General features: G+C 29.8%; 55 protein-coding genes (1 of these 55 cut by a window edge). 20 read left to right on the plus strand and 35 right to left on the minus strand.

Translation table 11 applies throughout. From position 1 onward, the window contains the following. From F7018_RS14020 to F7018_RS14080, 13 genes are all read right to left on the minus strand, one after another. Positions 1–295, minus strand: the start of a protein-coding gene (locus tag F7018_RS14020) for a hypothetical protein (protein WP_150900724.1). 785 nt of this gene lie to the left of the window's left edge; only the first 295 of its 1,080 coding nucleotides appear in the window; it begins with the start codon at positions 293–295; its stop codon lies beyond the left edge, outside the window. Positions 296–305: 10 nt separating this feature from the next. Continuing rightward, positions 306–707, minus strand: coding sequence for a glycine-rich domain-containing protein (locus F7018_RS14025; RefSeq protein WP_150900725.1), 402 nt, complete (start codon positions 705–707; stop codon positions 306–308). Positions 708–710: 3 nt separating this feature from the next. Next, on the minus strand, positions 711–1,718 hold the full coding sequence (locus F7018_RS14030; RefSeq protein ID WP_150900726.1) for a potassium channel family protein: 1,008 nt from the start codon (positions 1,716–1,718) through the stop codon (positions 711–713). Continuing rightward, positions 1,715–2,011 (minus strand): S-adenosylmethionine decarboxylase family protein, encoded by a 297-nt coding sequence (locus F7018_RS14035; RefSeq protein WP_150900727.1) that lies wholly within the window; start codon positions 2,009–2,011, stop codon positions 1,715–1,717. Before F7018_RS14035 ends, F7018_RS14030 begins: the two co-directional genes overlap by 4 nt. 7 nt (positions 2,012–2,018) lie before the next feature. Then, positions 2,019–3,581: a polyamine aminopropyltransferase gene (locus F7018_RS14040; protein WP_150900728.1), complete on the minus strand. Its 1,563-nt coding sequence runs from the start codon at positions 3,579–3,581 to the stop codon at positions 2,019–2,021. Beyond that, positions 3,569–4,447 (minus strand): DUF350 domain-containing protein, encoded by an 879-nt coding sequence (locus F7018_RS14045; RefSeq protein WP_150900729.1) that lies wholly within the window; start codon positions 4,445–4,447, stop codon positions 3,569–3,571. The genes F7018_RS14040 and F7018_RS14045 overlap by 13 nt, the downstream gene beginning before the upstream one ends. Before the next feature lie 28 nt (positions 4,448–4,475). Then, positions 4,476–5,300 (minus strand): hypothetical protein, encoded by an 825-nt coding sequence (locus F7018_RS14050; protein ID WP_150900730.1) that lies wholly within the window; start codon positions 5,298–5,300, stop codon positions 4,476–4,478. A 3-nt stretch (positions 5,301–5,303) separates the two neighbouring features. Continuing rightward, entirely contained in the window at positions 5,304–5,858 is a 555-nt protein-coding gene (locus F7018_RS14055; RefSeq protein ID WP_150900731.1) for a DUF4178 domain-containing protein, read from the minus strand. A 15-nt stretch (positions 5,859–5,873) separates the two neighbouring features. Next, on the minus strand, positions 5,874–10,736 hold the full coding sequence (locus tag F7018_RS14060; RefSeq protein WP_150900732.1) for a DNA repair ATPase: 4,863 nt from the start codon (positions 10,734–10,736) through the stop codon (positions 5,874–5,876). Between the two features lie 138 nt (positions 10,737–10,874). Further along, positions 10,875–12,962, minus strand: a complete 2,088-nt coding sequence (locus tag F7018_RS14065) for a flotillin family protein (RefSeq protein ID WP_150900784.1) — start codon at positions 12,960–12,962, stop codon at positions 10,875–10,877. A 45-nt stretch (positions 12,963–13,007) separates the two neighbouring features. After that, on the minus strand, positions 13,008–13,709 hold the full coding sequence (locus tag F7018_RS14070) for an OB-fold-containig protein (RefSeq protein ID WP_150900733.1): 702 nt from the start codon (positions 13,707–13,709) through the stop codon (positions 13,008–13,010). 2 nt (positions 13,710–13,711) lie between these two features. Beyond that, a complete protein-coding gene (locus F7018_RS14075) occupies positions 13,712–14,431 on the minus strand; it encodes a PspA/IM30 family protein (protein WP_150900734.1) in 720 nt (239 codons plus the stop codon). Positions 14,432–14,443: 12 nt separating this feature from the next. Beyond that, positions 14,444–14,839 (minus strand): type III secretion system chaperone family protein, encoded by a 396-nt coding sequence (locus F7018_RS14080; protein WP_150900735.1) that lies wholly within the window; start codon positions 14,837–14,839, stop codon positions 14,444–14,446. Between the two features lie 253 nt (positions 14,840–15,092). On the opposite strand from F7018_RS14080, the gene F7018_RS14085 reads away from it, so the two are divergent. The 6 genes from F7018_RS14085 to F7018_RS14110 are packed head-to-tail and all read left to right on the plus strand — an operon-like array spanning position 15,093 to position 19,394. Beyond that, positions 15,093–15,848 (plus strand): helix-turn-helix domain-containing protein, encoded by a 756-nt coding sequence (locus tag F7018_RS14085; RefSeq protein WP_150900736.1) that lies wholly within the window; start codon positions 15,093–15,095, stop codon positions 15,846–15,848. Beyond that, positions 15,849–16,394, plus strand: a complete 546-nt coding sequence (locus F7018_RS14090) for a hypothetical protein (RefSeq protein ID WP_150900737.1) — start codon at positions 15,849–15,851, stop codon at positions 16,392–16,394. It begins immediately after the preceding gene. A gap of 44 nt (positions 16,395–16,438) precedes the next feature. Further along, positions 16,439–17,743 (plus strand): NAD(P)/FAD-dependent oxidoreductase, encoded by a 1,305-nt coding sequence (locus F7018_RS14095; protein ID WP_150900738.1) that lies wholly within the window; start codon positions 16,439–16,441, stop codon positions 17,741–17,743. Continuing rightward, on the plus strand, positions 17,736–18,047 hold the full coding sequence (locus F7018_RS14100) for a hypothetical protein (protein WP_150900739.1): 312 nt from the start codon (positions 17,736–17,738) through the stop codon (positions 18,045–18,047). Before F7018_RS14095 ends, F7018_RS14100 begins: the two co-directional genes overlap by 8 nt. Position 18,048: 1 nt before the next feature. Beyond that, positions 18,049–18,411 carry a hypothetical protein gene (locus F7018_RS14105; RefSeq protein ID WP_150900740.1) on the plus strand — a complete coding sequence of 121 codons (363 nt, stop codon included), beginning with the start codon at positions 18,049–18,051 and terminating at the stop codon, positions 18,409–18,411. Positions 18,412–18,470: 59 nt separating this feature from the next. After that, positions 18,471–19,394 (plus strand): AraC family transcriptional regulator, encoded by a 924-nt coding sequence (locus F7018_RS14110; protein ID WP_150900741.1) that lies wholly within the window; start codon positions 18,471–18,473, stop codon positions 19,392–19,394. A 38-nt stretch (positions 19,395–19,432) separates the two neighbouring features. Here the strand turns inward: F7018_RS14110 and F7018_RS14115 are convergent, their stop codons facing one another. After that, the gene (locus tag F7018_RS14115) at positions 19,433–19,942 is read right to left on the minus strand and encodes a flavodoxin family protein (protein ID WP_150900742.1); all 510 of its coding nucleotides are present in this window, start codon (positions 19,940–19,942) and stop codon (positions 19,433–19,435) included. A gap of 147 nt (positions 19,943–20,089) precedes the next feature. On the opposite strand from F7018_RS14115, the gene F7018_RS14120 reads away from it, so the two are divergent. The 6 genes from F7018_RS14120 to F7018_RS14145 all read left to right on the plus strand — a co-directional run bounded on the left by F7018_RS14120 (position 20,090) and on the right by F7018_RS14145 (position 26,419). Then, entirely contained in the window at positions 20,090–20,944 is an 855-nt protein-coding gene (locus tag F7018_RS14120; protein ID WP_150900743.1) for a PPK2 family polyphosphate kinase, read from the plus strand. A gap of 15 nt (positions 20,945–20,959) precedes the next feature. Continuing rightward, a complete protein-coding gene (locus F7018_RS14125) occupies positions 20,960–21,787 on the plus strand; it encodes a 3'-5' exonuclease (protein WP_150900744.1) in 828 nt (275 codons plus the stop codon). 70 nt (positions 21,788–21,857) lie between these two features. Next, on the plus strand, positions 21,858–22,343 hold the full coding sequence (locus tag F7018_RS14130) for an ABC transporter ATPase (protein ID WP_150900745.1): 486 nt from the start codon (positions 21,858–21,860) through the stop codon (positions 22,341–22,343). Between the two features lie 35 nt (positions 22,344–22,378). Continuing rightward, the gene (locus tag F7018_RS14135) at positions 22,379–25,294 is read left to right on the plus strand and encodes a glycoside hydrolase family 3 N-terminal domain-containing protein (protein ID WP_150900785.1); all 2,916 of its coding nucleotides are present in this window, start codon (positions 22,379–22,381) and stop codon (positions 25,292–25,294) included. Between the two features lie 2 nt (positions 25,295–25,296). Beyond that, positions 25,297–25,839 carry a Crp/Fnr family transcriptional regulator gene (locus F7018_RS14140; RefSeq protein ID WP_175578742.1) on the plus strand — a complete coding sequence of 181 codons (543 nt, stop codon included), beginning with the start codon at positions 25,297–25,299 and terminating at the stop codon, positions 25,837–25,839. Positions 25,840–25,885: 46 nt separating this feature from the next. Then, the gene (locus tag F7018_RS14145) at positions 25,886–26,419 is read left to right on the plus strand and encodes a GNAT family N-acetyltransferase (protein WP_246175191.1); all 534 of its coding nucleotides are present in this window, start codon (positions 25,886–25,888) and stop codon (positions 26,417–26,419) included. 9 nt (positions 26,420–26,428) lie between these two features. Here the strand turns inward: F7018_RS14145 and F7018_RS14150 are convergent, their stop codons facing one another. After that, positions 26,429–27,307, minus strand: coding sequence for a LysR family transcriptional regulator (locus F7018_RS14150; protein WP_150900746.1), 879 nt, complete (start codon positions 27,305–27,307; stop codon positions 26,429–26,431). Between the two features lie 139 nt (positions 27,308–27,446). Here F7018_RS14150 and F7018_RS14155 point away from each other — a divergent pair, with 139 nt between their 5' ends. After that, positions 27,447–28,499 carry an alpha/beta hydrolase gene (locus F7018_RS14155; RefSeq protein WP_150900747.1) on the plus strand — a complete coding sequence of 351 codons (1,053 nt, stop codon included), beginning with the start codon at positions 27,447–27,449 and terminating at the stop codon, positions 28,497–28,499. 69 nt (positions 28,500–28,568) lie between these two features. Here F7018_RS14155 and F7018_RS14160 read toward each other — a convergent pair whose 3' ends face one another. From F7018_RS14160 to F7018_RS14210, 11 genes are all read right to left on the minus strand, one after another. Further along, positions 28,569–30,788, minus strand: a complete 2,220-nt coding sequence (locus tag F7018_RS14160; RefSeq protein WP_150900748.1) for a nitric-oxide reductase large subunit — start codon at positions 30,786–30,788, stop codon at positions 28,569–28,571. Continuing rightward, positions 30,788–31,522 carry an iron-sulfur cluster repair di-iron protein gene (gene ric, locus F7018_RS14165; protein ID WP_150900749.1) on the minus strand — a complete coding sequence of 245 codons (735 nt, stop codon included), beginning with the start codon at positions 31,520–31,522 and terminating at the stop codon, positions 30,788–30,790. Before ric ends, F7018_RS14160 begins: the two co-directional genes overlap by 1 nt. Continuing rightward, entirely contained in the window at positions 31,506–31,952 is a 447-nt protein-coding gene (locus F7018_RS14170; protein WP_150900750.1) for a hypothetical protein, read from the minus strand. The genes ric and F7018_RS14170 overlap by 17 nt, the downstream gene beginning before the upstream one ends. Before the next feature lie 126 nt (positions 31,953–32,078). After that, a complete protein-coding gene (locus F7018_RS14175; protein WP_150900751.1) occupies positions 32,079–32,519 on the minus strand; it encodes an RrF2 family transcriptional regulator in 441 nt (146 codons plus the stop codon). Between the two features lie 84 nt (positions 32,520–32,603). Continuing rightward, positions 32,604–33,656 (minus strand): lysophospholipid acyltransferase family protein, encoded by a 1,053-nt coding sequence (locus tag F7018_RS14180; RefSeq protein ID WP_150900752.1) that lies wholly within the window; start codon positions 33,654–33,656, stop codon positions 32,604–32,606. A gap of 3 nt (positions 33,657–33,659) precedes the next feature. Then, positions 33,660–34,574, minus strand: coding sequence for a bile acid:sodium symporter family protein (locus F7018_RS14185; protein ID WP_150900753.1), 915 nt, complete (start codon positions 34,572–34,574; stop codon positions 33,660–33,662). Further along, a complete protein-coding gene (locus F7018_RS14190) occupies positions 34,558–35,199 on the minus strand; it encodes a DUF4159 domain-containing protein (protein WP_150900754.1) in 642 nt (213 codons plus the stop codon). Before F7018_RS14190 ends, F7018_RS14185 begins: the two co-directional genes overlap by 17 nt. Positions 35,200–35,715: 516 nt before the next feature. Further along, entirely contained in the window at positions 35,716–36,777 is a 1,062-nt protein-coding gene (locus F7018_RS14195) for a helix-turn-helix domain-containing protein (protein ID WP_150900755.1), read from the minus strand. 148 nt (positions 36,778–36,925) lie between these two features. Continuing rightward, positions 36,926–37,636 (minus strand): 16S rRNA (uracil(1498)-N(3))-methyltransferase, encoded by a 711-nt coding sequence (locus F7018_RS14200; RefSeq protein ID WP_150900756.1) that lies wholly within the window; start codon positions 37,634–37,636, stop codon positions 36,926–36,928. Next, entirely contained in the window at positions 37,636–38,754 is a 1,119-nt protein-coding gene (locus tag F7018_RS14205) for a GTP cyclohydrolase (protein ID WP_150900757.1), read from the minus strand. The genes F7018_RS14200 and F7018_RS14205 overlap by 1 nt, the downstream gene beginning before the upstream one ends. An 18-nt stretch (positions 38,755–38,772) precedes the next feature. After that, entirely contained in the window at positions 38,773–40,134 is a 1,362-nt protein-coding gene (locus F7018_RS14210; RefSeq protein ID WP_246175194.1) for a transporter, read from the minus strand. Between the two features lie 141 nt (positions 40,135–40,275). On the opposite strand from F7018_RS14210, the gene F7018_RS14215 reads away from it, so the two are divergent. Then, entirely contained in the window at positions 40,276–40,557 is a 282-nt protein-coding gene (locus tag F7018_RS14215) for a DUF4834 family protein (RefSeq protein WP_246175196.1), read from the plus strand. A 2-nt stretch (positions 40,558–40,559) separates the two neighbouring features. Further along, a complete protein-coding gene (locus F7018_RS14220) occupies positions 40,560–42,959 on the plus strand; it encodes a YfhO family protein (RefSeq protein WP_150900758.1) in 2,400 nt (799 codons plus the stop codon). Positions 42,960–42,970: 11 nt separating this feature from the next. Here F7018_RS14220 and F7018_RS14225 read toward each other — a convergent pair whose 3' ends face one another. Continuing rightward, a complete protein-coding gene (locus F7018_RS14225) occupies positions 42,971–44,668 on the minus strand; it encodes a helix-turn-helix domain-containing protein (protein ID WP_150900759.1) in 1,698 nt (565 codons plus the stop codon). Positions 44,669–44,989: 321 nt separating this feature from the next. Here F7018_RS14225 and F7018_RS14230 point away from each other — a divergent pair, with 321 nt between their 5' ends. Genes F7018_RS14230 through F7018_RS14250 form a run of 5 tightly spaced genes read left to right on the plus strand, consistent with a single transcriptional unit; the run spans position 44,990 to position 50,565 of the window. After that, on the plus strand, positions 44,990–45,511 hold the full coding sequence (locus tag F7018_RS14230) for a methyltransferase domain-containing protein (RefSeq protein WP_150900760.1): 522 nt from the start codon (positions 44,990–44,992) through the stop codon (positions 45,509–45,511). A gap of 2 nt (positions 45,512–45,513) precedes the next feature. Beyond that, entirely contained in the window at positions 45,514–46,689 is a 1,176-nt protein-coding gene (locus F7018_RS14235; protein ID WP_150900761.1) for a glycosyltransferase family 4 protein, read from the plus strand. Beyond that, positions 46,690–47,976 carry a glycosyltransferase family 4 protein gene (locus F7018_RS14240; RefSeq protein WP_150900762.1) on the plus strand — a complete coding sequence of 429 codons (1,287 nt, stop codon included), beginning with the start codon at positions 46,690–46,692 and terminating at the stop codon, positions 47,974–47,976. Further along, positions 47,973–49,058: a non-hydrolyzing UDP-N-acetylglucosamine 2-epimerase gene (gene wecB, locus F7018_RS14245; protein WP_150900763.1), complete on the plus strand. Its 1,086-nt coding sequence runs from the start codon at positions 47,973–47,975 to the stop codon at positions 49,056–49,058. The genes F7018_RS14240 and wecB overlap by 4 nt, the downstream gene beginning before the upstream one ends. A 1-nt stretch (position 49,059) precedes the next feature. Continuing rightward, the gene (locus F7018_RS14250) at positions 49,060–50,565 is read left to right on the plus strand and encodes a lipopolysaccharide biosynthesis protein (protein WP_150900764.1); all 1,506 of its coding nucleotides are present in this window, start codon (positions 49,060–49,062) and stop codon (positions 50,563–50,565) included. A gap of 129 nt (positions 50,566–50,694) precedes the next feature. Here the strand turns inward: F7018_RS14250 and F7018_RS14255 are convergent, their stop codons facing one another. The 8 genes from F7018_RS14255 to F7018_RS14290 all read right to left on the minus strand — a co-directional run bounded on the left by F7018_RS14255 (position 50,695) and on the right by F7018_RS14290 (position 57,332). After that, positions 50,695–51,264, minus strand: a complete 570-nt coding sequence (locus tag F7018_RS14255) for a Crp/Fnr family transcriptional regulator (protein ID WP_150900765.1) — start codon at positions 51,262–51,264, stop codon at positions 50,695–50,697. Between the two features lie 232 nt (positions 51,265–51,496). Further along, positions 51,497–52,072 (minus strand): Crp/Fnr family transcriptional regulator, encoded by a 576-nt coding sequence (locus F7018_RS14260; RefSeq protein WP_150900766.1) that lies wholly within the window; start codon positions 52,070–52,072, stop codon positions 51,497–51,499. Between the two features lie 21 nt (positions 52,073–52,093). Further along, positions 52,094–52,714 carry a WbqC family protein gene (locus F7018_RS14265; protein WP_150900767.1) on the minus strand — a complete coding sequence of 207 codons (621 nt, stop codon included), beginning with the start codon at positions 52,712–52,714 and terminating at the stop codon, positions 52,094–52,096. Further along, a complete protein-coding gene (gene lepB / locus F7018_RS14270) occupies positions 52,714–54,309 on the minus strand; it encodes a signal peptidase I (protein ID WP_150900768.1) in 1,596 nt (531 codons plus the stop codon). Before lepB ends, F7018_RS14265 begins: the two co-directional genes overlap by 1 nt. 79 nt (positions 54,310–54,388) lie before the next feature. Continuing rightward, a complete protein-coding gene (gene dapB / locus F7018_RS14275) occupies positions 54,389–55,090 on the minus strand; it encodes a 4-hydroxy-tetrahydrodipicolinate reductase (protein WP_150900769.1) in 702 nt (233 codons plus the stop codon). 1 nt (position 55,091) lies between these two features. Beyond that, positions 55,092–55,670, minus strand: coding sequence for a DUF5683 domain-containing protein (locus F7018_RS14280; protein ID WP_150900770.1), 579 nt, complete (start codon positions 55,668–55,670; stop codon positions 55,092–55,094). Further along, a complete protein-coding gene (locus tag F7018_RS14285) occupies positions 55,671–56,558 on the minus strand; it encodes a ParB/RepB/Spo0J family partition protein (RefSeq protein ID WP_150900771.1) in 888 nt (295 codons plus the stop codon). A gap of 9 nt (positions 56,559–56,567) precedes the next feature. Next, entirely contained in the window at positions 56,568–57,332 is a 765-nt protein-coding gene (locus F7018_RS14290) for a ParA family protein (RefSeq protein ID WP_150900772.1), read from the minus strand. Between the last annotated feature and the right edge of the window lie 339 nt (positions 57,333–57,671).

Consider the following 57,671-nt stretch of genomic DNA (forward strand, 5'->3'; position numbering starts at 1 on the left):
CAATTTCATATTTGTCTAGCGCATATTTTAAATCATTTTCTTTTCCGTCTTGATCATGATAAAAATTGATGTCATCATGAGCAATTTTAATAATATTAGTAATATTTAAACTTCTAAAAGTAGCGTTTAGCTGCTGTAAAATAGCAACAGCTGTAAAAGTTTCGCGTTCTTCTTTGTCAGAAATAGCGCCTAGAGTTAGGTGGTGAAAAAACTTTTTAAAAGCTTTAGTTGGTTTTACTTTTTTAATCTCTGTAAGTTGAGATGGGTCAATGGTAATAATACCTTCTAAATACATAAGTTGATTTTTAATTGTGGCAAGCTCCGCAATCGCTAGCTTCCCATTCTTTTATAGCATACGAACCCCAAATGGATTCTGGTGGTTTGTTGTAGTGTTTTATATAAAGTTCTATTGTTTTTTGAAATGTTTTTGGTTCGCTGTTTTCACTAGGAGTGTGGTGTATAAACCTTGAATAATGAGTTAAACAAAATTCATTATAGTATCGGGTAAATAAAATAAATTCATGCCAAGCTAAATCAACTAATACAGATGGACTTAGTTTTTCATTAGTAATATGAATTAGGTTTAGAAACTTTACCATTTCTATTAATAATTGATCACTATCAACTTGGTTTTTGAAACTTATTTCAGCTATTTTTTTCTTTAATAGAGGAATGTTTGATAAAATGTCGTTTAATTGGAGTTCCATAAACTAGTTTAAATAGAGTTTGTTTTCTCCGTTGGCAATATAAACCAAGACATCATTCTCTTTAAGTATTAGATTGTTTTCTGGATTTTTAATCAACTGTTCATCTCTACTTAGAGCAACTAAAGTAATTCCTGATTTTTCTTTTAAATCAATATAAGTGTCTAAAAAACGTGTATTTATATAGTTGTGATTTGCTGTTAATTTAGTTTCGCAAATATCTAAATTACTCTTGTCGTTTGAAGTAGATATTAAATCTTCGGTAAGTAATGCAACATTAGGTTCGAATATATAGCTTGCTATAAACTTAGAAACTATTTCTTTTTTAGGAATAATAAATTGTACTCCTAAATAGTTAAAAGACGATTTTAATTCTATATTTTCTATAGCAACAACACAATTCACTTTTTCAAATCGCTTTTTTAAACTAATGGTATAAACTAACGAGTCAGTATCGTTTTCAAAACTAATGTAAACTCTTCTTGAATTTGTAATGTTTATTTTTTCTAAAGCCTTATAATCGTTTAAATCAGCTAATAAAACAAAACAGTTTTTATCTGAGTAAATTTGTTTAATTGTTTTTAGATCTGATTCTTGATTAACAACTATAGCTAAATCTTCTCCAGCATTTATTATTTGTTCGGCAACTTGTTTTGAAAAAGTATTCCAGCCAATAATTATACAGTGGTTGTTCATATCTGTTCCAAAGTATCCCATTTCTCTTTTTTTTAAGTATTCTGATATTTTTAAGCTTAATTCTGTAACGATGTATCCTAACATACCAAGACTTCCCAATACGAAAAGTATTCCAATTAATCTTCCCCAAAAAGTAATAGGGTAGAAGTCACCATAACCAACAGTTGTTAGGGTTACTAAAGAATACCAATAAGCATCGGCAAGATTATGAATGTTAGTGTTTTCAAAGTTTGATTCAAAATAATACAAACCATATACTAGTAGGTTGTATATGGCTGCAATTATAAGGAGGAGTGTTAGTTTTTGTTTAGTACTCATGCGTTCATTAAAACTTTAAAAGTGTTTAATTTTTCCTGATTACAACTACTTAGCTCAATGTAAGTTTTTTTGCTTTCAGGAAATGTATGAATCGCTAAGTGGCTTTCTCCGAGTAACCAAAAACAAGTATAACCTTGTTGTTCAAAATAATGTTCGTTAAAAGCTAAAATGGTAAACTCACTTTGTTGTAGCAATTTTTCAAATTTGGTTTTTAAAATCTCAGGATTGGTTTCTATAATCCATTCCTGAAGATTGTATATTTCGGCTTGTATATGTTTGTAACTAGTGTTCATTTTTTTATTAGTATAAATCCCAATTTCCTTTTAAATAGTATTGATACAATACCGGATTTTGAATCTTATTCACTTCAATTTTTTTAGCATCGATATTAAAGAAATCTTTTTTTCCAAAAGAAGTTAATAATAACATTGCTTCGTTGTTAATCCATTTAGTGGTAATAGAATTAAACTGTAAGCTTTGTAATTGTTTTTTAAATGTTTCTTTTGAAATATTCTTGTTTTTAGTTCCTATAATCCAACCCCATTCTCCCATAGATATTATTTGATTGTGCATTGGAACTGTAGTGAATCCTGCCGATTGCATTGTTAAATCTATACACTGAAATGCCTTTGTAGCAAAATATGGGCTTCCAGATTGTGTTATAAGTAATCCGTTAGGTCTTAGCTTACGTCTGCATAAAGTGTAAAATTCATGAGAGTATAATCTACCTAATTCAACACTTCTTGGGTCTGGTAAATCAATAATAATAACATCGTAAAAAGATTTTGTGTCTTGTTCTAGGTGAACATAGGCATCTTTATTATAAATAGTTAGTTTTTCACTATTCATTGATCCCTCGTTGATGTCTATAAGAATTGGGTTGTTTTTACCTAGATTAGTCATGTTAGGGTCTAAATCTACCATGTCAATTTTATCAACAGAAGGATACTTTAATAGTTCTCTTACTGCGCAACCATCTCCACCACCAAGAATTAATATTTTTTGTGGATTTGGATGTGCTTGCATAATAGGGTGTACCAAAGGTTCATGGTACATTTCTTCATCAATAGAGCAAAACTGTAAGTTTCCATTTAGGTATAACCAATGCTCATCCTTCCATTCGGTTAAAACAATTTTTTGGTATTTACTTTGATTTGCGTAAACAACTTTGTCTTTGTATTTCTTTTGCTCTCCCCAAGTAATAATATCGTTTGTAAAACTCATTCCGGCAATAAGAATAGTCAAAACAATACCAATACTTCCTAGCATAGGTTTGAATTGCTTTTTTATCATTTTTCCTTTAAAGCGATAGAAAACAATACAGGCAACAAAAAAGTTGATGAACCCTAGGATAAAAGGGGTGTAAGTAAGTCCTAAAATAGGCAAACCTATAAAAGCAAAAAATACACCACCTAATAAGCTTCCATAATAATCTTTTTCAAGAATTGATGAGATGTTGGTTTTTAAATCTTCGTACTCTTTATTTATTCTTACTACCAAAGGAATTTCTAGACCAATAAGTAAGCCTACAAGCATACTTAAAAGATAAATTACTAAATCGTAATAAGATGAAATTGCAGCTAGTGTGTATACTAATACCGAAGAGAAAGCTACTATTAAAGATAATGCTAGCTCTAGTAGTAAAAAGTTTCTCACTAGGTTTTTGGTGAAATACTGGCTAAGTCTACTACCTAGCCCCATGCAAAATAGCATTAAAGAAACAATCATAGTCCATTGAAAAACTGAGTTTCCAATGAAGTAGGTGGCAAGTGTAGATAAAACGTACTCTGCAACAATTCCAGCAAAACCAGTAGCAAAAATTGCCGATTTAAGTACGAATGAATTACTTTTTAAATACTCCATGTAATTAATATTGCTGAGCCAACATAAGCAAATGCTTCTAGTAAACCAGCTCCAATATTTGGTTTTTCTTGGTTAATTATTTCGTCTGTTAGTGTTCTTCCTGGAAGTAAAATTTTGTCAGTTAAGAAACGCATTATTGGTAATAAGATAATTCCTAAAACAGTTTGTAAACTAACATCGATTAAAGTAGTAGTCCAATCAATAAAAGGGTCTAATAAGGCGTTCATAATTACAATTCCTATAGCTAAGATTGCACCTCCAAAGCTTATTCCAACAGCAACATTGTCTTTTTCAATATGATCATGTACATCAAAACGAATCCATAAAGTGAAGATTTTTGAAGCAATAATTAGCATAATATTTCCAATAACCCAGTAACTAATAAAGGTGAGTATTCCTTCTTGAAAACTTTCAGATTCTCCAATAAGAGCTCCATGTAATATTAAAGCGTTTGCAATGTAGATACAAGCTTCTATAACTCCTGTACCTTCGTTTTTATCTTCAACAATTTCCTTTTTAATATCAAATTTTGGTAAAATTAGCTTGTTGCTAATTAGAATTGAAATATGCAGTAAAACAATACCAATAAGGCTATAGGTACCAATGTGAAATAAATCTGTATAAAAATCAACGCTTTCTCCAATAATTGCACCTCCTAGAATTATAACTAATCCTACAAAATAACCTGTATAGGATAGAATAAAAGCAAAATTGTCTTTTTCAACAAGTTCATGTGCAATATTGATTTTCTTATTTATTAAGCTATAAATTAACTTTCCTAAATAAAAGATGATAAAAGCAGAAAGTACATAGCCTAAAGAGTGTCCTAGGCTAATAATGTCTATATATTCGGTTAGGTTTTCCATTTGTATTTTAATCTTTTTAAGTTAGTTGTTATTTACCAAAGCCTCCGCTTCTTGAACGAGAAGATGATCTGCTGTATCTAGAGCTGCTTCTGCTTCTTTTGCTATAACTTTTACTTGAAGTATAGCCTCTAGAACGCATGTTGGAAGCGCTTCTACTAACTTTTGAATTTACCTTGCTTTTAAATGTTTGTGGCTTTTTTGCCCAAGAAGTATTTTTGTTTCCAGTGGAATTTGTTCCGTACTTGCTAGAGCTACCATAGTATGATTTTCTATTACGATAGTTTCTATTATAGTCGTCCCAGTCTCTTCTAGGATAGCCGTAACCATATCCATATCTTGGTCCGAAGAATAAATCAGAAAATAATCTATAGCGTCCATAAAAAGCCCAAAATGAACTTCCATCGCTATGGGTTCTCCATTCTCCGTATTTAGGATTTCCTACATAATTATTTACTCCAGCTGGGGCAGAGTTTTTGTCTAATTTTCCATTTTTCTTACTTAGAATAGTCATTCCTAAATCGTTTTGATGTTCTTCAAAAGTTATAGGAGAAACTTCTTTCCAGTCAGTGTCAATAATTTTAATATCGGTAGGTTCTGCTAAGCTATCTTTTAATTGTTCAATAGATAGATTTGGTTGTTTTTCTTCAATTAAAATTCGATACTTATGAAAATATTTATCGGTATCTTCTTTGTAGTCCATATCGGCTAAAATGACACTGTAATCATTTTTGTCAATGTATTTAGTGATGATATTATCGATAGGTGATTTTACAAATTTTGGTTTTTTTTCAGTGCTGCAAGAACTTATTAAAAAACTAATAGTTAAAAGAAATAAATAGTTGATAAGTCGCATAGTTTATTCGTTGTATGATGGTAAAATATTACTAATTTCAAATGGTTTAAGTATTTTTCCAATACTTACTTCAAAGTCATTTTCGTCCCATTGTTCAATGGTTAAACATTTTTCTTCGTCTTCATCTAAGTAGTAAAAAGAAATAAGTTCTTCCCAGTTTTCATTTTCTACATTTCTATAGTATCCTGGAGATTCTTCGTCCAAGTAATAAGTAATATTTTGATGTGTAATTTTTTTTGGAGGTTTTCCATTAGTGTCAATATAATCAGTAACAGTTTCTCCTAATTTTCTGTATTTTAATTCTTCTGAAAGAGAAATGATAAGTTCATCATCTTCTTCTATATGAAGAAATCGTTTCTTTCCTTTAGATTCAATTACAAATTCTCTTGAGAAATGATTATTTCCCCAATCGTATTCAGACATTTTAGTAACTGTCCAAGTTTCTAAGTCGTAATCTAATAGGTAACCGTTTTCTAAGTCGGTTACTTTGATGTTAATTGGATCGTAATGTTTTTCTTCTTCGTTTTTATTGCTTTTGAATAAATCAAAAAATCCCATAGTAGTAGGTTGTGGTTAATTTTTATTTTCTAATCCTTTCTGTAAAACAGATTTTATTCCTTCCAAGTTCTCAGTAAATGCCATCATTTGACTTAGAATTTGTGTCATCTCATTTTTGTTTCCTAAACCATTTAGTTTGTTGTTTTTAAGGAAAATCTTCTTAATGTCGTCCCAACGTTCTTTTTCTTCATTTGTTAGAGCGCTAATTAGTTCTTTGTATTTTAAAAGATTGGCTTCAGCTGCTGATGTTAGGGTTTGTGATTCACTTTCGTAATGAGATAATAACAAACGTCCTAATTCATCTTGATTCATAATAGGAACAATTTTAGCAACTAATTTGTTCATATCACGATACGAACCTTGTAATTTAAAAGAAGGCTCGGTTCTGTAACTGTCTTCCATTGCTGCTGATTGAATATAGGTTTGATTCACTTTTAAAATAGTGTCTCTAATTGTAATCACTTTTTCAAGTACTGCAATGTAATCTTGTACTTCTTGTTTGGTGTGATTTCCTTTTAAATTAACCTCCCGTGTGTTATTTTCCACTTTGTCAATTAGCGTGTAAACATCATCAAAATACTTACTACTAAGTTGATGTAAAACAGGGTTAGAGGTTAAAGAATTTTCTATTAAACTTAATTTAAATAAATGTGCTGTATCGCCTATAATATCTCCTAAATTGTATATGTCAGCTCTGTTAGCAAGCATGTCTGGTATCTGAAATCTGTCACCGCTTTCGGTATATGGGTTTCCTGCCATAATAACACAGAATTTTTTTCCTCTTAAATCGTAGGTTTTAGATTTTCCGTTGTAAATACCTTCTATTTTTCTTGTTCCGTCAGAAAGAGAAATAAATTTTTGTAAAAACTCTGGATTACAGTGTTGGATGTCATCTAGATATAACATTACATTGTCTCCCATTTCAAAAGCCAAGTTTAATTTTTTTAACTCTTCTCTTGATGCTGAGTTGTTAGCAGACATTGGGTCTACTGAAGTTACTTCATGACCAATTGCAGGACCATTAATTTTCATAAATACCAATCCTAATCGGTTTGATATGTATTCCATCAAGGTGGTTTTACCATACCCAGGAGGAGAAATTAATAATAGCATTCCCATTCTATCGGTGCGCTTATTGTCTCCAATAGTCCCTAATTGTTTGGCAAGGTTATCACCAATTAAAGGGAAGTAAACTTGATCTATCAATTTATTTCTAACAAAAGAAGATAGTACTCTTGGTTTGAATTCTTCTAATTTTAATTCTTCTTTTAACTCTTCAGTTACTTGATGTTTTGCTTCTCTATATTGTATAAAGTTAGGTACTTCATTTTGATTAAATTGAGTAAGCTCTTCAATGAAATTATGGTAGTCAAATTCAATAGTGTTTTCGTTAATTGTAGTATGATTACCTTTTAATCCTTGTAATGTTTGTTTTGGATGAACATTGATAGGGTTTAAGGCTGATAGGTTTTCAAACAATAGTAAAACAACAACTTCATTTATATAGTTTGTTTCGGTAGGAGCTTTTTCGTTAATGAAAGAGCTTACCCATTGTTTTGCTAATTGAATCTTATCAGTGTACTCTTCGAGTTTTTCAACACCTGCTTTAAATTTATGAAGAGCATTTTGCCTGTCTAAAGTTTTAATAAATGTTTCTTTTAAAACTAAGGCTTCTGGACTTGTATGAAAAGTATTATTACTCTTTAATTCATTGAATAAATACTTAGCAATAGTTTTAGATTGTTCATTTGAAAAAAGCTGTGTTTTTTCCGAAAAACTATTTAAATAATCAGTTAAGTCATCAATAATAAAATCGTAAGCAGTGCTATTTGGAAACACAGCTAAAACTTCACCAGAAGCCTTAATTGAAGTATTGTAGTTTGTTTTTTGTTCTTCGGTTAACGAGTTCCAGAAATATTGAGCAAAGGCTCTTACGTTTGGAGTAAAAGTTAGTAATCCAAGTTCGTGATGTTTATGTACTAATGTGTGTAATATTTTTGCAGCATCAACATCATGAACACCTTTTATATAGCCTTCAGCATAAGAGTTGCTACTTTCTTTTCTAATTAGATTTAGTAGCTCTTCTTCAGTAAGGTTGATTAATTCTTCTTCTTTAAATTTATTGAATAATTTAAAAGCTAGGAATGAAGATCTATAAACAGTGTTGTTTTCTGAAACTAATTCTTGATCCCAATATTTTTTTGAATTAAGTAAGATTTGATTTGAAACTTCCTCGTAAAAATCGGTTCCAGTTAAGTGATAATATAACTCTTCGTTTTTATAAACAATAGTAAGGTCGAGTAATTGTTTGTTTACCCCAAATTTGTGCTTTCCTAATTTGATTACATTTTCACCGTCTTCGTACAGTTCTTGCTTGTCTTTTAGCTTTCTAAGAGCATCCTCTTTTGCAACTTTTAATTGTGTTTCAATAGCTTCTGCTTTACCGATATCGTCCAATTCTTTTAGTTGACTAATAATGTCTCTAACTTTATTAATCATTAAATCAGCGGCAAAATATCCGTTGATGTCTTCAGTTGAATTGAAAGTAAGTGCTTTTTTGCTTACACCTTTTAAAATTCTTTCTGAAGCTGTTTGTAACGCTACAGTTTTCTTGTTTCTTTTTTCAATTAAGCTATTCTTTCTGTTATCGAAAGCGGCATGAACTTCTTCTCTTTTTTCAATAATCAGAGTAATAAACTCTTCAAAATCGGCAAATTTCCCTTCTAACTCTTCAAGTTGAATAGCTGTTTTGGTTAAGAATTCATCACATTTTTCAGGTGTATTAGCAATGTCTATGTAATTGATAATACTTTGATCAATTAGCTTTAATTGTGCATTAAAATCGGCCTTAGCTTCTTTACTTCCTAAGCTTTTGATGCTATTTTTAATACCAGACTTTAATTGATTTAATGTAGCAAAAATTAATGAGATGTTATCAATAATCTTAGTAGATTGTGAAGTATCTTCGATTTCTAAATTTGAAACAATATCAATTAGCATTTCTAAATCGGAAGTAATCTGATTAACTTCTTTCTCTAGAGCTTTGGCGTCTATTACCTTTTTAATATTTGGTAAAGCTTCTTCTTTTTCTGAAACTCTCTTATGGTAAGGTTCTAATGCTTTATCGTTTAAAAGAAACTGAACACAACGTTTAGAAATAAGGTTGTTTTGTTCGGCAACTTGCTCTTCTAATTCTTTTAAGAGATTTGCATTTATATATCGAATATCATGTAAGCTGATTACTTCTCCTCGTAAGGTTCGTAATTGATTTAACAGAACAACAAAGTCGTCAATAGATTTAAAAGAAGTACTTTTTATTTTGCTGAATAACTCATCAGATTTCTGATTGATATTTTTAGTTTCCTTTTCAGCTTGTTTTTTTAGTTGAACTACCTTCTCAAACTCTTCAATAGCAGCATTTGCAGCTTCATTTATTTGAGCAATAGGAATGTTTAACTGTGAAGTTTCTTTTTCAGGTAACCAATAATATGTGTCGTTTATGTCTTTCGATATTTTTGCAATATCATTATATAAACCGGTATAATTATCTTCTTTATTTAATAGGTTAATTAATTCGTGGCACTCTGCCATGGCACGAACTATATCTTTGTTTCCTATTTTGTATAATAATGTGTTTTCATGTTGTGAAGGCATAAAGTCTCCTTTCAAATAAGGAGTTTGCCAAATCTGAACTACATGATGTTTGGTTTGTTCGTTTTCTGTTTTAAAATAACAAAGTTCTCCATTTTGTAATACTGTAAAACCATTACAAATTATAGGTGTTTTAACTTCTTGTTCTATGATATTGTATGACATTAAAATGTATAAACCACGGATGGTTGCATAAAATACATATAAGAAGTCTTCTCCGTTAGGAGATACTATTTTTTCTTGGAATTTTACTTCCTTAGCATCGTTTTCAAAAAGTTTATATTCTCCAGTTTGTAGGTAATATCCGTTGGGAAATATAATACCATGGTCATCTGGTAACTGAACAGCAGTGTCTTTAATGCTGTCTATTTTTTGAACTTCCTGAAGTTTGTGGTTGTAAACAAAATAACGAGATGGTTCTTGAAATGGTTTTACTTCTAGGGTAATAAGATTTCCTAAATTACCATACCTGAATTGACCATCGTCTAATGTTTGATCTGTATGTTCAACAGGTTCAGAAAGAATTCCTCTTCCTTCGTCTGTGTTGTCTTCAATTTTAATAGTTAAATCTCCTCCAATGGTTTCTACAAAAACCTTATCTAAAATAGATACATGAGAGTAGGTTCCATATCGGTGCATATCACGAGTTACTTCCTGCCATTTAAACTCGTGTTGTGTAGGGAATTTATATTCGTGTTCACTTCTATTATCAATATATTGAAGGCTATTTTCGTTGATAAGCCATTTAAAAGCTTTAATATCACTTTTGTTTTCGCTTAACTGAAAAACCATGTATAAATAGTTTCCAATTACAGCAAATTTTGAGAAAATAGTATTTCTATAATATTTATAAAGATTGGTAAAATCATCAATAAAAACAGGATCGTTTAGTAGATCTAAAGACTGAATGTGGAAGCGTTGTTCTTTAAATTCATAAATACTAAACACATCCGATAATTTGATGTCTGTTCTTAATCCGAAGTGAACATTGTATCCGAAAATAGAGATGTTACCTAAAGAAACTATATCTCTGGCAATACAATTGTTTTCGGTGTTAATTCTATCATTAGCAATTAATTTGGTTTCTATAGCTCCAAAAACATGTTTTCTGTCCTCATTAAGGGTATGCAATCTTTCTTGTAGATCTTGCTTTTGTTTTTGCAATCTACTTTGAATGATTTCATAGGTGCCGCCATCTAATTGCTGTGCATTGTTTTGGTTTTCCATGTACTTTTAAAAGTGTGGTTTTAAATAAATAGAAACAATAAAATATTAGGTGTATGTGAGACACCTTAATTTTCTTGTTATAAAATAACTAAGAAAACAAAGAGTTTATCGATATGATAAACTCTTTGTAAAAGTTGTTTATGATAACTTTTGGTTAGATAAACCTAATCCTTTTGCTAAATTGAATAGGTTACTAAAAAGGTTTTCATCATCTGAACTAGTTGCTTTTCCTTTTAAGTCCATTAAAAGGTTGGCTACTGTTAAGTTTTTAATGTCTTCAGAAGAAATTCCGTATTTGGTAGCAAAGTCTTTTACTTTGTCTAGTAGGTTACCTTTTACATCATCACTTCCTAAAATAGCATCTTTTACATCTTGAATGTTATCACTGTGTTGTACTAGTCTATCAAATCCTTTAGCCTTTGTGATTTGTCCAATGATTTGATCGAAGAACATGGTTTCACCACCAACAATATCAATATTAGCAGCTTTCAATGCGTCACCAATAACTTGTGCTTGTGCATCTGCAATATCTTTCTGAACATTAATATGAGCTAAGTCTACTTTTAATTCTTTTTCTAAGCGTAACTTGAATTCTTCGTGCTCTTTACCAACACCGTCAAGTTTCTTCATAGCTTCTGCTTTTTCTTCAATTCCAGCAGCTTCAGCTAAAGCGATCTCTTTATCACCAGTTGCTTTTGCTAATGCTTTTTCTTTGATTACTTCTGCTTCAGCAATACCTTCTTCTTTAAGAGCTTCAGCTTTTGCTAAGGTTCCAGCTGCTTCAGCTTTTGCTTTTTTCTCAATAATTGTAGCTTCTACTAATCCTTGGCGTTCGTTAGCATCTGCTTTAGCGTGCATTACTTGTGCTTCAGACATACCAATAGTAGCTTCTTCTTTTGCTTTAGCTTCCGCTAATGTTTTTCTAGCTTCTGCTTCTTTTTCACTAGCCTCTTTTTGTGCTTGTGCATGGATGTTAATTTCTTCTGCTTTTTGCTTCGCAGCTTCTTTTTCTGCTTCTGCTAATTTAATTCGCTTAATTAATTGTTCTTGAGCAGATTTTTCAGCTAACGTAATAGCAACTTGCTTTTCACGATCAGCACCTTTGAAAGCTTCGATGTCTTTCATGTTTTCCTTTTCTTCTACAACACCTTTTTCTAACATTACTCTATCGCGAATTACATCTTGAATGTTTTTCTTTTCAACCTCTACAACTTTCTCTTTTTCAATTTGAGCAAGTGTAACAATACGTTCACGTTCTGTAGCTTCTAAAGCTCTGTCTTTTTCTACTCTTTCTGTTTCAACAGCTTCTGTACGTATTTTGTTTTTCTCAGCAACAATTATTTGACGTTGCATATTTTCTTCCGCAACTTGTACTTTTTCTTCAGTAGCTATTCTTGCCGTTTCAGATTTTAAACGCTCTTCTTCAGCAACTTTTAGTGTTTCAGCTTCTTCACGGGCTTTAATATTAGCAATTTCTCTTTTTTGTTGCTCTTCTTTTTCTGCTAATTGTTTGTCTAACTCTAAAATAGCTTCTCTAGCTTCTACATCTTGTTTGCGGATAACTTTTTCTTCATCACGCTTAATTAAGTTAGACTTTATGTTTTGTGCAGCAGTTAATTCAGTAATTTTCTTAATACCTTCTGCATCTAAAATATTATCAGCTTTTAAGTAATTTACAGGAGTTTGCTCTAAATAGTCAATAGCACAATCCTCTAAAGTATAACCATTTAAGTCTCTACCTATTTCGCTAATAATTTCATCTCTAAATTCACTTCTAGATTCATATAATTGAACGAAATCAAATTTTTTCCCTACTGTTTTTAAAGCTTCTGAGAATTTTGCTTCAAATAATTCTTCAAGTGTTTCGATATGTGAAGCTCTTGCACATCCGATAGTTTGTGCTACTTCAATAATAGCTTCTTTAGATTTATTAACTCTAACGAAGAAAGCTACTTTAATATCAGCTCTCATGTTATCTTTACAAATTAGTCCATCTGTTTCTAAGCGATCTATTTCTATTTTTTTTACAGAAATATCCATAATCTCTACTTTGTGTAGGACAGGAATCACATACATTCCCTTGTCAAAGGCTACAGCTGTACCACCAAATCCAGTTTTTACTAAAGCTTGTCCTTGAGGTATTTTTCTGTAAAATAAAGCAATTATAATAACGAAAAGTAGAACAACTGAGGCTAGTCCGCCAACAACCATCCAAACAATGTCCATTACGTTAATTTGCGCAAAAATTAATAGTTTTGAAATCATAGTTATTTATTTATATAGTTGAATGTAATAGTATTTTTTATCTGATGATTGTTTTATAATTAGAATTTCTTCACCAGATTTTATTTCATTTCCATTTAAAGATTTTACATATATGTTTATAGGGTCATTTTCTACAAATAATTTGGCACTTCCTAATTTTTTATTTGAAATATTAGAAATTAAGACTCCTTTTCTTCCAATTAAATCTAATGCTTTAACACCTTTTCTCTCAAGTTTTTTAAAAAAGAATTTAAAAGGAGTTGTGAAAAATTTATTTAGAATTAAAGATGGAATCATTGCAAGTAAAAATATAATTACACCAAAAGAATTTTCATAGCTATTTGTTAGGTAGGTTGTAATCACTGTTATTGACCACCAAAAGAATACCCATGAAGTAAAAGTGAAAAGAAAGGGTAACTCTACAAAATTGAAGTAGAGTAAAATTACTTGCCACCATTTTAAAGGTTTTCTTTTTTCACCAACTACTGTATCTTTTTTTAATTCTATATTGGTAACATCTTCAAGATCGACACCTGTAGAGTCGATACCAATATCTGTATCAACATCTACATCGATGTCAAAATCTAAGTCAAAGTCCAAATCTAATCCTAATACCATAGTAAATATTCTATATGCCGCTAAAGCAATAAGTAATACTGTTAATGGTGCATTGACTGTTGAAAATACTAAGTCGGTTAGTGAGTCCAATATTATACTTCTTTATCTTTATTATCCATTCCTAATTGCTTTTTAAGCTTTTCTAAATCGCTCATAGCACTAGCTTCAGTTGTGTCTACAATAGCGTCTAGTTCTTCGTCTATACTTTTAGATTCATTAGCGATATCTCCATAAGCTTCTGCTAAAGCTTCTTCTTGTTGTACTTTTTCTTTCATACGCTCTAACATAGAAACTGTACTAGAACTGTCGATCTCAGCCATCTGCTTGTTTAAGTTTTTAGTAGCATTACTAACCTTAACTCTGGCTTTTAAAGTTTTTAGCTCATTTTCCCACTTACTGATGTTCGATTTTATTTCAGAAACATTTTTCTCTAATTGAGCAACTGATTTGTTAAATCTTTCAGCTTCTTCTGTAGTTCTGGTAATGTGGTTTGTAGCTTCTTCTTTTTTAATTAAAGCTTCTTTTGCTAAACGATCAGCTTCCGCCATATCTAAATCACCATTTTGAGCTTTTTTCAAAATAAGCATCGCTTTGTTTTGATAGTCTTCAGCTTTAGATGTGTATTGTTCTTTATCGTTATTGGCTCTAATAGCCATAGCTTTAACTTGAGCCAATGCTTCAAGACTTTTATCTAAGTCTTTTTTCATGTCTCTTATTCCTTGCTCTGTTAGTTTAATAGGGTCTTCCATTTTATCAATGGCAGAGTGAGCTTCGGCTTTTCCTATGTTAAATAATCTTCTAAAAATGTTCATAATAATATTTTTTTAATATTTTGAATATGTAATAATTTGTTCAGAATATTCGCTTAGTAATAAACTCAAAGAGTTTAAACTAGCTTCTAATTCGTTTAAATCTAAATTTTCTAATTGTAAAGTGTCTCTAAAAATTACACGCTCATAGCTGTCGTCTAAAACAAAGGCACCATGAACAATGTCTCTGTTCTTTTTTAGTAAACTCTTAAAAATTTCTTCGTTTGGTTGATTAACTTTAAAGATGAATTGTTCAATAATAACTATTGGGTAAGCAACTCCTATAATTAAGTTTTTGATCCCAAAACTTTCTTTTTCAATAACAAAAATCCCCTCAGTTTCGTCTTCCTTAATAATGTTTACATTAAGTTCCTGTAAAAAGTTTTTTGTTTTTAAATAGTGATTGTTCATTAGCAATGAAATTAGTAGTTTATAATTTTGTTTTCTTCTCTTTTTAGCGTTTGTAATATTACAAAAAAGATTTGAAAACAAGTCCGGTCATACATATAGTAAATAGTATCATAGTTGTTAAAGTTTGGTTAGTTGTTTTTTTGTTTATTTTGATTTTTAACTAAAAAAAATAGCAAATATCAAAAGTATTAGCTAATATTGTTAGTGTAAAGATAGGTAAAATAATTTAATTTGCAAATAAAATTAGCAAAACATGTCGTTTTTTGGAAAGAATATAAAAAAAATAAGAGGGGTTAAAGGATTAAGTCAGCAGGTTTTTGCTGAGATTTTTGATTTAAAACGCGCTACTTTAGGGGCTTACGAGGAAGGTAGGAGTGAGCCTAAAATAGATACGATAATAAAGATTGCTAATCATTTTAGTATTAAGGTAGATGATTTGCTAACTTCTGAATTAACTGTAAATAAGTTGTTGCAGTTTAAGGATGATATTACGTTGCAAGCTGATGATATGGATAAGGAAATGTTTGCTTCTGTTCCATGTATTACTGAAAAGAAGGTTGCTGATTACATTAAGTATTACAATAAAAAAGCATTTGTGGGTGATTTGCCTGTTTTGAACTTACCTATTAATACAGAGAAAGTGTTTAGAGGATATACTGTTAGGAATTTAGAAATGACAAACCATGATAAAGGTTTGTTTCCCAAAGATGTTGTTGTTGGAGAGTTTGTGCCTAAGGATGTGATAGAGAAGTTAAATAACGGTGTGTTGGCTTTGGTGTTGGTAAATGACGAGCTTATTTTAAGAAGATTATATGTAACGAATGATGAAATTGTTTTAAGAGCAGATCATAAAAATATTGAAGATAAAACCTATGCATTGTCTGATATAAAAGAGTTGTGGCGTATTCGTTACGCTTTTTTTAAAAGATTACCAGAGTTTAATGATGTGTTAGAAGAGAAATTATTGTTTTTGGAACAGGAGTTTACAAAACTTAAAAATAGGTTGTAATTGAAAGAATATTATAAGTATAATTTTTTCAAACATACCTATTGTGAGTTTGAGAAAAAGGAAATCGATTTTTTTAAAGGGAAGTCTGCACATTATCAAAGTAAATCTGGTAGTTTGTATTATTATACAGAAGATGGTGTGTATAGATATTCTAATCATTGGGGTAGAGTAGCTAATTGTAGATGGAAAATAAAAGGAATTGAGAACTATAGAAACCAAAACTATTACGTTGGTTATGCTAATTGGAAGGATTTTTATCCATTGAATGATGTTGATAAGGTTTTTTATTTGGAAGTTGACTTTGAAAATAAGCAAGTGAAAATCCAAAGAGTAGGAAATAAGGTAGGTGAAAATGTTTTTTTAATGACTTCAGAATTGGTTCATAAGCGCTTAAAGCAAATTCAAACTTTATTTAAAGAATATAAGTGGGCGAAATACTACGATGAAGATATTGATGTATTGCGAAAAGAAATAATATTAAACTTGATGAGTTCAAATAAATCCTTACAGTTACTAAAGCAAGATTTGAAAAGGGAATATCATTAAAATTCAGTAAATTTGTGTTTAGATTTTAACTTTAATAAATCTAAATGAATATACCACAAACCAGTTTTCCTCGAGTTGTAATTATAGGAGGGGGATTTGCAGGATTGGCTGCTGCTAAAGGATTAGAAGACCAAGAACTTCAGGTAGTTTTAATAGATAAACATAACTATCATACATTTCAACCATTATTATATCAAGTTGCTACAGGAGGGTTAGAGCCTGATAGTATTGCTTTTCCACTTCGGAAACGTTTTAACGATGTAGAGAATTTTTACTTTCGTTTGGCGGAAGTAACTAATGTTGATGCAAAACTGAATGTGATAGAAACTTCAATAGGAAGTTTAGAATACGATGAGTTAATTATTGCCACAGGTTCAACTACAAACTTTTTTGGAAATACGAATATTGAAAAATATGCAATGGAAATGAAGTCAGTTCCACAGGCATTAAATATTCGTAGTTTGGTGTTAGAAAACTTTGAAGAAGCTTTATTGGAAACAGACCTTGAAAAGAGAAGGGCTTTGATGAATTTTGTAATTGTAGGTGGTGGTCCAACTGGTGTCGAATTAGCAGGGGCTTTGGCGGAAATGAAGAAAGGAATTTTACCTAAAGATTACCCCGATTTAGATATTCGTCAAATGAAGATAAATCTTATTCAAGGTACGAATGAGTTGTTGAGTGGAATGAGTAGTAAGGCATCGCAAAAGTCAGAAGATTTTTTAATCAAGCTGGGAGTGGATGTCTGGAAAAATCTTAGAGTGATAGATTATGATGGTGAAACAGTAACGACTAATGGTAGTGATCATTTTAAAGCAGAAACGGTTATTTGGGCAGCTGGTGTAAAAGGAGATGTTATAGGTGGTTTAGAGCAAGATTGTTTGATAGAGAGAGCGAATCGTTTTAAGGTTGATGAATATAGTAAGGTGGTTGGATATGAAAATGTATATGCTATAGGTGATGTTGCTTGTATGCAAACAAAAGATTATGAACGTGGACATCCAATGATGGCACAACCAGCAATTCAACAAGGTGAGTTGTTGGGGAAAAATATCTTAGCTAAATTAAAAGGAAAAAAACTAAAACCTTTTAAATATAATGACAAAGGTTCTATGGCAACTATTGGAAGAAATAAAGCTGTAGTCGATTTACCTAAGTGGAAGTTTCAAGGAGTTTTTGCTTGGTTTGTGTGGATGTTTGTGCATCTGTTCTCTTTAATAGGTTTTAGAAATAAGGTAATTGTTTTTATGAACTGGGTGTATAGTTATATTCGTTTTGATAGAGAAACTCGCTTGATAATTCGTCCTTATAGAAAACAAAATAAATATTCATTTGTAAAAGAAGATGCCTAAAGTATCAAAAAACATCAAGTGTACTAAATGTGGAGTGTTTACTGAAAACTCTGATTTTTGTAAAAATTGTGGAGAATTAATTTCTTTTAAGAAAAAGCAAGAAATAAAACAAGAAGGAGAAAGGCAGAAGCGAATTGATGAAGCTCTCTATGAATTAGAGAACCCTAACTTGGCTGAGCGCTTAAAACAACATCCGTTTTTTCTTTATAAGATAGTAGGTTGGATATTGTATTCAGTGTTTTTGGTGGTAAGTGCTATAGGAGCTATGCTGGCTTGGTTTATTGCAATGGTAGCAGCTGGGTAGGGTGAAAAAAACACTTCATATATATATTGTGGTTTCACTGTGTTTAGGAACAATTGTTTATTTGGCTTCTAAATATGAAGTTGAGTTACCAAGAATTATTCGGTTTTACCTAAATGATTTTCTTATTATACCCATAGTATTGTCGTTTAGTTTGTATGTGCTTAGATGGAGTAGAGGAGATAAGAATTATAAAATTCCTATTTGGGTAATTTTTTACATGTGTGTTATGTATTCGGTTTTATTTGAATTTGTGTTGCCCAAAAGCCATCCTAGATACACGGCAGATGTGATTGATATAATTCTTTATTTTTTGGGAGGTTTAGTTTTTTATGGGCTTCAAAAGAAGTCAATATCTAGAGGTTAAAAGTGAGAACTGTTTGTTTGTAGAGTGAAAGTATGTGTTATATAGGAACTATAAAATAGATGAAAGGAACTGTGAATTTTTCAAATAAAACAATAACTAGGATAGGAAAGGCAATAGATTATGTAGAGTCTAATTTAGATAAGAAACTAGTATTAGAAAGAGTAGCAAAAGAAGCGCATTTTTCTCCTTTTCATTTTCATAGATTATTTAAAATTGTAACCAACGAGACATTAAATGATTTTATAGTTAGAAAAAGAATAGAAAAAGCGGCATTTTTTTTATTAAAACAAAAAGAAAAATCAATAACAGAAGTTTCTGAAAGAGTAGGTTTTACAAGTTTGTCTTCGTTTTCGAGAGCGTTTAAGAACTTTTACGGAATGAGTCCTGCGGAATTTAAAAAAGAAAGTGCTAATAAATATAGCAAGATATGTAAAACAGAAAGCAAGAATGGACAAATAGAAACTAGGTTTGAGCAATACATTTGTAACATAAATGAAAATTTAAATTGGTTAAAAATGAATGCAAAAACAGAAGTAAAAGTAGTTCCAGAAATGCAATTGGCTTACTTGAGTCATAAAGGAGGGATGGATTTAATAGGGAGTGTGTATAATCGTTTAATTCAATGGGCAGCTCCTAAAGGTTTAATGAGTCAACCAAATTTAAGGATGGTAACAATTTATCATGATAGTCCTAAGATAACATCACCAGACCAAGTGAGACAAAGTGCTTGTATGGTTTTAGATCGTAAGGTAACTACAGAAGGAGAGGTGAATTTGAAAACTTTACCAGCAACCAAATGTGTGGTTTCTAGAGTTGAGGTTGTGGGAGAACAATTTCAAAAAGCATGGGAAAGTAGCTTTGTATGGATGAGTGAACATGGTTATAGAAAAGGAGATCAAGATCCGTTTGAAATTTATTATAACAATGCAGAAGAGCATCCTCAAAAAAAATGGATTGTAGATTTATGTATACCAGTAGAATAAAAAATAAAGCCTTTCACTAACAATGAAAGGCTTTTTTATTAGAATGATTTTCTGAAATCATCAATCTTAGCTTTAGCATCAATGTTAATTTCTTTACCGTCTTCAGTAAACCATGCGTGAGTATCTCCAATATAGTTCATGCCTAAATAATTTGCACTTTCAATAAAGGGCATGGTGAATCCATCTTTTAAATCATTGGCTCCAGAATTACTAATCATAGCCATGCTTTTGCCACGTAACTTTCTTCCAAGTTCTTTTTTATAATGAAGAAGGTCAGATAGCCTGTCAAAAAAATGTTTTAAAGTCCCGCTCATAGAATACCAATAAACAGGGGTGGCAAAAATGATTGTGTCATATTTATCAATAATGGTTTCCATTAAAGGAATAAAATCATCATTTGCATTACTAAAGTCGTATTCAAAAGCTCCAATGTTTTTGGTTTTTAAGTCTATAATGTCAAAATCACTATTTTTATTTAAGTAGTTGATAACGGTATTTGTGTTACCATTGCTTTTTGAGCTTCCTTGTATAATTACAGTTTTATTCATTATTTGTTTGTTTTATGTGTGATAAAGCTCACAAATTTTATTAAAAACCAATTAAGAATCTTATTGTTAAAAATGATAATAACCAAGAAAAAATCAATGATTAAAGGGGATATTTTTTGTACTTTTATCGTATAAAAAGCATTATCTATGAATACAGACATGTTTAAGTTTTCAGAAGAGGTTGTGTTAAGCGATTTTGAAACGAAAACAGTAGAGGGGGAAGCGAAAAAAAAACTTAAAAAATTAAGAAAAGAAATAAGTAAATTACAAGATACTATGTATGCTGAAGGTAAGTATAGTATGTTAATTTGCTTACAAGGAATGGATACCGCTGGAAAAGATAGTTTGATTCGTGAAGTATTTAAAGATGTAAATGCCCGTGGAGTTGTGGTACATAGTTTTAAGGTGCCAACAGAGTTAGAGTTGAAGCATGACTTTTTATGGAGACATTATATCGCTCTTCCTGCAAAAGGAAAAATAGGAGTTTTTAATAGAACTCATTATGAAAATGTGTTGGTAACAAGAGTGCATCCTGAATATGTTTTTGGAGAAAATATCCCAACAGTTAAAAATTTAGATGATTTAAATGACGATTTTTATCATTCAAGAATGGATCGAATAAACCAATTTGAAAAGCATATTACAGAAAATGGAACAATTATCTTAAAGTTCTTTTTAAATGTGTCAAAAGAAGAACAAAAAAATAGGTTATTACGTCGCTTAAATATTCCTGAGAAGAATTGGAAGTTTTCTTCAGGAGATTTGAAAGAACGTAAGCTGTGGGATAAATATCAAGCATGCTATGAAGATTTGTTAAAAAGAACATCAACATATTATGCGCCATGGTATGTTGTCCCTGCTGATGATAAACCAACAGCAAGGTATATAGTTGCAAAAACAATTAGTGAAGAGTTAAAAAAGTATGGGTTTAAAGAGCCTACATTAGCTCAAGAAGATTTAGATAAGATAGACGAGTTTAAAGCTCAATTAAATAATGAATAATTCTCTTAAAATTAGATGAAGTTAAACTTAGCAAAACCAATCGTATTTTTCGATTTAGAAACAACTGGAGTTAATATTGCAAAAGATAGAGTTGTTGAAATATCAATATTAAAAGTGTTTCCAAACGGAAATAAAGAAAGTAAAACATGGTTGGTGAATCCTGAAATAGAAATACCAAAAGAATCATCAGATATTCATGGAATAACAAATGAAAAAGTAGTTACAGAGCCTATATTTAAAGAGTTAGCACCAAAAATTAATGAGATGATTGCTGGGTGTGATTTGGCAGGATTTAATTCAAATAGATTTGATATCCCTCTTTTAGCAGAAGAGTTAATGCGTGCTGGAATTGATTTTGATATGAAAAATCGTAAAGCAATAGATGTACAAGTAATTTTTCATAAAAAAGAGCAAAGAACATTAAGTGCAGGATATCAATTTTACTGTGGAAAAGAATTAGTAGGAGCGCATGGAGCAGAAGCTGATACGAATGCTACCTATGAGATTTTAATGGCTCAGATAGAAAAATATGATGATATAGATAATACAGTAGAGGCTTTAAGTGAATATTCAGCACATGGGAAACGAGCAGATTTTGCAGGTTTCGTTTTGATGAATGATAAAGATCAAGAAATTTTTTCTTTCGGTAAATATAAAGGACGAACAGTAGAAGAGGTTTTTAAAGAAAACCCAGGATACAATGCATGGATTCAAAATGCAGATTTTCCACTATACACTAAAAAAGTCTTGAGAGAAGTGAAAGAACGTATGTCTTCACCTAAAAAAAAGATGACAGATGAAGAGAAACTACAAGCACTGCAACAAAAATTTAATTTAAGGTAATCTTTAACACTCGTTTAAGATATAAAATCTTGATAGTTTTTTAATTTAGGAATTATAAAAGAAAGGAAAAATGTACACGGAATATAATAATTTACCAAACGATTCACGAGTTTGGATTTATCAAGCAGATAGAGAGTTTACAGTTGAAGAAGTAGAACATATTTGTGCAAAAGCAATACTTTTTATTGAAAATTGGACACGTCATGGAGATGATTTAAAAGGGTCGTTTACTATAAAATATAATCAGTTTTTAGTGTTAGCTGTAGATGAAGGTTTTAATAATGTATCAGGATGTTCTATAGATTCTTCAGTTCGTTTCGTACAAGAGTTGGAAAAAGAAATGAATGTGGATTTAATGAATAAAATGAATGTAACTTTTAAAGTTGGTGAAAACATTAATATAGTAAAGTTACCAGAGTTTCAACAATTTGCTAAAGAACAAAAAATAACTTCAAATACCATAGTTTTCAATAATATGGTAAATACCAAAGAGGATTTTGAAATGAATTGGGAAGTAACAGCTGATAAAAGTTGGCATAAGAGGTTTTTGGTATAAGAATTGATTTTATGTAGTAAGAGATTTTAAATATGATGAAGAAAGTACTAGTTTTTTTAGCGTTTGTTTTTGTTCAAGTAGTAGAAGCGCAACAAGTAGATCCGTTATTAGCAAAAGATAAGGAATCGCAAACAATTTGGGTAGATAGTATCATGAAATCAATGTCTATTGATGAGAAAATAGGGCAGTTGTTTATGGTACAGGCTTATTCTAATAAGGACAAAAAGCATGAAAAGTTTATTACAAATATGATTAACAAGTATCATGTAGGTAATTTAATATTTATGCAAGGAACACCTGAAAAACAAGTAGCTCTAACTAATAAATATCAAGAAATCTCAAAAGTTCCTTTAATGATAGGTTTTGATGGAGAATGGGGATTGGATATGCGACTTAAAAAAACATATCGTTTTCCTTGGAATATGGCTTTAGGGGCTATAAAAAATCAAGAACTTTTAGAAGAAACAGGTAAGAGAATAGGAGAGCACTGTAAGCGAGTGGGGATTCATATGAATTTTGCACCTGTGGTTGATATTAATACAAATCCTAATAACCCGATAATAGGAAACAGATCGTTTGGAGAGCGTAAAGAAAATGTAACAGAAAAAGCAATTGCATTTACCAAAGGAATGCAAAGTGTTGGGGTTTTAGCAAATGCCAAACACTTTCCGGGCCATGGAGATACGGCAACAGATTCTCATCATACTTTACCAACAATCAATTTTAATGAACAAAGAATAGACTCAATAGAGTTATATCCGTATCGTAAAATATTTAAAGAAGGAGTTGCTAGTGTAATGACTGCACATTTAAGTATTCCTGCTTTTGAACCAAATCCTAAGTTACCAACATCCTTGTCAAAAAATGTAGTAACAAATTTATTACAAGATAAACTAGGTTTTCAAGGTTTGGTAATTACCGATGGATTGAATATGAAAGGAGCGGCTAACTATTCAACTTCGGCTGAAATAGATTTAGCAGCAATTTTAGCAGGGAATGATATTTTATTAATACCACAGGATGTTCCTGGATCAGTAAAATTATTGAAAGAAGCTTTAGAAAAAGGTGATTTAACAGAAGAAAGATTAGATTTTTCAGTAAGAAAAATATTGAAAGCGAAGTATCTAGTAGGTTTGAATAAATTCGAGCCAATTTCTACAGATAACCTTAACAAAGATTTAAATTCGATATCAGATGAGGTATTGCATAGAAAATTGATAAAGAGTTCAATTACAGTAGCAAAGAATGAAGCTGAGATTTTACCAATAAAGAATTTAAAAGATAAAAAAATAGCCTATGTTTCTTTAGGAGATGCAAAAGGAAAGTATTTTTCTAATATGCTTAAAAACTACACTAAGGTAGATGTGGTTTCAGATAAGCATTTGAGTGTTTTAATGCAAAAACTAAGAAAATATAACTTGGTAATTGTAGGTTTTCATAAATCAAATAAGCATCCTTGGAAAAGCTATAAATTTTCTAATAAAGAACTAGTTTGGTTGCAAGAGATAGCGAGAACTAAAAAGGTGATTTTAGATGTGTTTACAAGCCCTTATAGCTTATTAAAACTAAAATCTTTTACAAACATAGAGGGAGTTGTAGTTTCGTATCAAAATAGCAAGTTGGCACAAGAACTTTCAGCACAGGCATTATTCGGAGCATTTGATTTGAGCGGTAAATTACCAGTATCAATTAATGAAGAGTTTAAAGAAGGGGAAGGAGTTTCTGTAAAAGGATTAAATGTTTTTGAATACACAATTCCAGAAGAAGCAGGAGTGTCTTCAGAAAAACTTTCTATCATAAACAAAAGGATTGATACTATTTTACAAAAGAGAATGGCTCCAGGAGGTCAAGTTTTAATAGCAAGAAATGGTAAAGTATTTTATAATAAAAGTTTTGGATATCATACGGGGTTAAAGAGAAGAAAAGTAAAGAAAACCGATATTTATGATCTTGCATCATTAACTAAGATTCTAGCTTCATTACCTATGATAATGAAGGCAGAAGAGGATAAAAAAATTAGTTTATACTCAAGTTTAGGAGATGTGTTGCCAAGGTATCATGAATCAAATAAAGATACTTTATTGTTGAAAGAAATTCTTTCTCATTATGGAAGATTACAATCGTGGATTCCTTTTTATATGAATACTAAAGATGAAGAAACTGGAAAAAATTCATCTAAATATTATAGAAAGAAAAGATCCAAAAAATATAATATCAAGGTTGCTAAAAATTTATATTTAAGTAAATCGTATAGGGATACAATTTATAAGCATATTGTTGAGGTAGATCAAAGAGAAAGAGTTGGTTACAAGTATAGCGATTTAGGTTATTATATTTTTAAAGAAATTATAGAGAAAAAATACAAAACACCTCTAAATAAATTGGTTGATGAAGAGTTTTATCAATCATTAGGAGCGAATAGAACAACATATTTGCCGCTTAATAAGTTTAGTAAGTCAGAAATAGTACCAACAGAAAAAGATACTTATTACAGAAATCAATTAGTACATGGTTATGTTCATGATATGGGAGCGGCAATGTTAGGAGGAGTTGGAGGACATGCTGGTTTGTTTGCAAATGCAAATGATGTAGCTAAAATTATGCAAATGTTCTTGCAAAATGGAGAGTATGGAGGTAAAAAATATTTAGAGCCAGAAACTTTAGAAAAGTTTAATAAAAGGTATTATGCAGATAAAAAAGTACGTAGAGGATTAGGTTTTGATAAGCCTCAAATAAGACCTGAAGAAAAGCCAACTTGTGGATGTGTTTCTGAAAAAAGTTTTGGTCATAGTGGTTTTACAGGAACTTATACTTGGGCCGATCCTGAATCGGGAATAGTTTATGTGTTTTTATCTAACAGAGTATATCCAACAATGAAAAACTCTGGCTTGGTTAGAAGTAATATGAGGACTAAAATACAGGCAGATATTCAGAATGCAATAATCCATTAAAAATGGAAGCATATAAAACGTTACGAGCTTATATAAAGAAAGAAGGAATTGCTACTCAGAGAAAAGTTTTAAATCGAGAAGAGTTCTTAAAAAGAGCTCATAGCGTTGATACCAATATTTATTTTATAGAAAAGGGAAGTGTTCGAGTTTTCTTTGTTGAAGATTTTGAAGAGCATACTTTTTATTTTGGATATAAAGAATCTATCATAACAGCGTTAGATTCTTTTTTTTCGGGTAAAAATTCTCAATTAGAAATAGAGGCTTTAAAGAAAACAGAAGTAAGTTATTTATCTAAGGAAGAGTTTTTGAAGTTTATATTTTCTCGTCAAGAGTATCAAGAATTGTGGTATAAGGTTTTGGAGGAGATTATAGTGCATCAAGCAGAGCGAGAAAAAGATTTGTTAATTTCATCTCCTGTAAAAAGATATCAAAGAGTTCTAAAAAGAAGACCAGAGCTGTTTCAAGAGATTCCTAATAAATACATAGCATCTTATTTAAGAATGAGCCCAGAAACATTGTCAAGGGTGAAGAAAACGTTGATTTAAATCAATGTATATGTTTGTAAGTTGCCGTTATTTTACAAAAAAATAAATGAGTATGATAATGGACGATTTTAAAGTACAATTATTAACAGAAAAAGAAAGTATTCTTTTTTTTGAATTAATTAATAAGAATAAAAATAGGTTAGAAGACTTTTTTGCTGGAACAGTAAAGTATACACAAACATTGCAAGATACAGAAGAGTATTGTAAAAAAGTAGATGTACGAGTAGAAGAGAAAACTTATTATCCGTATTTAATAATAGATAAGAAATTAGGTAAAGCGATTGGTTTTATAGATTTTAAAAATATAGATTGGGATGTTCCTAAAGCCGAACTAGGAGCTTTTATAGATGTGTCCTATGAAGGAAAGGGGATTATAACTCAGAGTTTTAATTATATATTAGAGAATACAGTAAAAAAGCATCAGTTTAAAAAGTTGTTTTGTAGAATTTCAAAAGAAAATACAAGGAGTATAAATCTAGCCTTACGATGCGGGTTTGAACAAGAAGGAGTACTTAGATGCGATTATAGAACAACCAAGGGAGAATTGGTTGATTTAAACTATTATGGAAGATTGTTTTAAAACGCAATCTTAGGTTTTGAAATAGTGGCCAAACTCACTAAACTTTGTTGTTTTTAATGGATTTTTAGAAAAATGTTCAATGATTTTAGCAATCGCTGGATTTCTTAAGCTTTTTCTTGGGTAAGCCAAACCAACTTCTCTAAAATAACGAGGCCCTTTATATTTTTTTACTTCAAAACCATACCACCCATCAACAAACGATTCAGGTAAAAAAGTAACGCCTAATCCAGCCATTAGCATGGTTAATGTTTCGGTTTTGGTTGAGCAATTAGCAACAGTCACAATTTTGTTTGTTTCGTGGTTTAAAATAGATAAACATTGCTTGTGAGCTTCACATGGAGGACAGTGAATAAATGTTTCTTTTTCTAAATCCTTTAAGCTAATAAGGTCTTTGTTTATTAAAGGATTGTCGTTAGGTATACACAGAACATAGTCTTCTTTCCAAAGAGGTAGAAACAAGTCTTCTTCTTGCTTCCATTCCCTGACTAATAAATTAAGTTCATTTTTTCTGTCAATTTCATTTACTATCCATTCTACAGAATCACAAATATTAGATGAAGTTCTAAAAAACTGTTGTTTGTGTTCTTGAGGCAAACTCTCTGCGATACCAATTTGTACTTTGTTTTCAAATTTTCTAACCTTAAAACTATGACTCAAATTATCTATTTCACTAACCAAACGTTTAGCGATAGGATATAAATAATGAGCCTCGGTTTTTAATTCAACCCCTTTTTTATGACGCTCAAACAAAGTTTTTCCAAGTTCTTCTTCAAGTTGTTTAATTCCGTTAGAAATATTGGGTTGAGAAACAAAACATTGAGAAGCAGCTCGAGTTAGATTTTTTTGTTCGTAAACAGCGATGAAAAATTTAAGTAATCTAGTATCCATAATAAATAATTATGATAAATATAAAAAAATAGTATTTTGATGACCTTCTCTTTAGTTATAGATTTGCTTCAGATTATAGTCATATTTTATTTCAACTTGCAAGTTAATTATTTACTAATTATTATAAAAAATAATTATGATGAATAGAGTTTTTAAGAAAAGAATAATAACCGTATTAATTTTAAGTATGATGTTTAATGTAAAAGCGCAAACAAAAAAAGAGGATGCCACATATAGAGTAAATTATGTAGAAGGAATAAATAAAGTTAGTTTTTTAAGTGAAGGAACTAGAATAGCAGCAAACTTATTTATACCTAAAGATTTTGATATTAATGGAAAATTTTCTGCCATAGTTTGTATAACGCCAGCAAGTGGAATAAAAGAACAAACAGCTGGGATTTATGCTGAGAAATTAGCAAAAGAAGGCTTTGTAACTTTGGCTTTTGACCATAGAACTTATGGTGAGAGTGGAGGATACCCAAGAGCTATGGAAAATGCACCTATGAAAGTAGAGGATATCAAAAATGCTATTTCATTTGTAAGAACAATACCAGGAGTGGATAAAGAAAAAGTAGGAGAGTTGGGAATTTGTTCAGGAGCAGGATATAGTATTCAAACAGCAATTTTTGATCAGCGAGTAAAATCAGTAGCAACGGTGAGTGGTTTTGTTGATTTTATTGATTACGGATTAGGAGGAGCTACGCAGTACAGCGATGTTTTAAAAGGAGATAAAATAGCTCAGTTTCAGCAACAAATAAAAATGGGGAACGAAGCAAGACAGAAGTTTTTTGAAACAGGAGAAGTTGTTTTGGTTGATGGAATTCCTGTGAAAAATTCTGGAATGGGAGAGTTTTGGGATAGAGCAGCTGATTATTATAGAAATCCAAAACGAGGTGGACAATTTGCTACTTACTCACCTTTAAGAGCAGCAATGTCTTTAGATACCCGCTATTTTTTCAACCCAAGTGAACAAATGGAGTTAATGGCTGATAGACCATTCTTAGCAATAGTAGGAGAAAAAGCTTTGTCAGCTTATTTTAGTGAAGTTGCTGTAAATAGAGCTAAAGGACAAAAAGAATTATTTACAATAAAAGAAGCAACACATTTTGATTTATATGATCAAGAGGAGTATGTTAATCAAGCTGTGGTAAAGTTAAAGAGCTATTTTACTGAAACTTTAAGTAATATTTAAAGAGTAAATTAGTTTTTAAAAAGGAGCTGTTGTTGAAAACAGCTCCTTTTTGCAACAAAAGAATTAAAATTATGAGCGGTTTTTAATTAAATTGACAGTCTCTTTTATTACAAACCAGCAGAAATAACCAATACCAACAGAGAACACAACATCGCCAATAACGCGCAACCATTTAATAGTTTGCACTGTTGGAGTGTATAAAAGTTCAGCATCTCTGGCGTAAGAATATCCTTTTGTTATAGAGGTATGTGCTTGGATGATACCTAAGGGAAGTAAACTCAACACCACCATAAGAACTAATCCGATATTAAGTAACCAAAATGCATTTTTAATAAGTTTTTCGTTCCATAAACGTTTTGAGTATAAACGTAAACAAGTAATAATAAAGCCCATTCCAAGCATACCATACACTCCAAATAAAGCAGTATGAGCATGGACAGAAGTTGTATTTAATCCTTGGATATAATACAAAGCAATTGGAGGATTAATTAAAAATCCAAAAACACCGGCTCCAACCATATTCCAAAAAGCAACAGCTATAAAGAAGAAAATTGGCCATTTGTATCGTTGAATCCATTCGTTTTCTTTTAGAAGATTCCAGTTTTCTCTAATTTCAAAGCCCATTAAAGTAAGAGGAACTACTTCTAACGCACTAAAAGTAGCACCTAAAGCAATAGCTTGTACTGGAGTTCCTGAATAGTATAAATGATGTAGTGTACCAATAATACCTCCAGCCAAAAAGATAGTTGCAGAAGCGATAGAAGTTTTTCCAGCTGTTTTTACTGATATTATTTTCATTCTTGAAAATAGGTAAGCAATCGTAACAGTAGCAAAGACTTCAAAGAAACCTTCAACCCATAAATGTACTAACCACCATCTCCAGTAATTGATAACAGGTAAGCTACTATTTTCTCCATACATTAAACCAGAAAAGAAAAACATTCCTATGGCAATAACCGCTACAAGTAAAATGGTTAATAAATGCTTATCATCATTCTTTTTTTTGATGCCATAAACAATATGTCTTCCTACCATGAACATCCATAAAATTAAGCCAACAGCAAGGAATAACTGCCAGAATCGCCCCATATCCATATATTCATATCCTTGGTGTCCAAAGAAAAAATTGGTAGATAATTCTAAAAATTGATGTACTCCAAGCCATTCACCAAGCATAGAACCTAAAACAATAATTAAAGCAGCAATAAATAAAAAGTTAATACCAAAAACTTGATACTTCATTTCTTTACCACTAATCATAGGAGCTAAAAATAAACCAGTAGCTAACCAAGTAATGGCAATCCAAAAAACAGCCAGTTGTGTGTGCCAAGTTCTAGAAATAGAGTAAGGCAAAAATTTTGATAGTTCGAATCCAAAAAAAGACTGTCCTTCTACAGTATAATGAACGGTAATTATTCCTAAAACTACTTGCAAAGCTATTAGAAGTGAAACTACAAAAAAGTATTTTAAAACTGCTTTTTGCGATTGAAATAAAGGCATGTTAACAAGTGGGTCTTTACTAGGGCTTGTTACAGCTTCACCTTTTTCGTGATTTCTTACATAATAATAAGCAAGAATTCCGATGAATAATAAAAGAAGAATGATAGAAAAACCAGACCAAATTTGAGAGTCAGCGGTAATAGTATTATCAATCAAAGGTTCGTGTGGCCAGTTCGATGTGTATGTGTAGTCTTTATTTGGTCTATTAGTACTTGCTGCCCAAGAAGTCCAAAATAAAAAAGCATTGAGTTGTTCAAGTTTTTCAACGTTTGTTAATGCTCCTTCTTGTATTGCATATTGTTCATAACCTTCAGAAAAAATAGAGCTGTAGTAAGTAATATTATTTTTAATAGCAAGTAATCGATCTTGTGAAATACTAATACTTTCAGTTTCTTTATTATAAGTATTTGTTTTTATTTCTTTAACCAATCTAGCTTTTAAAGCACCTTGTTTTTCTACATCTAATTTTTCGAAATCATTATTGTAATCTTTTTTAGCCCAATAGTTTAATAGAAACTCGGCTTCTCTGTGAATCCAATCAGCAGTCCAATCGGGAGCAACGTAACTTCCATGTCCCCAAATAGAGCCTACTTCCATTCCTCCAATAGATTCCCAGACATTTTGACCTATTTGTATGTCTGTTTTAGTATAGATTATTGAATTTGTATTTTTTACAACTACTTTTTGAGGAATAGGAGGTTGTTTTTGGTAGATCTCAGTACCTACCCATATAAGAGCAGCAAATGAAGATGCCACTATTAGTATAAAAATTGTCCAAATTTTTTTCATTAGTTCTTGTTATTTAATTTATTTTCAAGAGTTATGGCTCTTTTAAAAAGAATATTGTTTTCTAAGTGAATATGTTTATGTAAGTCTTCTTCAAAGTCTTTTAGTAAGGAAAAAGCGATTTTATATGTATTGCATGCGTCGCTGGGAATTTTGTAGTTATTTGTTAATTCTGAAATTTTTCTAAATCGCTCACCTTCATTATCATGGTCACTATGCATAGCCTCAATAGGGTTTGATACGGAGCTAAAGGGAGGAGTGTTTAGATGTTCGTTGTTTTTATAAGAATTTGCTATTTTTTTTATGTAAGGAAAAAGAATTAATTCTTCTTTTTTCATGTGAATAGTTAAGTCATCGAGGGCTTCTTTAAAAAGTAAGGCTACTTCATGAAGTTCAGGATGATTTTTACCATGAACAGAACTAATCTTATTTAGATAGGCTAGTATTTCAGGACCTTTTCTCTCTATGTAAGTATGGTGATTTTGATATATATAATCACTCAAGAAGTCTAGTTCCCAGTTTTGAAAATTTTCATGATTAGCATTTATATTTTTCTCATTGTCATTTTTAATTTTAGAAATTAATATTGATAAATCAATTTGTTTTTTTTCAGATACTTCTTGTAAACTTCTGTTACCGTTGCAGCAAAAATCAATACCATAAAGCTTGAAAGTTTCTGCTGTTTTGTAGTTTTCAGATACTATATCTGAAACTAGCGTATTAGGATTTATATTCATTGTTATATGTTATTTGTATACCTATTAAAATGAGTGTTATTATTTTTAGTAGTTCTAATAAGACATAGACTAAGTGGTCGTAATTTTTATCTACTGAAATGCCTTGTATAATTTGTATAGCTCTTGAATCTAAAACTGGTAAGAGGTAAATGCTTTGTATTAGTAAGATGAAATAGGGAGGTAGTAGTTTTCTTAGCAAGTTGAAGTTCTTGCTAATTAATATTGAAATAAGAATTATAAAAGCTAAACTTATTTCTACTGTGTTTAAGGCTTTAAAAACTAAACGTCCAATAGATAGTCCAATTTCAGCAGTTACTCCCTCAGCTTTAAATTTTAACCATGCTTCCATAAAACTTATAGAAGCTATAAAGCCAATCCAAATAAAGATGCAAGCAATTTGTATAGTTGTTATTTTTTTTAGGTTAGTCATTTTATAGCGGATATTTTTGTCCTTTTTTATTTTGAAGAGTTAAACTTTTCTATTCTTAATTATGTGTTTTTATAAAGGATATTTTTATCCTTTATGTTTTTAAAAAAAGGAACAGCCTTTTTTAGTTTATCTTTTTAATTGTAGAATTTTATTTTCACCAGTTTCTGATTTGATTAAATCATATATAGTTGTTGTTTCTAGCATTGTTTTTAAATCTCTTCTAATATCAATAAATTTATGATGAATAGGGCATGGGTTTTTTGCATTACATTCTCTTAAGCCTAAACCGCATCCAGTATAAATTTCATTACCATCAATAACTTTTACAATTTCGCTAAGTTTAATAGTTTGAGATTTACTTTCAGATATTAAAAAACCACCATAAGGGCCTTTAATAGAGTTTACAATGTTGTTTTTTGTTAGTTTTTGCAAAATCTTAGCTGTGAAAGCTTCTGGCGAATTTGTAGCCTTAGCAATCTCCTTAACGCCAGTTTTATTACCGTTAAAGCTTTGCTTGGCAATATATAATATTGCTCTCATGGCATATTCGCAAGATTTTGAAAACATATAAAATATTTTTACAAAGGTAGTGTAATTTTTATAACGGACACAAATATCTTTTATAAAATATTTTGAAACACAAAGGAAACTTTAATTTGTTGTTTCAGTTTTACATATGTGGGTTTTAGTGTATAGCAAAACCAATGATAAAGAAAGAACAAAATAAGATAGAGCTATTTTCCAGTTGAAAAATAAATAAAGAATCCAACTTTGTAATGCATAAAAAGTAGGAAACAAAATTGTGTTAATACTAAAACGAAAAGTGTCGATAAATTCAATTTCAGTAACTTTTTTGTCTATCTTTTTCCATAGATAATATGGAATTATACTATTTAAAATCACTAAATAATATAAATGATTAAAAGTGTTTTTAGAAGATTGTTTTAGAGGTGGTAAATTCCCGTTTTTTATTATTTTATTAATCTCTTTTACTTGAGTAAAATCAACTTGAGCATTATTTAGCTTTTCTAGAGTAGATTCATAGTTTTCATCATCTTTAATATGAACTACTAAGTTTTCTAATTGTGAGCTCACTTTTTCTTTTAAAACTTTAGCTGAGGCATTTAGATTGTCTTCTTTGTAAAAATCGTTAGATACAATAGGTTCACCAAAGTTTACAGCTACTTTTGAAGGGTATTGAGAAGAATTCTGATAAGTAATACCTACAGGGATAATATAAATTTTTGTATCTGGGTAATTATTTAGAGTACCAAATATTATTCTGGTAAAGCCTTTGCTAAGTGGTCTGACAGTTCTTTTTCTATTATGACTTCCTTCAGGAAAAATAAGTAATGCTTTATTGTTCTTTAAAAGCTGTTGGCATTGATTAAAGATTGCTTCATTTTTAGAAAGCTGTTTTATACCATCTCTAATGCGATAAATAGGCATCATACCTAATAAATTAAAAAAGTTAGAAACAGATTTACTTGTAAAAACACCAGCTTGTACTAAAAAATGTGTTTTTCTCTTAATATGAGTTGCTATAATTAAAGGGTCAATTAAACCGTTTGGGTGATTAGAAGCTAATAAAATAGCACCATCTTTAGGGATGTTTTTATTTCCAGTAACTTTTATTTTATTTGAATAAAAAAACAAACCAGTTTTGATTAGTACTTTAAAAAAATAGTAAACTAAGTATCTCATTAATTATAGTTTTTTTCTACCCCAATAAGTTGCTAAAGCCATTCCCGAAAAAATATCCCATACACCCCAAAAAGCAGCTAATAGTGCCATACCACCAAGACCATCGAAGAAGCTAAATACTAAGAGAAGTCCCAATCCACTATTTTGAATACCAGTTTCCATAGAAATTGTTTTCGTGTCTTTATGATTAAGTTTGAATGATTTTGCCGTTACATAACCAATAATAAATGCAAATACATTATGAAAAATTACTAAAAATAATACTAAATGAATATAGTTTTTAAATATATCAGCATTATCATAAAGAGCAATTACGATTAAAAGTAAAAAGAAAACTACAGAAAAAGGGCGAAGTATTTTATTGATTTTTGTAGCCATTTCTGAATGAAAATGATTGACTAACATTCCTAAAATTATTGGGATTCCTAATATTAATAATACAAGTTTAAATAATTCAAAAGGATTTAAAGAAACACTTTTTAAAATAGCATTAGTAGGCTCATATAAGCTTCCCCATATTTGTAAGTTTAAAGGGGTCATAATTAAACATAGTAAAGTAGCAAAGGCAGTTAAACTAACAGATAAAGCAGTGTTTCCTTTTGCCATTTTACTAAAAAAGTTTGAGACATTTCCTCCAGGACAAGCAGCAACAAGCATCATACCAAGTGCAAAACTAGGATATGGTTTGATTAGGTAAATAGCTACAAAAGTTAGAAATGGAAGTAAAATAAACTGAGATAATAATCCAACTAAAACAATTTTAGGATTCTTTAATAATCTTTTAAAATCAGCAATTTTAATATCTAAAGCAATACCAAACATGATAATAGCTAATGCGATGTTTAACATCCATAAAGCATCAGTGTCAAAATTTATTTTAATACTGTCTATTTGAAAATCATTAGTTTTTAAAGGCATATTCTATAATGTTTGAACCCATTTTTAAGGCTTTTTCGCGCATTTCTTTAGGATTATTATGAACAGATGCATCTTCCCATCCATCACTTAAGTCACTTTCATAATCGTAAAATATAATTAAACGTCCTTTGTAAAAAAGACCAAAGCCTTGAGGTGGTTTTTTATCGTGTTCATGGATTTTAGGCAATCCATTAGGAAAAGAAAATGTTTGGTGATAAATAGGATGTTTATTAGGTATTTCTTGAAGTTTTAAAGAAGGAAATACTTTTTTAAGCTCTCTTCTAATGTATTTATTTAACCCATAATTATCTGAAATATGTAAAAAACCTCCAGAAATTAAATAGTTTTTAAGGTTTTCAGCATCTTCATTGGAGAAAAAAACATTACCATGTCCAGTTAAAAATATAATTGGATAATTATTTACTGTTTCATCATTTAAGCTTACCGTTTGTATGTTTTTATCAATTAGGGTTTTGGTGTGAAGGTTAGAATATTCAATAAGATTAGGTAATGCAGTTGGATTTGCATACCAGTCACCACCTCCTTGATATTTTAAAACAGCTATTTGTTGAGAAAAAACGATAAAGGGGTTTATTAAAAATAGAATAGCTAAAGCCTTTTTCATTGTGTATATTATGTAATGAAGAGCAATATAATAAAACAACAATAAAAAACACCAATATGACTATTGGTGTTTTCTTTTTCCCCTTATAGAAGTTATTTTATAAATTAAAAATCCCCTTATTATTTTCAATAATTACATAACTTCATGTACCAAATATATAATAGGGTAAAAATAGATGAGTTCTAAATCGTCCAAATTGGACGATTTAGAACCCTTTTTTTATAAAAAGTGAAATGTTTTATTCTGGTGATATATTATACCTAGGAATAACAAAAAATAAAAACACCAATAGTCATATTGGTGCTTTTAGGACAAACCTTTTCTTTTTCATTATCGAGTTAGTTACTCAATAAATATTTTAAAGAAAATTAAATTCAAAATAGAAAACCCCTTCACAATTTTCAATTTGGATTTCAAATTTCTCGTTTACAAATATAAAGGCTATTAAGAATTTAAGGGTTCGAAAACATCCAAATTGGATGTTTTCGAACCCTTTTTTTATAAAAAGTAACAAATTTAATTGACTGCTACTGTGATGTTTTTGAATTCAACAGGTGTATACCCAGTGTGTTTTTTGAAAACAGTATAAAAAGTAGATTTTGAGTTAAATCCAGATTCTAACCCAATAGAAGTAATGGTATAATTAGAATAGTCTGAGTCGAGTAAAAGACTTTTAGCTTGTTCTATTCTCATTTCATTTAGGTAATCAGTAAATGATTTACCAGCAATATTATTAATGATCAGAGAAAGTGTGCTTGACCCTAATTCTGTGTCTAATGATAAATTTTGTAAAGTATATTTAGGTAATAAATACTTTTTACTCTTTTTTATAAAATCATCTATTTTCAAAAATTGTTCTTTATGTTTTTCAGAAGAGGTGTCTTCTGTCGTATTTAAATTAATCGCATTAACATCAATATTACCATTCAATTCAATAGATAAAGACTCTCTAATATGTTTACGTTCTTTTAGTATTCGAATTTGTCTTAGACCTTGATACCCTAGCCAGTATATAAGGATAGTTGTGTAAATTCTTAATGGGTAATATGAAAATAAAAAACCTGAAAAATTCATTTTAACTTTTATAATCAAAGCTAAAATCCACAATGAGTATCCAACAGTAGTCAATTTAAAGAAAGTGTGTATCCATTTTAAATTATCAAATGATAATATTTTAGGGAAAAGTTTTTCTTTTTTATATAAGATATAGAAAGAGTATATGAAAATGCTTAGTGATACTACTAAACTAAAAATTTCTTCAAAAGAAGTATATCGTTCGTATAAATAATCTAAATCATTTTGAGTAAATGTGCTATTACTGTAATTAAATACAAAACTTACTTGAGCTACAACGATTATTAAAAATAAAGGAATTATAACTTTTAGTAGTTTATAAGACTTATCTGCTAAATTCAAATAATTGACTAAAAACATATAAAGAAAGGGCATGGCTAAAAAGTGCCAGGGTATTTGAATATAGTCTAAAGCAAACCTATGTTGAAATAAATTCTTTTCTAAAGCCCAAGACTGGAAGTTGTTTAAAGAAATAGCTAGTATTAATAAATTTAAATATAGCATACTTTTTTCTCTTCCATTTTTAGAGCAAAAAAGAATTATACTAAAGGCAAAACCATGTAATGCACTAATAAGTAAGAAAAAATTGAAAAAGTCAGCAGTATTCAATAGTTGTATATTTATTTAGAACTTTAAATATACAAAAAATGACTTATTGATGAATAAAGGCAATATTTTGTACTACGCTTAAACCAGCGGTTTCTGTTCTTAATCTATTTTCTCCTAAAGAAATAGGGGTGAAGTTTTTATGTAAACAACTATCAATTTCTTTTGTAGAAAAATCACCTTCAGGTCCAATTAGAATAGTATACTTTGAATTTGGTTTAACAATGTTTTTTAAAAATACTTTTTCTGTATTTTCTTCACAATGCGCAATAAAGGTTTGTTCAGAAAAATCGCTCTTAATAAACTCAGAAAGTTTTATAGGTGAATTAAGTTTTGGGAGTGTAAATTGAAGCGATTGCTTCATAGCAGATTGAATTATTTTAGATAACCGTTCTGTTTTAACTACTTTTCGTTCAGAATTATCACAAATTATAGGAGTAATTTCATCAATACCTATTTCTGTAGCCTTTTCTAAAAACCATTCTAAACGATCGTTATTTTTTGTTGGTGCAATAGCTACATGTAAATAGTACTTTCTGTGATTAATTTTTTCTTCTTTTTTTATAATGGTAGCCAAACACTTTTTATCGTTTGGAATTACTATTTCAGCAAAGAATAAATAACCATTACCGTTGGTAATATGTAAAATATCTCCTTCTTTTTTTCTTAAAACGCGAACAATATGCCTACTTTCTTCTTTTTCGAAAGTAATTTCTTTAGTCTCGGGAGTAATATTAGGGTTAAAAAATAGCTGCATTATAAATTTAACTTGTAAGTTCTTCTTCTTTTGTGTACTGAAGGATTAAAAACTTTCCATATCTTTTGTATGGCTGTATTATCTTCTAGTTCAGGAGTTCTTATACAATTTTCAATATTCTTTTTTGTGAAAATTTCAGAATAGTGCTTGAAAATTATAGCAGTTACTCCTTTATTTTGATAGTCAGGATGTACTCCAATCAAATAAAAAATTACATCTTTAGAATTGCGTCTAGCATTCAATAAATGAAAAATGCCAAAAGGAAATAGTTTTCCATTGGCTTTTTGTAAAGCCTTAGAAAAAGAAGGCATCACAATAGCAAAAGCGACTAATTTGTTGTTCTCATCTAGAACAAACTTTATGTATTCAGGATTGATAAAACTAATGTACTTTTCTTTAAAATGCTTTATTTGTGCATTAGAGATTGGAACATAAGTGGAAAGTTTAGAGTAAGTTTTGCTAAACAAATCGAACATTTCATCAACATAAGGCATGATATCTTTTGTTGAAGTAAAATTCAAGGCTTTTAAATTGTATCTTTTTTGAATAATGTTACTAGCCTTCTCGTATTTTGAAGCAGCCTCACTACTAAAGCGGAATTTATTTTCTAAATATTCTTTTTCTTTTTTGAAACCTAATTGTTCTAAGTGTTTTGAATAATATGGATGATTATACCAAGTAATCATAGTCCCTATGTGATCAAATCCTTCTACAAGAACTCCAGTTTTATCTAAATTATTAAAACCAACTGGACCTTCCACATACTCTAGGTTATTTTGATAACCAATTTCCTTAACTTTTTCAATTAGTGATTTAGTTACATTGATATCATCTATGACATCAAACCAACCAAAACGCATCTTTTTTATGTTTTGTTTTTCAACCTCATATGTGTTGATGATTGCAGCAACACGTCCAACAATTTCATCATTTTTTAAAGCAATAAAAAAACGAGCGTTTGCATGTTCAAAAACAGGGTTTTTGTCTTTGTCAAAACTATTTAGTTCGTCGTTGATAATTGGAGGTACCCAATATTTATTATTCTTATAAAGAGAAAAAGGAAACTTAACAAATTGTTTCATTTCCTTTTTGGTATTTATTTCTTTAATTTCAATCATACAGCAAATGTATCATTTTTATTTATCCTTCTTCTTTTCTTTTTCTTCTTCCTTTTTTAATTCTTCTTCTAGCTTTTTTATTTCTTTTTCAAGCTTTAAACGTTCTTTTTCTTTACGTTTAGCTTCTTTTTCCTTTTCTTTTTTAAGGTTTTTTTCGAGCTTTAAGCGTTCTTTCTCTTTCTTTTTAGCAGCTTTTTCTGCTTCTTTAGCTTTATTTCTAGCATCTTTTTCAGCTTTCTTTTTAGCTTTTTTTGCTGCTTTCTTTTCAGCTTTAGTAGTTTTCTTTTTTAACTTTTTATCTTCTTTAGCAATAACATCTACTAAAGATTTTTGACGTTGCCTCCTTGGTTTTTCAATTGTTATTTCTTCTTTCTTTTCACCATCATCAATAACAATAGTTTGCTTTTCTTTTTTCTTAAACAGTTTTTTTACTTTACTGAACAAGCGTCCGAAGAAACCTTTGTTTTCATCGTATTTAGTTTCTTCTTGTTCAACAATTTTATTGCCAAATTCATCTACTTCTACAAATTCATCTTTATGTCTGTTTATTCTATAAGAAACTCCTACACCAGTATAAAAACCAATTTCGCTTTGTTGACGCATTATTCTAGCAGTGGCATTAAGTTGTAAATTTTCGCTATATAAATACGCTGCACCAAAGCCAATATTGCTTTTTCGTTGGTACTTTTCAAAAGACCCTTGTAATTCAGCAAAACCAGACCAATAATCATTAAAATTATAAGTTCCAGTTATGATGTATGAGAATTCAGAAAAATCACTTCCTATATAATCATAATATAGGTTACTTATAACATTCAGTTTGTCAGAAAATTCATTTTGTAATAAAACCCCAACTTTTGGTGTTACCCCACCTTTTTTATGATAATCATTTAAAATGCTGCCAAAATTCAAGCCAGCATAAACACCTACGTGTGGAATCCATCTTTTCCAATCAAAAGAGTGTCTAGCTTTCCAGCTTCTAATTTCCTTGCTTTTATCGTCATATTTAGGTGTATACACTAAATATTTTGCTCCTAAAGTTAAATTACCAAATCCTATTTGATTATATGAAGATTCAAAAACATTTTTAAAAGCGTTTTTATCGCTTTGTAAACTCGTATTTAAGTTAAATTCTAGTTTTTCGGTAAAGAAACTTGTCCTAAACAATAAGTTTAAACCAATAGCTTGAGGGTTACTAAAAGTAGGTGTAGCATTAATTTTTCTAAAAAACAGGCTTGATTCAAATTGATATACACCAGACCCCACACTGTATGGACTCTCAGAGAAACCTGGACGGTTAGAATTTATAACAGTCGTGTATTGTGCGTTTACAAGTAAGGTTGAGCAAAAAGCAAAAAACAAAAAAAGTTTCTTAATCATGTTATAAATTCAAGTTATAGAAATTATACAAACATACGTAAAAATACGAATTACCGTATAATTTAAGTTTTGTAAAGTCTTAACGCTTCCTTTTGCTTCAAATTGTTATTTTTGATAGATTTTTTTATTTACAAGAAATAGATGATACATATAAATGAGGCTGGACCTATGAATTTTTTAAGAACTTTACTAATAATCCTTGTAGCATATTATGCTGTTAAGTTTGTTGTGAGGTTGTTTGCTCCATATTTAATTAAAAAAGCTGTTGATAAAGTACAGAAAAGAGCAGAGCAACAATATCAAAACCAACAACAAAAAACAGATGTTGAAGAAGGAAAAACAATTATAGATAAAAAACCACAAAATAATAAACAAAGCAATAATTCGGTAGGAGAGTATGTTGACTTTGAAGAAATAGACTAGCTATGAATTTAAAAAAAATACTGCCATTTGCAATTGCAATAGCTGCTTTTGCTGTTATATCATTGTTATATTTTAATCCAGTTTTAAGTGGAAAACAAATTAAACAAAGTGATATTACTCAGTTTATAGGAATGTCTAAAGAAGTTTCTGATTATAGAGCAGAAAAAGGAGAGGAGCCTTATTGGTTAGGAAATGCATTTAGTGGAATGCCAGCTTATCAAGTTAGTGCTTATTATCCGAATGATTTTGTAAGATATATTGATAAAGCTATTCGATTTTTACCAAGACCTGCTGATTACTTGTTTTTATACTTCTTAGGATTCTTCTTATTGTTAAATGCATTGAAAGTAGATTGGAAACTAGCCATATTAGGTAGTTTATCCTTTGGATTTTCAACATATCTAATTATTATTTTTGGTGCAGGACATAATGCAAAGGCTCATGCAATAGGGTATATGCCATTAGTAATCGCAGGAGTATTATATGTTTTCCAAAAAAGATATTTACTCGGTTTTGTAATTACTTCTTTAGCTATGGCTTTAGAAGTGTATGCAAATCATCCTCAAATGACTTATTACCTTGTTTTTTGTTTGTTAATATTAACTATTGTAGAATTTATTGAAGCATTTAAAACAAAAACATTACCTGTTTTTGCTAAACAAGCATTAATATTAGTTGCTGCAATGTTTATAGGTTTAGGGGTTAACTCTACGAGATTATTGGCAATGAAACAGTATGGAGATTTTAGTACCAGAGGGAAGTCAGAACTAACTATAAATGCCGATGGAAGCCCTAAAGAAAAAACTACAGGACTAGATAAAGCTTATATTACAGAATATAGTTATGGAATAGGAGAAACATTTAACCTATTAATACCTCGCTTTATGGGAGGTGGAACTATTGAAAAATTAGGTGAAGACTCTAATTTTTATCAAGTTTTAGAGCAAAATGCTGGTAAAAGTGTAGCAAAAGATTATTCAAGTCAAGTACTTACTTATTGGGGAAAACAGCCTATTGTAGAAGCACCAGCTTACATAGGAGCAATTTTATTCTTTTTATTCTTTTTAGGTATATTTTTAGTAAAGGGAAGATTGAAATATTGGTTAGTTTCAGCTACTATTTTCTCTATTATATTAAGTTGGGGTAAAAACTTTCCAGTAGTAACAAATTTCTTTATCGATTATGTGCCTTTGTACAATAAGTTTAGAGCAGTTTCATCTATTCAAGTAATAGCAGAATTATGCGTACCATTATTAGGTATTATAGCTTTAAGAGATTTCTTTTCAACCAAAATTTCCTCAGAAGAAAAAGAAACAGCTGTTAAAAAAGCTTTTTATGTAATAGGAGGTTTAACTGCAGCCTTCGCTTTATTTGGTTCTAGTTTGTTTGCTTTTGAAGGACTTAGAGATAACCAATATCAACAATTACCAGCATTGATTGATGCTTTAATTTCTGATAGAAAGGATATGTTATTTAATGACAGTGTAAGATCATTCCTGTTAGTTTTAGTAACTGGTGGTTTATTATGGTTTTATTTAAAAGGAAAGTTAAAACAAATTCCAGTTTTAATAATTATTGGTGGATTAATAGTATTTGATTTGGTTTCTGTAGATATTAATTATGTAAACAAAGAAGATTTTACATCAGCAAGAAGAGTATTAAAACCATTTTCGCCAAACCAAGCTGATAAGGAAATTTTAAAAGATAAAGATTATTATAGAGTAGCTAACTTTAGTGTAAATCCAATGCAGGATGGGAGAACTTCTTATTTTCATAATTCAATAGGAGGATACCATGCAGCAAAAATGAAGAGATACCAAGAGCTGTTTGATTACCAAATAGCTAAGAATAATATGGAGGTGTTGAATATGTTAAATGCTAAATATGTTATTATTGGTGAAGATAAATTTCAAGAAAATAAAGATGCCAATGGAAATGCTTGGTTTATTGAAAAACTAAAAGTTGTTGATACAGCCAATAGAGAAATAAAAGCTCTAGATAGTTTAAAAACGAAAGAAGAAGCTGTGTTGAACTCAAAACATTTAAAAGGGGAGTTAACTTCTTTAAAGTTTCAGAAAGACTCTGTTTCATCGATAAAGTTAGTTAAAAATGATGTAACGGAATTAGTGTATGAAACAAATACAACAGGGAACAGTTTCGCTGTGTTTTCTGAAATTTATTACAAGGATGGTTGGAATGCCTATTTAGATGGTAAACAAGTTCCTTATCACAGAGTAAATTATGTGTTAAGAGGAATGGAGATTCCAAAAGGGAAGCACGAAATAGTATTTAAATACGAACCTACCGTTATAGCAAGAGGAAATGTAATTACATTATTTTCATACGCATTATTACTATTAGTTCCAGTAGGTTGGGTGGCTTTTAAGAAAAGAAAGCAATAATTATATTTTAATTAATCAAGAGTTTTTAAGAAGGCAGAAGGTGTTACACCTACTTGCTTTTTAAAAGCTCTTGAAAAAGCAGAGGCATTTGTATAGCCAACTTCTTGTGCTAAACCTTGGATAGAGTATTTTCTATATTGACCGTCAGTTCTCAATTTATTAATGATATAATCTATTTTACGTCTAGTAAAGTATTGTTTAAAAGATTCTTTATAATGTTTGTTAAATACAAAAGAAACGTAAGTAGAATTAGTTTGTAGGTCTTTAGTTATGCTAGAGATTGAAAAATTAGAATCTAGGAATTCATAATTTTCGTTAATATCTTTAATCTTATCAAGGATTTTATTTTCTAAGACATCGTCAATGTTGTACTCCTTTTTTTCTATTTCAATAGGTTGTTGTTGGTTATTGATCTTTGTAATTAATTTTTCTTTTTTATTTTTTTCTTTCTTATAAATGTAAAGAAGAACAGTGGCAAGTATAATAAGTAATATGAAAAAAGTAAGAATCAGTTTACGTTCTTTATTTGCTCCATTTTCTTTTATTTCTAAGTTTAATTTCTGTGCTTTATTAAAATTATTATCGTAAAATAAATTAAAGGTTTTATCCTTGTTTTTTCTAGCTAACTCGTATTGTTTTAGGTTTAAAGAAGAGTATTTGTATGCACTATCAATTTTATGAATTTTATTGTATTGATTAGATAGAATATCATACATCGTAATAAGCTTACTTGTTTTACAATATTTTTTATCCTTTATTATTTTAGAAGCATAATATATTGCTGAATCAGAAACATTCAGGTTATGAAAACAAATAGCTTTTTGAAAATATTCACGATGTTTATATTCGCAACCATTATTGATGTTTTTATAATTATTGATTAATTCTATAGCTTTTTTATATTCTTTTTTAGCTAATAAAATTTCAGTTTTTCTAAAATTATAAAACAGTTTAGAGTCTTTATGTATTGGAGTTAATAGTTTAGATGTACTATAAGCTTTATCATAATAATATGTTGCTGAATCTAATAATACTTTGTTAGGATTGGTATTTTTACCGTTTAAAGCTATGTATGTGTCTCCTAGGCAATTGTATACGTTAGCCTGCCACTGAATAAAAAAATCGTCATTGTAATGGTCTTTTACAATTGGGTTTTTAATTTCACTAACAGAGTTTAATAATAAAACCTTGGCTTTATCATGCATGCCAAGTTTGTTTTTTATAACTGCTTTGCTAAGCTTTAATCCTAATTGATTTCTAAAATTTAGTTGGTCCTTTACAGGGTGGTTTGATATTTGGTTTTCTTTTTCAATAAGAATAGCATAAGCTTCTTGATATTTCTCTTGATTTTTTTTAATCCAAAATAATCTATTTAAAGAAGCTATTTTTCTGTCAATTAGACAAGGTTTATCTAAGCTTTGATTCAATGAATCTACTAAGTTGATAACTCGCCTAATTATTTTCTCAGTCTTAGTGTAATTTTTTTGAATATAATAGCCATAAGCTCTCCCGGTTTTAGCTTCTAGCTTTTTACATATATTTTTAGAGTTTTCTAGTTTGTCGCAATAATAAAATAAGCTATCAATATTAGAGTTTTTAAAGAAGTCTACCTTGCTTAAATTAATAGAGTCTAATTGTCTCGTTTGAGAGTAGACTTTTTTGTTGAAAAAAAGAATAATGAAAAGAACAAAGTAAAAATTTTTATGCATTCTAAGTATGTAAATATAATAATGCTTTTTATGAAAAGCATATAAAAACAAGTCCAAATATAATGCTTTTTATAAAAGGAAGGGTACAATGTTTTTATGATTCGAGAAAGAGTAATATGTTTGTACTGCTTCTGTTTACTGCTATACACAGAAGATGAATAAGAAAGAGTTCATAACATTGTTATGAAAAAGTAAAAAAGTGGAGATTTACCTCCACTTTTTTTTATTTTATAACAAATTCAACAGTTTTAAACTGATTATTCAAAGAGATTGCTATTGTAAAAAATAAAATAATAATACATTTGTTTCAAATTATTATTTATGTACTCTAAATTACCAGAGAAAAGATATAATCACACCTTAGAGTTTTTAAAAAAGCATGTTCCAGCTCCAGCAGTTATTTTAGACTTAGGAGTTCGTAATCCTTTTTCAGAAATAATGGAGAAAAATGGTTATACAGTATATAACACAAATGGCGAAGACTTAGATTTATTACCAGAAATAGTAAAAGAATATAAAGTAGATGTTGTAACTGCTTTCGAGATTTTTGAGCATTTATTAGCACCGTTTAATGTGCTTAGAGAAATTGAAGCTCAAAAAATAGTAACAACAATACCTTTGAAGTTATGGTTTACTGACGCCTATAGAAGTAAAACGGATATGTGGGATAGACATTATCATGAATTTGAAGATTGGCAGTATGATTGGTTGTTAGAAAAAACAGGCTGGGAAATTTTAGATAGAAAAAAATGGACAAGTCCAATTAATAAAATAGGATTTCGACCAATTTTAAGAAAATTCACCCCTCGTTATTACGCTGTTTACGCAGAAAAAAAGAAGTAGTAGTGAGGATAGGAATGATTTTAGATAAAATATTTCCCCCAGATCCAAGGGTGGAGAATGAGGCCATTGAGTTAATCAATAAAGGTCATGAGGTCTTTTTATTTTGTCTAACATATACAAATCAAAAGAGAGAAGAAGAAGTTAATCAAATTACGGTAAAAAGATATAAGAGCAATAAGTTAGAATATAAGTTATCTGCATTAGCTTATACAATTCCATTATATTCTATTTTAATGGAAAAGAAAATAAGTCATTTTTTAAATGAAGCTAGAATTGAAGCCATTCATATTCATGACATGGTAATTGCAGAAGCTGTTTTTAAGGCTAATAAAAAACTAGAGTTACCAATTGTTTTAGATTTGCATGAAAACAGACCTGAAATAATGAAGTTTTATCCTCATTTAAAAAGGTTTCCTTCTAATGTGCTTATTTCTCCCAAAAAATGGAAAGAAAAAGAAGAATCTTTTATAAAAAAGGCTAATCGGGTTATTGTAGTTACAAAAGACGCTAAGGAAGAAATTGTAGAAAGAACAAAAATTGATTCAAGTACTATTTCAGTAGTTCCTAATACAGTTAGGTCTTCATTTTATGAAAAAGCTCAAATTCAACTTGCTGAAAATAAAAAGAAAGACAATTTTGTATTATTGTATATAGGAGATACTGGAGAAAGAAGAGGTTTGAAAACTGTTGTTAGAAGTTTACCTAAATTAGCAAAGACTATAAAAAATATAAAGCTAGTTATAGTAGGTAAAGCAACCAATGAATTAAAACTTGAAGTAACTAAATTGAAAATAACTGACTATGTTGATTTTCAAGGTTGGCAAAATGAATCTACTTTTGTAAAGTATATTCAAGAAAGTGATGTTTGTTTATCACCATTGCACAGAAATATTCATCATGATACAACTTATGCAAATAAGTTATTTCAATACATGAGTTTAGGCAAACCTTTAATAGTGAGTAATGCCACAGCTCAGAAAAAATTAGTAGAAGAGTACAATACAGGTTTAGTTCATAAAGAAAAAGACGTAGAAGATTTTGAAAATAAAGTTTTAGAATTATATAATAATCCTTTGTTAAGAGAACAATTAGGAAAGAATGGAAAAGGTTTTGTTCAAAATGAATTTACTTGGGACAAAACATCCAAAGAGTTAATAAATTTATACGCTGGTTTATAATTGAAAGTATTAATTGTAACATATTATTGGGTGCCAGCTGGTGGTTCTGGTATTCAACGCTGGTTGAAGTTTGTAAAATATTTACGAAACTTTGATATTGAACCAGTAATATATACTGTAGATGAGGCTAATTACCCTATTATAGATTCATCTTTAGAAAAAGATGTTCCAGATAGTATAGAATTGTTAAAGAAAAGTATTTGGGAGCCTAATGATGTACTTGCGGGTTTCAAGAAAAAGAGTACAAAAACAAGTGCAGGTTTTTTAAATCCTAATCCAACTTTTTTGGGAAAAATAATGCAATATATTAGAGCTAATTATTTTATTCCAGATGCAAGAAAGTTTTGGATTAAACCTTCAGTAAAGTATTTAAAAAATTATTTAAAGAATAATCCTATTGATGTAGTAATTACTACAGGACCACCACATAGTTTACATTTAATAGGCTTACAATTAAAAAAGGATCTAAATATAAAATGGGTAGCTGATTTTCGTGACCCATGGACAGATATAGATTATTTTCATCAATTACCACTAACTGAAAAAGCGAAAAAGAAGCATTTTGAATTAGAAAAGGAAGTATTGAAAGAGGCTGATGCTAGTTTAGTAATAGGGAAAACGATGAAAGAAAACTATAAAGAATATTCAAAAAATATTCATGTAGTTACTAATGGATATGATACAGAAATTGATAAAGTAAAGGGAGAGGAAATAGTATTAGATAAAAGTTTTTCAATTACTCATATAGGTTTGATGAATGCAGATAGAAACCCTAAAATATTATGGGAAGCATTATCTGAGTTGTCAGAAGAGCATCTGGACTTTAAAAACGATTTAGAAATAAAGCTAATAGGAAAAATTGCGAGTGAAGTTGAAAGCAGTTTAAAAAACTATAAATTTCAAAATGTAACTAAAATAAGTTATGTTCCTCATCAAGAGGTGCAGCAGTATCAAAGGAAATCTCAGGTGTTATTGCTGGCAGTAAATAAAGTACCTAGTGCTAAAGGTATTATTACAGGAAAAATTTTCGAATATTTACAAGCAAAACGCCCTATCTTAGCAATTGGACCAGAGGATGGAGATTTAGCTGAAATTTTAAATAAAACTAAATCGGGAACTATAGTTAATTTTGAAGCAAAAGAAAAAATAAAAGAAGTGGTCTTAAGTTTGTATCAAAAGTACAAACAAAATGATTTGAGAATATCTTCTTTAGGTATAGAAAAATATCATAGAAAAGAATTGACAAAACAATTATCAGTAATACTAAAACAATTAGTAAATTCTTGAAAAAAATAGTAACTATATTAGGAGCTCGACCTCAATTTGTAAAAGGAGCAGTTTTAAGCAGAGTCATAAGGAAGTATAATGAAGTAGAAGAAGTGATTGTTCATACAGGACAGCATTTTGATGAAAATATGAGTGCCGTTTTTTTTAATGAAATGCAAATTCCTAAACCTAAATATAATTTAGATATAAATGGATTAAGTCATGGAGCAATGACTGGTCAAATGCTTGAAGGAATTGAAAAAATTTTAGAAGAAGAAAAACCAGAAGCTGTCGTAGTATATGGTGATACAAATTCGACTATAGCAGGTGCTTTAGCTGCGAAAAAGTTGCATATTAAAGTGGTGCATATTGAAGCAGGATTGCGTTCTTTTAATATGCAAATGCCAGAAGAGGTAAATAGAATTGTTACAGATAGAATCGCGAACTTGTTAAGTTGTCCAACAGCAGTAGCAGTAGAAAATTTGAAGAAAGAAGGGTTTGATAACTTATCAATAACTGTAGAGCAACATGGCGATATAATGAAAGATGCAGTAGAGTTTTATGGTAAGTTTTCAAATGAAAAATCGACTATTATAAGCGATTTAGAGCTAAATAAAGATGAATTTGTATTAGCTACAATTCACCGACAAGAAAATACAGATGATAAAGAAAAACTGACAGAAGTTTTTCAAGCTTTAGAAAAAATAAATGAGTCTAAAAAGGTGGTATTGCCTTTGCACCCAAGAACCAAAAAGAAACTTGATCTTTATGGTTTAACACCAGCTATTACTTTCATAGAACCAGTAGGTTATTTTGACATGCTAGAATTATTAAAAAATTGTAGTTTAGTTATTACTGATAGTGGAGGATTACAAAAAGAAGCTTTTTTTAATAAGAAGTATTGTATTGTTGCAAGAGAAGAAACCGAGTGGGTGGAGCTTGTTAATTATAATTATGCTAAGTTAGCAGGAACAAATTATACAAATATTATTGAAGCATATGAGAATTTCTTAATAGCAAACAAGAGCTTTGAAGAAAAATTATATGGAGATAATGTTGGAGAAAAGATATATCAGTCAATAAAAAAACTAATTCAAGAATAAATTGGGAATTGTATTTAAACAATCATTTAAAAACACTATTATAATCTATTTAGGTTTTCTAATAGGAGGAATCAATACAATAGTTTTATATTCAAGATTTTTAAAAGATGAATATTATGGATTAGCAATGTATGTGTTTGCTGCTTCTAATTTATTATTGCCAATAATAGCTTTAGGAGTTCATTACACTATTATTAAGTTTTTTTCAGGGTATAAGACAAAAACAGAAAAAGATAGTTTTTTAAGTTCAGTTTTATTTCTCCCTTTACTAGTCGCATTACCAGTAGGTTTTTTCTGGGATTTCTTCCACAATCAAATTATGGATTATATTTCAAAAAGTAATGTTGAAGGAAATCAAATTGTAGAAAGTTATACGATATACATATATATTATTGCTGTAGCTTGTGCTTATTTTGAAGTTTTTTATTCATGGGCCAAAGTCCAAATGCAATCAGTTTTTGGAAACCTTTTAAAGGAGCTTTATAATAGAGTAGCTATAATGATTATGTTATTTGCTGTAAACTTTGAGCTGATAACTAAGCAAGAATTTCTGTATTATATGGCCATAGCATACATTTTAAGAACATTTTTAATGATGTTGTATGCTTTTAGATTATACAGGCCTAAAATAACGTTTTCATTACCTTATAACTTTAAAGAAGTATTACGTTATACGTTTTATATTGTATTGGCAGGAAGTGCAGGCGCAATAGTCTTGGATATTGATAAAATAATGATACCAGGAAAAGATGGTTTTGCTACTGCAGCTTATTATGGTGTTGCTTTATTTATAGGGACATTTATTGAAGCTCCAAGTAGAGCAATGGGGCAAATTTTACAACCACTTACATCTAAATCTATAAACGATAATAATGTAAAGGAAACTGAAAGTTTGTATAAGAAGAGTTCAATAAATTTATTGGTTATTGGAGGATTGTTTTTTGTTTTGGTAAATTGTAATGTAGCTGAATTGTTTAGAATTATGCCTAATAAGAACTATGGAGAAGGAGGAATATTAGTAGTCTTATTAATATCTATTGGTAAATTATTTTTAATGTCTTTGGGAAGCAATGGTGCAATTATTACCAATTCTAAGTTTTATAGAATTGTAATGCCAATAGGAGTAGGATCTGCTTTTTTGGTATTTTATTTAAATAAATTCTTCTATAATTACATAGGAATGGGAACTGAAGGTTTAGCATTAGCTACCTTATTAACCATTTTATTCTTCAATATTTTTAAATTATGGTTTGTAAGTAACAAGTTAAAAATGTTTCCTTATACAAGAAAAACATTACAGATACTTTTGGTAATTATAGCGATGTTTTTTGCTTTTTATTTTTGGAATTTTTCAGTTCCTGAGTTCTCAGCTTTCGATTTTCCATTGGATCCAATAGTTAATATTATTTTGAAGAGTATTTTGATAATTATAGTTTATGTATTTATTATAATAAAACTATCAATATCTAGTCAAATAAATAACCTAGTAACTAGGTTTATAAAATAAAAAAAGACTGTATTCACAAGAGGAATAAGTCTTTAATAAGGGAAAAAGAAATAAGGGGAATATTTCAGCGGCAAATATACAGCTGTTTTAGTATTTTGTTGATTAACATATGTTTATAAAAAGAACTTTTTATAAAGTTTTTTTAATTCTACTTAATTGAACAGGGGAGATGTTAAGAAAAGAGGCGATGTGTTTTTGAGCAATCAAATTATCGATTCCTGAGATTCTTTTTCTCAGTTTTAAATACCTTTCTTTTGCAGTATACATAGAAATATCAAGAATAATATTTTCAGCTTTTAAATAGGCGTCTTCTAAGATTTTTACATAAAAAATACTCAACTCATGATGTTTCAAAGTGAGTTCTTTAAATTTTTGAAAGCTACCTCTATAACCAGTCACTTTTGTTAAAGCTTGATAATTAAGTTCAGAAGGGATTTCTCTCATCATTGCTGAGGCTCCACCAGTAGTTTGACCAGAAGTAAAAAAAGTTCTGGTAGCTTCTTTTCCAGTTTCTGTTTCAAGATAAGATCTAACTATTCCTGTTTTAATAATGAAAAAATCAGTAGGATATTCATTAGTTTTTACTAAAAAATCTAAAGGTTCCAATTCGGAATATGTAACTAGATTTTCAAAAATAGAGATGATATTACTAGGTATACCGGTAAATTGATAAAGAAATTGCTCAATATCATTTCTCATAAATATATATAAATTAACAAGTTAACCCCTTTTGAGAGTGGCTAAATTTAATGAAAATTATGAGATAAAAAAAATAGACGCAAAAAATCAGACTTATATAAGGGGATAAGTCTGACTATTGAAAAAAAAGTATTAATTAGGGGAATTTTTTTTCAAGTATGTAACTTGTTAATTACGTTACGAATATAAAAGAGATTTAAAATTTACGCATTAACATATGTTAAGAAAAGAGTTATTTATAACTATTCTTTTTAATACGACTTAATTGAACAGGGGTAATATTTAAATAAGAAGCGATGTGATATTGATTGATTAAATTATCAATATTAGGAAGTCTATTTTTGAGCTTTTCATATCTCTGAGAAGCATCTAGTATTGATAGCTCAAGTATTTTTGCTTCCTCTCTCATATATATGTGTTCTAAGACTTTGTAATGAAAAATAGAAAGATCATGATGTTTTAATGATAAATTATAAAATGATTGGTAACTACATTCTAAAACTTCACAATCGGTTAAGCATTCATAAATTAAATTAGAAGGAGTGTTTGTAATTAAAGCGCCTAAGTTACCTGTTGTAGTTATTGGGACAAATATAGTTTTAGTATATTCTTTGCCTTTTTCATCAACTAAAAAAGATCTGACAACACCAGATTTTAAAATATAAAAGTTTGTTGGAGTTTGATTTAAATCAACAAGTTTATGGTCTTTAGAAAAACTTTTGAAGAACATTAATCTATTAAACTCTTCAAAAGAATTCTCTGAAACTTTATCATAAAAATTAAAAACAAAGTTTCTGAAAAAAGACATAAGTTACTGTTAAGTTGTGGTTTACTCCAAATTTACATTAATTTTTTCTAAAAAACTAATAGCATTTGGGCCTTCCATAAAAAGTAAGTCAAGAATAGATAAATTGGGTATAAATCCGTATTTGTCATCAAACATTTGAACATAAGTATCTAGTTCAATTTCTAAGCCTTTTTTAGCAAGGGCTAAACTTCTATAGTCAATGCTTTCTGGTGCTAAACTATAATTTTCAGTTTTAGAAAAAGAAGTGTCCATCTGTAAAGCATCAGTAATAAATAAATGACAATCAATATTTACTTCTTGTAAAAAAGTGTATTTTTTAGTGAAAATTTTTGATAAATCATCTTCAAAAAACTCAAAGTAAGGTGAAGATCGATAAGCAGATTGTAATGATTTAAAATGTTGTGATTGCCAAGGAAAATCATTTTCAATTAACGTATCCTTAGTTTTTTTTCTGCCAACTTTTGTTTTATGTTTTACAGGTACATTTAAAGCAAGTTTACCATTAGCTCCATATATATAGCAACGATTACGATACGTTTGTTTTTGATAATTATCGTGTATTTCAAAACAAATCGAGTCTGATTGATATATTGCTGCATATTGTGAAATAGGAGCAAAGTATGTTGGAATAAATAATGCCATTAAGTTTTGTTCTTTTTACCTTTTCTATAACTATAAACTGTGTATCCAGCAATTAAAAGAATTACAACCCATAAATAAGAAGTTGGTTTACCACTACCACCAACAGTTGTAAACATTCTATCCCAACGTATTGATTTTATTTTAGCGCCAAAGTCAAGAATAGAAATATTAGGATCCCAACTTAACCATATCATAACTGGTTTACCAACAACGTGGTCAATTGGTACATATCCCCAATTTCTAGCGTCTAATGAGTTTTGACGATTGTCTCCCATCATCCAGTAATAATCTTGCTTAAAAGTGTATGTTTTGGCTTTTTTACCGTTGATATAGATGTTATTTCCAAATATTGTTAAATCGTTATTTTCATATCTCCTAATAATTTGTTCGTAAAAAGGAATTGTATTTTCATTCAATTCGACTGTAGCACCTTTTTTAGGGATATAAATAGGTCCGAAGTTGTCACCAGACCAAGCATATTTTGGGCTATGAGGGAAAACAGATTTATCATAAAATCCTTTAGGCTTTATATATTTAGTAACACTTTTTACAAGTGGGTTTTTACTTAAAGATTTAGCCTCATTATCTGTTAAGTTGAAATAATAAAAAGCACGATCGTTAGACATTTTACCTTCTCCATTTTTGTTATATTCATTTATAACACTCATAGGTAGATCTTTACCATCTGTATCAACTTTAAAATACCACTGTGGTTTAGCTCTGTCTGGTAATACAGTTTTTTTACCGTTGATATACACATAACCATCTCTAACTTCTAAAGAATCTCCAGGTATACCAGTAGCTCTTTTTACGTAGTTTGTTCTTTTGTCAATAGGTTTGTACGTTGGTTTTCCAGAGTTGTCTCCCCACATTAAAGCTAAAGTATCCGCAGGCCAACTAAATACAACAATATCATTACGTTTAATTTTCTGGAAACCAGGTAAACGCATATATGGTAATGAAAATTTGTTTAAAAAACTATCTTCATTTTTGTCGTTAGATAAATAGGATTTTACACCTAAACCAGGTATAGTATCATGAGCCATTGGTGCAGCAACAACAGTATTTGGTACACGAGCTCCGTAATGAAACTTACTTACAAATAAATAATCCCCAACTAATAGGGTTTTTTCTAAAGAAGAAGTAGGGATTGTATATGGTTGCATAAAATAAGTATGCACTAAAGTAGCAGCAATAATGGCAAAAGCAATAGAGCTAACCCATTCACCTAATTCAGATCTCGGTTCTAAACTTCTATTTTCAATATATTTAGCTTCAGTAGCGTAATTTATATAATAAATATATAACCCTAAAGTTAAGATAACTAGAATAGTATCTTTTCGTTGATTGAAACCAAAACTTCTACAAGTTTCTACCCAAATAATAGGGAACATTAACAAGTTTACAATAGGAAAGAATAACAAAATTACCCACCACTTAGGTCTGTTTATAATTTGCATTAAAATTATAGCATTGTAAACAGGAATAGCAGCTTCCCATGCTTGTCTTCCAGCTCTAACATAAAGTTTCCAAGTTCCTAAAAAATGGATTACTTGAAGTATTAAGAAGAATATAAACCATTCAGTAAATGTCATAATGTATATATTTTGGTTTCCCTTAAAAAGGAATAAAATTCAATAGTATTAGTGTCTTTTTTCTGTGTTTGTTACCTAATTAACCTAAGTTTAACACATCTCTCATAGTATAAACTCCAGTTTTAGAAATTAACCATTCAGCAGCTACAACAGCACCTAAGGCAAAACCTTGTCTATTATGAGCTGTGTGTTTTATATCTATAGTGTCAATTTCTGAGTTATAAGTTACTGTATGTGTACCAGGAACTTCAGGTGTTCTAATAGCGGAAATAGGAATGTTATTTTCCGATGTTTTTTGATCTAACTCCCAAGCTGTTTTATCAGAATTTTCGATAATTCCTTCAGCAAGAGTAATTGCAGTTCCGCTTGGAGCGTCTAATTTTTGTGTGTGATGAATTTCCTCAATAGAAACATTATATTGATTTAATGTATTCATCATTTTAGAAAGTTGTTTGTTTAATTCAAAAAACACATTAACACCTAAGCTAAAATTTGAAGCATAAATAAAAGCTCCTTTTTTTTCATTACACAATTCAACAACAGAATTGTAGTGTTCTAACCAACCAGTTGTTCCAGAAACTACAGGTATTTTATTGTTAATACAGTTTGTTATATTATTAAATGCAGAAGAAGGTACGCTAAAATCAATAGCAACATCAGCATCGGAAATGTTATAGTCTTCTTTTCCAGAAGTTTTAATTACTATTTCGTGACCTCTTTGTAAAGCAATTTTTTCAATTTCTTTACCCATTCTACCATAACCAAGTAAGGCTATTTTCATTTTAAAAAGAATATTTTAAAGTTAAACCAACTTTTGGAGCTTCAATAAGCATAGGGTCTGGCTGAATTGTAGGATTTATAGATAAGCTATCATCTGTGTCAAATTGCAATAAATGAGCATTAACACTAGCTTCTACAATTTGTAAAACATATAGTAAAACACCAGTTAGAAGAGAAAGATCTCTGTTTTTACGTAATGTTTTTTGTGCATTTTCCAAACCAGTGGTTGAAATACTTGGGTTTCCATTTAGTCCATCAAATTCATCAGGAAGCCCTTGACTACGAAGCTTAAAAGCGGTTCTAAAACGATCGTATTCGTTACTATTATCAACGTAAAAGTAAACACTAGCTCCTATGGCAGCCCAAACAATAGGGGCTTTCCAATATTTTTTATTGTAAATCTGACCACCTCCAGGGAAAATAGCTGAATAAAAAGCAGCTTTTGAAGGCGACAAAGGATTATATTTATCACTACCTATTTGTAATTGTTTAGCTCTAATAGCTGTAGAATCTTTTTGAGCAAATGAAGTTTGACTAAAAGAAACACACAAAAAAACCAATATGACAAGTCGAATTTTCAATTACTTTAAAAGGTTTTTAATTCGATTAAAATCTTCTTCAGAATGAAAAGGAATAGATATTTTTCCTTTTCCACGATTATTTACGCTAACATCAATTTTATGTCCAAAATAATCGCTGATTTCTTTCACACTGTCAGCAACAAAGCTAGGTAAAGCCTTCTTTTTACTAGCTTTAGCAACTTTGCCAGCTTTTAAGTTCTTAACTAATTCTTCTGTTTGACGAACAGATAATTTTTCACGAACTATTTTTTCGTAAATATTTAATTGATCAGAATTACTGTCAACATTGATAAGTGCTCTACCGTGTCCCATAGAAATAAAGCCATCACGCATTCCTGTTTGAATAATAGGGTCGAGCTTTAATAAACGTAAATAGTTTGTAACAGTAGAACGTTTTTTACCAACACGAGTACTTAATTCTTCTTGAGTTAATTGAATTTCATCAATCAAACGTTGGTATGAAAGTGCAACTTCAATAGGGTCAAGATTTTTACGTTGAATATTTTCAACTAATGCCATTTCTAGCATTTCTTGATCGTTAGCTAAACGGATATATGCAGGAACAGTTTTGTTTCCTATCAATTTAGAAGCTCTAAATCTACGTTCTCCAGAAACTAATTGAAATTTATCACTAGATAATTTACGAACCGTAATAGGTTGTATTACACCAAGTTCTTTAATCGAATTAGCTAATTCTTGTAAGGCCTCTTCATCAAAATAAGTTCTAGGTTGATATGGATTTACATCTATCGAATTAATATCTAATTCAACAATTGTACCTACTAGTTTATCTGCGTTTTTATCTTCTGCCGAATTGACTTCCGCAGTTTCTTTTAATAATGCTGATAAACCTCTACCTAGAGCCTGTTTTTTTGTTGCTTTTGCCATTTACAATAATTATGCGTTTTTGTTTATAATTTCGTTCGCCAAATTTAAGTAATTTACCGCACCTTTACTCGTAGCATCGTATGAAATTATACTTTCACCATAACTAGGTGCTTCACTTAAACGAATATTTCTATGTACTATTGTCTCAAATACCATAGAGCTGAAGTGTTTTTTAACCTCTTCAACTACTTGATTAGAAAGTCTTAAACGAGAATCAAACATTGTTAATAACAAACCTTCAATATCTAAATCAGGATTGTGTATTTTTTGAACACTTTTAATAGTGTTTAATAATTTTCCTAAACCTTCTAATGCAAAATATTCACATTGAATAGGGATAATTACAGAATTTGCCGATACTAGCGAATTTAATGTAATCAAACCTAAAGAAGGAGCGCAGTCAATTAAGATGTAATCGTAATCGTCTTTTACTTCTTCTAATGCTTTTTTAAGCATGTATTCTCTTTCTTGTTTGTCTACTAATTCAATTTCAATAGCAACTAAGTCAATATGCGCAGGGATTAAATCAACATTAGGAGAATCTGTTTTTAAAATAGTATCTTTTACAGGAATAGCATGTTCTAAAACCTGATATGTACCCAATTCAACACTTTCAACATCTAAGCCTAAACCAGAAGTAGCATTCGCCTGGGGATCGGCGTCAATTAACAATACTTTATTTTCTAAAACACCTAAGGATGCTGCTAAGTTTACAGTGGTAGTAGTTTTACCCACTCCACCTTTTTGATTTGCAATTGCTATTATTCTACCCATTATAATATGAAAAGTTTGAAAGAGGTAAATTTACAATTATTTATCATTTTTGAAAGGGAAAGATGTTAATAAATGTAACTGTTTGATTTTATGGTGTTAAAAAGAAAAAGCTGAGAATGTAAATTTATAGCTTTGTAATATGTTAGGTTTGAGTGTCTTATCTGTTCAGAGTTGCAGGTGTAACTAGTATGGTAAATAATTCTTCCTTTTAGTACCGTAAATTGGAGTTAAAATACCTGTTCTACTTGTTGAACTCATTTCAATTAAAGTATCGTTAGAGTTTAAATTATTGAATATTTGAAATATTTGGGAGTGTGAAACTAAATGAATTGAAATTTG

Origin of the sequence: Tenacibaculum aiptasiae, assembly GCF_008806755.1 — a bacterium.
Lineage (GTDB): Bacteria > Bacteroidota > Bacteroidia > Flavobacteriales > Flavobacteriaceae > Polaribacter > Polaribacter aiptasiae.

Bases quoted from the DNA above. Each gene is read 5' to 3' on its own strand.
- F7018_RS14025 (WP_150900725.1), bottom strand. From the start codon at position 707: ATGGAACTCCAATTAAACGACATTTTATCAAACATTCCTCTATTAAAG.
- F7018_RS14030 (WP_150900726.1), bottom strand. From the start codon at position 1,718: ATGAGTACTAAACAAAAACTAACACTCCTCCTTATAATTGCAGCCATA.
- F7018_RS14035 (WP_150900727.1), bottom strand. From the start codon at position 2,011: ATGAACACTAGTTACAAACATATACAAGCCGAAATATACAATCTTCAG.
- F7018_RS14040 (WP_150900728.1), bottom strand. From the start codon at position 3,581: ATGGAGTATTTAAAAAGTAATTCATTCGTACTTAAATCGGCAATTTTT.
- F7018_RS14045 (WP_150900729.1), bottom strand. From the start codon at position 4,447: ATGGAAAACCTAACCGAATATATAGACATTATTAGCCTAGGACACTCT.
- F7018_RS14050 (WP_150900730.1), bottom strand. From the start codon at position 5,300: ATGCGACTTATCAACTATTTATTTCTTTTAACTATTAGTTTTTTAATA.
- F7018_RS14055 (WP_150900731.1), bottom strand. From the start codon at position 5,858: ATGGGATTTTTTGATTTATTCAAAAGCAATAAAAACGAAGAAGAAAAA.
- F7018_RS14060 (WP_150900732.1), bottom strand. From the start codon at position 10,736: ATGGAAAACCAAAACAATGCACAGCAATTAGATGGCGGCACCTATGAA.
- F7018_RS14065 (WP_150900784.1), bottom strand. From the start codon at position 12,962: ATGGACATTGTTTGGATGGTTGTTGGCGGACTAGCCTCAGTTGTTCTA.
- F7018_RS14075 (WP_150900734.1), bottom strand. From the start codon at position 14,431: ATGAACATTTTTAGAAGATTATTTAACATAGGAAAAGCCGAAGCTCAC.
- F7018_RS14080 (WP_150900735.1), bottom strand. From the start codon at position 14,839: ATGAACAATCACTATTTAAAAACAAAAAACTTTTTACAGGAACTTAAT.
- F7018_RS14085 (WP_150900736.1), top strand. From the start codon at position 15,093: ATGTCGTTTTTTGGAAAGAATATAAAAAAAATAAGAGGGGTTAAAGGA.
- F7018_RS14095 (WP_150900738.1), top strand. From the start codon at position 16,439: ATGAATATACCACAAACCAGTTTTCCTCGAGTTGTAATTATAGGAGGG.
- F7018_RS14100 (WP_150900739.1), top strand. From the start codon at position 17,736: ATGCCTAAAGTATCAAAAAACATCAAGTGTACTAAATGTGGAGTGTTT.
- F7018_RS14110 (WP_150900741.1), top strand. From the start codon at position 18,471: ATGAAAGGAACTGTGAATTTTTCAAATAAAACAATAACTAGGATAGGA.
- F7018_RS14115 (WP_150900742.1), bottom strand. From the start codon at position 19,942: ATGAATAAAACTGTAATTATACAAGGAAGCTCAAAAAGCAATGGTAAC.
- F7018_RS14120 (WP_150900743.1), top strand. From the start codon at position 20,090: ATGAATACAGACATGTTTAAGTTTTCAGAAGAGGTTGTGTTAAGCGAT.
- F7018_RS14125 (WP_150900744.1), top strand. From the start codon at position 20,960: ATGAAGTTAAACTTAGCAAAACCAATCGTATTTTTCGATTTAGAAACA.
- F7018_RS14130 (WP_150900745.1), top strand. From the start codon at position 21,858: ATGTACACGGAATATAATAATTTACCAAACGATTCACGAGTTTGGATT.
- F7018_RS14135 (WP_150900785.1), top strand. From the start codon at position 22,379: ATGAAGAAAGTACTAGTTTTTTTAGCGTTTGTTTTTGTTCAAGTAGTA.
- F7018_RS14140 (WP_175578742.1), top strand. From the start codon at position 25,297: ATGGAAGCATATAAAACGTTACGAGCTTATATAAAGAAAGAAGGAATT.
- F7018_RS14145 (WP_246175191.1), top strand. From the start codon at position 25,886: ATGAGTATGATAATGGACGATTTTAAAGTACAATTATTAACAGAAAAA.
- F7018_RS14150 (WP_150900746.1), bottom strand. From the start codon at position 27,307: ATGGATACTAGATTACTTAAATTTTTCATCGCTGTTTACGAACAAAAA.
- F7018_RS14155 (WP_150900747.1), top strand. From the start codon at position 27,447: ATGAATAGAGTTTTTAAGAAAAGAATAATAACCGTATTAATTTTAAGT.
- F7018_RS14160 (WP_150900748.1), bottom strand. From the start codon at position 30,788: ATGAAAAAAATTTGGACAATTTTTATACTAATAGTGGCATCTTCATTT.
- ric (WP_150900749.1), bottom strand. From the start codon at position 31,522: ATGAATATAAATCCTAATACGCTAGTTTCAGATATAGTATCTGAAAAC.
- F7018_RS14170 (WP_150900750.1), bottom strand. From the start codon at position 31,952: ATGACTAACCTAAAAAAAATAACAACTATACAAATTGCTTGCATCTTT.
- F7018_RS14175 (WP_150900751.1), bottom strand. From the start codon at position 32,519: ATGTTTTCAAAATCTTGCGAATATGCCATGAGAGCAATATTATATATT.
- F7018_RS14180 (WP_150900752.1), bottom strand. From the start codon at position 33,656: ATGAGATACTTAGTTTACTATTTTTTTAAAGTACTAATCAAAACTGGT.
- F7018_RS14185 (WP_150900753.1), bottom strand. From the start codon at position 34,574: ATGCCTTTAAAAACTAATGATTTTCAAATAGACAGTATTAAAATAAAT.
- F7018_RS14190 (WP_150900754.1), bottom strand. From the start codon at position 35,199: ATGAAAAAGGCTTTAGCTATTCTATTTTTAATAAACCCCTTTATCGTT.
- F7018_RS14195 (WP_150900755.1), bottom strand. From the start codon at position 36,777: ATGCTATATTTAAATTTATTAATACTAGCTATTTCTTTAAACAACTTC.
- F7018_RS14200 (WP_150900756.1), bottom strand. From the start codon at position 37,636: ATGCAGCTATTTTTTAACCCTAATATTACTCCCGAGACTAAAGAAATT.
- F7018_RS14205 (WP_150900757.1), bottom strand. From the start codon at position 38,754: ATGATTGAAATTAAAGAAATAAATACCAAAAAGGAAATGAAACAATTT.
- F7018_RS14210 (WP_246175194.1), bottom strand. From the start codon at position 40,134: ATGATTAAGAAACTTTTTTTGTTTTTTGCTTTTTGCTCAACCTTACTT.
- F7018_RS14215 (WP_246175196.1), top strand. From the start codon at position 40,276: ATGATACATATAAATGAGGCTGGACCTATGAATTTTTTAAGAACTTTA.
- F7018_RS14220 (WP_150900758.1), top strand. From the start codon at position 40,560: ATGAATTTAAAAAAAATACTGCCATTTGCAATTGCAATAGCTGCTTTT.
- F7018_RS14225 (WP_150900759.1), bottom strand. From the start codon at position 44,668: ATGCATAAAAATTTTTACTTTGTTCTTTTCATTATTCTTTTTTTCAAC.
- F7018_RS14230 (WP_150900760.1), top strand. From the start codon at position 44,990: ATGTACTCTAAATTACCAGAGAAAAGATATAATCACACCTTAGAGTTT.
- F7018_RS14255 (WP_150900765.1), bottom strand. From the start codon at position 51,264: ATGAGAAATGATATTGAGCAATTTCTTTATCAATTTACCGGTATACCT.
- F7018_RS14260 (WP_150900766.1), bottom strand. From the start codon at position 52,072: ATGTCTTTTTTCAGAAACTTTGTTTTTAATTTTTATGATAAAGTTTCA.
- F7018_RS14265 (WP_150900767.1), bottom strand. From the start codon at position 52,714: ATGGCATTATTTATTCCAACATACTTTGCTCCTATTTCACAATATGCA.
- lepB (WP_150900768.1), bottom strand. From the start codon at position 54,309: ATGACATTTACTGAATGGTTTATATTCTTCTTAATACTTCAAGTAATC.
- dapB (WP_150900769.1), bottom strand. From the start codon at position 55,090: ATGAAAATAGCCTTACTTGGTTATGGTAGAATGGGTAAAGAAATTGAA.
- F7018_RS14285 (WP_150900771.1), bottom strand. From the start codon at position 56,558: ATGGCAAAAGCAACAAAAAAACAGGCTCTAGGTAGAGGTTTATCAGCA.
- F7018_RS14290 (WP_150900772.1), bottom strand. From the start codon at position 57,332: ATGGGTAGAATAATAGCAATTGCAAATCAAAAAGGTGGAGTGGGTAAA.